The sequence below is a fragment of the Arenimonas terrae genome, assembly GCF_006265115.1.
GTDB classification, from domain to species: domain Bacteria; phylum Pseudomonadota; class Gammaproteobacteria; order Xanthomonadales; family Xanthomonadaceae; genus Arenimonas; species Arenimonas terrae.
Genome location: NZ_SMDR01000003.1, coordinates 222,016 through 277,001, shown reverse-complemented (window position 1 = coordinate 277,001; position 54,986 = coordinate 222,016). Strand labels below are relative to the sequence as shown.

At 70.8% G+C, this 54,986-nt stretch carries 55 protein-coding genes and 1 pseudogene (2 of these 56 only partly in view); 30 read left to right on the top strand and 26 right to left on the bottom strand.

What is annotated here, in order from left to right; genetic code table 11:
* From E1B00_RS12970 to E1B00_RS12955, 4 genes are all read left to right on the top strand, one after another.
* A protein-coding gene (locus E1B00_RS12970) for a S9 family peptidase (RefSeq protein WP_139449445.1) crosses the window boundary here: on the top strand, positions 1-1,010 show its end. Its footprint begins 1,039 nt before the window's first position; the window shows 1,010 of its 2,049 coding nt (coding positions 1,040-2,049); its start codon lies beyond the left edge, outside the window; its stop codon occupies positions 1,008-1,010.
* A gap of 169 nt (positions 1,011-1,179) precedes the next feature.
* Positions 1,180-1,965 (top strand): hypothetical protein, encoded by a 786-nt coding sequence (locus E1B00_RS12965; protein WP_176693252.1) that lies wholly within the window; start codon positions 1,180-1,182, stop codon positions 1,963-1,965.
* A gap of 47 nt (positions 1,966-2,012) precedes the next feature.
* Positions 2,013-3,410, top strand: coding sequence for a nitrogen regulation protein NR(I) (gene ntrC / locus E1B00_RS12960; RefSeq protein WP_139449442.1), 1,398 nt, complete (start codon positions 2,013-2,015; stop codon positions 3,408-3,410).
* 29 nt (positions 3,411-3,439) lie between these two features.
* Positions 3,440-4,120, top strand: a complete 681-nt coding sequence (locus E1B00_RS12955; protein WP_139449440.1) for a hypothetical protein — start codon at positions 3,440-3,442, stop codon at positions 4,118-4,120.
* Positions 4,121-4,362: 242 nt separating this feature from the next.
* On the opposite strand, the gene E1B00_RS12950 is transcribed toward E1B00_RS12955, so the two are convergent.
* Entirely contained in the window at positions 4,363-5,295 is a 933-nt protein-coding gene (locus E1B00_RS12950; protein ID WP_139449439.1) for an alpha/beta fold hydrolase, read from the bottom strand.
* Between the two features lie 156 nt (positions 5,296-5,451).
* Between E1B00_RS12950 and E1B00_RS12945 the strand changes: the two genes are divergently transcribed.
* On the top strand, positions 5,452-6,057 hold the full coding sequence (locus E1B00_RS12945) for a CGNR zinc finger domain-containing protein (RefSeq protein ID WP_139449437.1): 606 nt from the start codon (positions 5,452-5,454) through the stop codon (positions 6,055-6,057).
* Positions 6,058-6,072: 15 nt separating this feature from the next.
* On the opposite strand, the gene E1B00_RS12940 is transcribed toward E1B00_RS12945, so the two are convergent.
* Positions 6,073-6,996: a LysR family transcriptional regulator gene (locus tag E1B00_RS12940; RefSeq protein ID WP_139449435.1), complete on the bottom strand. Its 924-nt coding sequence runs from the start codon at positions 6,994-6,996 to the stop codon at positions 6,073-6,075.
* Positions 6,997-7,117: 121 nt separating this feature from the next.
* On the opposite strand from E1B00_RS12940, the gene E1B00_RS12935 reads away from it, so the two are divergent.
* Both E1B00_RS12935 and E1B00_RS12930 read left to right on the top strand, forming a co-directional pair.
* Positions 7,118-7,507 carry a RidA family protein gene (locus E1B00_RS12935; RefSeq protein WP_139449433.1) on the top strand — a complete coding sequence of 130 codons (390 nt, stop codon included), beginning with the start codon at positions 7,118-7,120 and terminating at the stop codon, positions 7,505-7,507.
* Positions 7,508-7,581: 74 nt separating this feature from the next.
* Positions 7,582-9,255, top strand: coding sequence for a serine hydrolase (locus tag E1B00_RS12930; protein ID WP_176693250.1), 1,674 nt, complete (start codon positions 7,582-7,584; stop codon positions 9,253-9,255).
* Between the two features lie 60 nt (positions 9,256-9,315).
* On the opposite strand, the gene E1B00_RS12925 is transcribed toward E1B00_RS12930, so the two are convergent.
* Positions 9,316-10,146: an AraC family transcriptional regulator gene (locus E1B00_RS12925; protein WP_139449430.1), complete on the bottom strand. Its 831-nt coding sequence runs from the start codon at positions 10,144-10,146 to the stop codon at positions 9,316-9,318.
* Positions 10,147-10,259: 113 nt separating this feature from the next.
* Between E1B00_RS12925 and E1B00_RS12920 the strand changes: the two genes are divergently transcribed.
* Positions 10,260-11,033, top strand: a complete 774-nt coding sequence (locus tag E1B00_RS12920) for an alpha/beta fold hydrolase (RefSeq protein WP_139449428.1) — start codon at positions 10,260-10,262, stop codon at positions 11,031-11,033.
* A 107-nt stretch (positions 11,034-11,140) separates the two neighbouring features.
* On the opposite strand, the gene E1B00_RS12915 is transcribed toward E1B00_RS12920, so the two are convergent.
* A complete protein-coding gene (locus E1B00_RS12915; RefSeq protein WP_139449427.1) occupies positions 11,141-11,968 on the bottom strand; it encodes a MipA/OmpV family protein in 828 nt (275 codons plus the stop codon).
* A gap of 169 nt (positions 11,969-12,137) precedes the next feature.
* On the opposite strand from E1B00_RS12915, the gene E1B00_RS12910 reads away from it, so the two are divergent.
* Entirely contained in the window at positions 12,138-12,803 is a 666-nt protein-coding gene (locus E1B00_RS12910) for a DUF2987 domain-containing protein (RefSeq protein ID WP_139449424.1), read from the top strand.
* 12 nt (positions 12,804-12,815) lie between these two features.
* Here E1B00_RS12910 and arr read toward each other — a convergent pair whose 3' ends face one another.
* The 7 genes from arr to E1B00_RS12875 form a co-directional block, all read right to left on the bottom strand.
* Positions 12,816-13,217 carry an NAD(+)--rifampin ADP-ribosyltransferase gene (gene arr, locus E1B00_RS12905; protein WP_139449422.1) on the bottom strand — a complete coding sequence of 134 codons (402 nt, stop codon included), beginning with the start codon at positions 13,215-13,217 and terminating at the stop codon, positions 12,816-12,818.
* A gap of 158 nt (positions 13,218-13,375) precedes the next feature.
* Positions 13,376-13,762, bottom strand: a complete 387-nt coding sequence (locus E1B00_RS12900) for a GFA family protein (protein ID WP_220396289.1) — start codon at positions 13,760-13,762, stop codon at positions 13,376-13,378.
* Positions 13,759-14,268 carry a DinB family protein gene (locus E1B00_RS12895; RefSeq protein ID WP_139449420.1) on the bottom strand — a complete coding sequence of 170 codons (510 nt, stop codon included), beginning with the start codon at positions 14,266-14,268 and terminating at the stop codon, positions 13,759-13,761. Before E1B00_RS12895 ends, E1B00_RS12900 begins: the two co-directional genes overlap by 4 nt.
* Before the next feature lie 38 nt (positions 14,269-14,306).
* Positions 14,307-15,416, bottom strand: coding sequence for an alpha/beta fold hydrolase (locus tag E1B00_RS12890; RefSeq protein WP_139449418.1), 1,110 nt, complete (start codon positions 15,414-15,416; stop codon positions 14,307-14,309).
* Positions 15,397-16,302: an NAD(P)-dependent oxidoreductase gene (locus E1B00_RS12885; RefSeq protein ID WP_139449416.1), complete on the bottom strand. Its 906-nt coding sequence runs from the start codon at positions 16,300-16,302 to the stop codon at positions 15,397-15,399. The genes E1B00_RS12890 and E1B00_RS12885 overlap by 20 nt, the downstream gene beginning before the upstream one ends.
* Positions 16,299-17,150, bottom strand: coding sequence for a dienelactone hydrolase family protein (locus tag E1B00_RS12880; RefSeq protein WP_139449414.1), 852 nt, complete (start codon positions 17,148-17,150; stop codon positions 16,299-16,301). Before E1B00_RS12880 ends, E1B00_RS12885 begins: the two co-directional genes overlap by 4 nt.
* A 28-nt stretch (positions 17,151-17,178) precedes the next feature.
* A complete protein-coding gene (locus E1B00_RS12875; protein ID WP_220396288.1) occupies positions 17,179-17,856 on the bottom strand; it encodes a LysE family translocator in 678 nt (225 codons plus the stop codon).
* Between the two features lie 62 nt (positions 17,857-17,918).
* Here E1B00_RS12875 and E1B00_RS12870 point away from each other — a divergent pair, with 62 nt between their 5' ends.
* From E1B00_RS12870 to E1B00_RS12860, 3 genes are all read left to right on the top strand, one after another.
* Complete coding sequence (locus tag E1B00_RS12870) at positions 17,919-18,908, top strand: GlxA family transcriptional regulator (RefSeq protein ID WP_139449411.1); 990 nt, start codon at positions 17,919-17,921, stop codon at positions 18,906-18,908.
* Positions 18,905-20,089: an FAD-dependent monooxygenase gene (locus E1B00_RS12865; RefSeq protein WP_139449409.1), complete on the top strand. Its 1,185-nt coding sequence runs from the start codon at positions 18,905-18,907 to the stop codon at positions 20,087-20,089. Before E1B00_RS12870 ends, E1B00_RS12865 begins: the two co-directional genes overlap by 4 nt.
* Positions 20,090-20,172: 83 nt before the next feature.
* Positions 20,173-20,637 carry a GNAT family N-acetyltransferase gene (locus E1B00_RS12860; protein WP_139449407.1) on the top strand — a complete coding sequence of 155 codons (465 nt, stop codon included), beginning with the start codon at positions 20,173-20,175 and terminating at the stop codon, positions 20,635-20,637.
* Between the two features lie 5 nt (positions 20,638-20,642).
* On the opposite strand, the gene E1B00_RS12855 is transcribed toward E1B00_RS12860, so the two are convergent.
* The gene (locus E1B00_RS12855; protein WP_139449405.1) at positions 20,643-21,164 is read right to left on the bottom strand and encodes a hypothetical protein; all 522 of its coding nucleotides are present in this window, start codon (positions 21,162-21,164) and stop codon (positions 20,643-20,645) included.
* Positions 21,165-21,331: 167 nt separating this feature from the next.
* On the opposite strand from E1B00_RS12855, the gene E1B00_RS12850 reads away from it, so the two are divergent.
* Positions 21,332-22,651, top strand: coding sequence for a pyridoxal phosphate-dependent decarboxylase family protein (locus E1B00_RS12850; protein WP_139449403.1), 1,320 nt, complete (start codon positions 21,332-21,334; stop codon positions 22,649-22,651).
* On the opposite strand, the gene asnB is transcribed toward E1B00_RS12850, so the two are convergent.
* Together asnB and E1B00_RS12840 are read right to left on the bottom strand one after the other, a co-directional pair.
* On the bottom strand, positions 22,648-24,537 hold the full coding sequence (gene asnB, locus E1B00_RS12845; RefSeq protein WP_139449401.1) for an asparagine synthase (glutamine-hydrolyzing): 1,890 nt from the start codon (positions 24,535-24,537) through the stop codon (positions 22,648-22,650). The two genes, E1B00_RS12850 and asnB, sit on opposite strands and share 4 nt — an antisense overlap.
* Positions 24,538-24,600: 63 nt before the next feature.
* Entirely contained in the window at positions 24,601-25,422 is an 822-nt protein-coding gene (locus E1B00_RS12840; RefSeq protein ID WP_139449399.1) for a glycosyltransferase family 2 protein, read from the bottom strand.
* On the opposite strand from E1B00_RS12840, the gene E1B00_RS12835 reads away from it, so the two are divergent.
* Positions 25,418-26,476 (top strand): CDP-glycerol glycerophosphotransferase family protein, encoded by a 1,059-nt coding sequence (locus E1B00_RS12835; RefSeq protein WP_176693271.1) that lies wholly within the window; start codon positions 25,418-25,420, stop codon positions 26,474-26,476. The genes E1B00_RS12840 and E1B00_RS12835 overlap by 5 nt on opposite strands.
* Positions 26,477-26,531: 55 nt before the next feature.
* Here E1B00_RS12835 and E1B00_RS12830 read toward each other — a convergent pair whose 3' ends face one another.
* Positions 26,532-28,793: a patatin-like phospholipase family protein gene (locus tag E1B00_RS12830; protein WP_139449397.1), complete on the bottom strand. Its 2,262-nt coding sequence runs from the start codon at positions 28,791-28,793 to the stop codon at positions 26,532-26,534.
* Positions 28,794-28,944: 151 nt separating this feature from the next.
* The gene (locus tag E1B00_RS12825; RefSeq protein ID WP_246048707.1) at positions 28,945-29,820 is read right to left on the bottom strand and encodes a hypothetical protein; all 876 of its coding nucleotides are present in this window, start codon (positions 29,818-29,820) and stop codon (positions 28,945-28,947) included.
* Between the two features lie 146 nt (positions 29,821-29,966).
* On the opposite strand from E1B00_RS12825, the gene E1B00_RS12820 reads away from it, so the two are divergent.
* A complete protein-coding gene (locus tag E1B00_RS12820) occupies positions 29,967-31,244 on the top strand; it encodes an acetyl-CoA C-acetyltransferase (protein WP_139449393.1) in 1,278 nt (425 codons plus the stop codon).
* 90 nt (positions 31,245-31,334) lie between these two features.
* On the opposite strand, the gene E1B00_RS12815 is transcribed toward E1B00_RS12820, so the two are convergent.
* Genes E1B00_RS12815 through E1B00_RS12805 form a run of 3 tightly spaced genes read right to left on the bottom strand, consistent with a single transcriptional unit; the run spans position 31,335 to position 34,407 of the window.
* Positions 31,335-32,585: a heme biosynthesis protein HemY gene (locus E1B00_RS12815; protein ID WP_139449391.1), complete on the bottom strand. Its 1,251-nt coding sequence runs from the start codon at positions 32,583-32,585 to the stop codon at positions 31,335-31,337.
* Complete coding sequence (locus E1B00_RS12810) at positions 32,582-33,619, bottom strand: uroporphyrinogen-III C-methyltransferase (protein ID WP_139449389.1); 1,038 nt, start codon at positions 33,617-33,619, stop codon at positions 32,582-32,584. The genes E1B00_RS12815 and E1B00_RS12810 overlap by 4 nt, the downstream gene beginning before the upstream one ends.
* Positions 33,620-33,627: 8 nt before the next feature.
* Entirely contained in the window at positions 33,628-34,407 is a 780-nt protein-coding gene (locus E1B00_RS12805; RefSeq protein ID WP_139449387.1) for a uroporphyrinogen-III synthase, read from the bottom strand.
* 54 nt (positions 34,408-34,461) lie between these two features.
* Between E1B00_RS12805 and E1B00_RS12800 the strand changes: the two genes are divergently transcribed.
* From E1B00_RS12800 to E1B00_RS12780, 5 genes are all read left to right on the top strand, one after another.
* Complete coding sequence (locus E1B00_RS12800) at positions 34,462-34,914, top strand: YiiD C-terminal domain-containing protein (protein ID WP_139449386.1); 453 nt, start codon at positions 34,462-34,464, stop codon at positions 34,912-34,914.
* 33 nt (positions 34,915-34,947) lie between these two features.
* Complete coding sequence (locus E1B00_RS12795; protein ID WP_139449384.1) at positions 34,948-35,367, top strand: hypothetical protein; 420 nt, start codon at positions 34,948-34,950, stop codon at positions 35,365-35,367.
* Between the two features lie 65 nt (positions 35,368-35,432).
* Positions 35,433-35,861 (top strand): rhodanese-like domain-containing protein, encoded by a 429-nt coding sequence (locus E1B00_RS12790; RefSeq protein WP_139449382.1) that lies wholly within the window; start codon positions 35,433-35,435, stop codon positions 35,859-35,861.
* A 77-nt stretch (positions 35,862-35,938) separates the two neighbouring features.
* A complete protein-coding gene (gene secB, locus E1B00_RS12785) occupies positions 35,939-36,433 on the top strand; it encodes a protein-export chaperone SecB (protein ID WP_139449380.1) in 495 nt (164 codons plus the stop codon).
* 14 nt (positions 36,434-36,447) lie between these two features.
* Positions 36,448-37,476, top strand: a complete 1,029-nt coding sequence (locus tag E1B00_RS12780; RefSeq protein ID WP_139449378.1) for an NAD(P)H-dependent glycerol-3-phosphate dehydrogenase — start codon at positions 36,448-36,450, stop codon at positions 37,474-37,476.
* 75 nt (positions 37,477-37,551) lie between these two features.
* Here E1B00_RS12780 and E1B00_RS12775 read toward each other — a convergent pair whose 3' ends face one another.
* From E1B00_RS12775 to E1B00_RS12760, 4 genes are all read right to left on the bottom strand, one after another.
* Positions 37,552-38,118 carry a porin family protein gene (locus tag E1B00_RS12775; protein WP_139449376.1) on the bottom strand — a complete coding sequence of 189 codons (567 nt, stop codon included), beginning with the start codon at positions 38,116-38,118 and terminating at the stop codon, positions 37,552-37,554.
* A gap of 114 nt (positions 38,119-38,232) precedes the next feature.
* Entirely contained in the window at positions 38,233-38,706 is a 474-nt protein-coding gene (locus tag E1B00_RS12770; RefSeq protein WP_139449374.1) for a tRNA (cytidine(34)-2'-O)-methyltransferase, read from the bottom strand.
* A gap of 34 nt (positions 38,707-38,740) precedes the next feature.
* Positions 38,741-38,974 carry a hypothetical protein gene (locus E1B00_RS12765; protein WP_139449372.1) on the bottom strand — a complete coding sequence of 78 codons (234 nt, stop codon included), beginning with the start codon at positions 38,972-38,974 and terminating at the stop codon, positions 38,741-38,743.
* Positions 38,975-39,087: 113 nt separating this feature from the next.
* Positions 39,088-39,966: a hypothetical protein gene (locus E1B00_RS12760; protein ID WP_139449370.1), complete on the bottom strand. Its 879-nt coding sequence runs from the start codon at positions 39,964-39,966 to the stop codon at positions 39,088-39,090.
* Positions 39,967-40,062: 96 nt separating this feature from the next.
* Here E1B00_RS12760 and E1B00_RS12755 point away from each other — a divergent pair, with 96 nt between their 5' ends.
* The 3 genes and pseudogenes from E1B00_RS12755 to E1B00_RS12745 all read left to right on the top strand — a co-directional run bounded on the left by E1B00_RS12755 (position 40,063) and on the right by E1B00_RS12745 (position 44,503).
* A complete protein-coding gene (locus E1B00_RS12755) occupies positions 40,063-42,930 on the top strand; it encodes a M16 family metallopeptidase (protein ID WP_139449368.1) in 2,868 nt (955 codons plus the stop codon).
* 69 nt (positions 42,931-42,999) lie between these two features.
* Positions 43,000-43,308, top strand: a pseudogene (locus E1B00_RS12750) (DUF4156 domain-containing protein); the annotation flags it as partial.
* A 178-nt stretch (positions 43,309-43,486) separates the two neighbouring features.
* Positions 43,487-44,503: a 3-oxoacyl-ACP synthase III gene (locus tag E1B00_RS12745; protein WP_139449363.1), complete on the top strand. Its 1,017-nt coding sequence runs from the start codon at positions 43,487-43,489 to the stop codon at positions 44,501-44,503.
* A gap of 119 nt (positions 44,504-44,622) precedes the next feature.
* Here E1B00_RS12745 and E1B00_RS12740 read toward each other — a convergent pair whose 3' ends face one another.
* The gene (locus tag E1B00_RS12740; RefSeq protein ID WP_246048705.1) at positions 44,623-45,675 is read right to left on the bottom strand and encodes an ornithine cyclodeaminase; all 1,053 of its coding nucleotides are present in this window, start codon (positions 45,673-45,675) and stop codon (positions 44,623-44,625) included.
* A 128-nt stretch (positions 45,676-45,803) separates the two neighbouring features.
* Here E1B00_RS12740 and E1B00_RS12735 point away from each other — a divergent pair, with 128 nt between their 5' ends.
* The 7 genes from E1B00_RS12735 (at position 45,804) to ubiB (ending at position 52,629) form a co-directional block, all read left to right on the top strand.
* Complete coding sequence (locus E1B00_RS12735) at positions 45,804-46,223, top strand: Lrp/AsnC family transcriptional regulator (protein WP_139449361.1); 420 nt, start codon at positions 45,804-45,806, stop codon at positions 46,221-46,223.
* Between the two features lie 60 nt (positions 46,224-46,283).
* Positions 46,284-47,213 carry an alpha/beta fold hydrolase gene (locus E1B00_RS12730; protein WP_139449359.1) on the top strand — a complete coding sequence of 310 codons (930 nt, stop codon included), beginning with the start codon at positions 46,284-46,286 and terminating at the stop codon, positions 47,211-47,213.
* Between the two features lie 72 nt (positions 47,214-47,285).
* Positions 47,286-48,971 (top strand): olefin beta-lactone synthetase, encoded by a 1,686-nt coding sequence (gene oleC / locus E1B00_RS12725; RefSeq protein ID WP_139449358.1) that lies wholly within the window; start codon positions 47,286-47,288, stop codon positions 48,969-48,971.
* Entirely contained in the window at positions 48,968-49,966 is a 999-nt protein-coding gene (gene oleD, locus E1B00_RS12720; RefSeq protein ID WP_139449356.1) for a 2-alkyl-3-oxoalkanoate reductase, read from the top strand. The genes oleC and oleD overlap by 4 nt, the downstream gene beginning before the upstream one ends.
* Before the next feature lie 140 nt (positions 49,967-50,106).
* The gene (locus E1B00_RS12715; protein ID WP_139449354.1) at positions 50,107-50,262 is read left to right on the top strand and encodes a DUF1328 domain-containing protein; all 156 of its coding nucleotides are present in this window, start codon (positions 50,107-50,109) and stop codon (positions 50,260-50,262) included.
* Positions 50,263-50,314: 52 nt separating this feature from the next.
* Positions 50,315-50,947 (top strand): ubiquinone biosynthesis accessory factor UbiJ, encoded by a 633-nt coding sequence (locus tag E1B00_RS12710; protein ID WP_139449352.1) that lies wholly within the window; start codon positions 50,315-50,317, stop codon positions 50,945-50,947.
* A 35-nt stretch (positions 50,948-50,982) separates the two neighbouring features.
* Complete coding sequence (gene ubiB / locus E1B00_RS12705) at positions 50,983-52,629, top strand: ubiquinone biosynthesis regulatory protein kinase UbiB (protein WP_139449783.1); 1,647 nt, start codon at positions 50,983-50,985, stop codon at positions 52,627-52,629.
* Between the two features lie 67 nt (positions 52,630-52,696).
* Here ubiB and E1B00_RS12700 read toward each other — a convergent pair whose 3' ends face one another.
* Positions 52,697-54,280: a M23 family metallopeptidase gene (locus E1B00_RS12700; RefSeq protein WP_139449350.1), complete on the bottom strand. Its 1,584-nt coding sequence runs from the start codon at positions 54,278-54,280 to the stop codon at positions 52,697-52,699.
* Positions 54,281-54,359: 79 nt separating this feature from the next.
* Positions 54,360-54,986: the 3' portion of a M23 family metallopeptidase gene (locus E1B00_RS12695; RefSeq protein ID WP_139449348.1), read on the bottom strand. Its footprint extends 942 nt past the window's final position; only the last 627 of its 1,569 coding nucleotides appear in the window; its start codon lies off the right edge, out of view; it ends in the stop codon at positions 54,360-54,362.

The window sequence follows — 54,986 nt, the reverse complement described above, 5'->3', positions numbered from 1 at the left end:
GCGATGCCCGATGGCATCTGTACGATCCGCGCACGGGGGGCATCCGACGCATCCTCGAACAGGACGCGAAAGCCGCACCGCCGCTGCCGGAGACCGCGCTGGCGCGCAAGCTGCCGTTCGCCTACCGCGCCTCCGACGGCATGCAGGTGCGCGGCTTCCTGCTGTTGCCGCCGGGCGCCGATCCCGCGCGCGTGCCGCTGGTCGCCTTCGTGCACGGCGGCCCGATCAATCATTTCCGGGCCGGCGACTACGACGGCATCGTCCAGTTGCTGGTCAATCGTGGCTACGCGGTGTTCGAGTCCAACTTCCGCGGCTCCACCGGGCACGGGCGCGACTACGCACTGGCGCCGAACGGCGACTACGGCAACGGCCGCGTGCAGCAGGACATCGTCGAAGGCACGCGCTGGCTGCTGGCGCAGGGCATCGGCGATCCGCAGCGGGTCGGCATCGCCGGCCATTCGTTCGGCGGGTATTCGGCGCTGCTGGGCGTGACCTTCCAGCCCGAGCTGTTCAAGGTGGGCGTGGCCGGCGCGCCGCCGGCGGACTTTGGCTGGTCGATGCGCTGGCTGCACGAATCCGGCAACCAGGGTGCGAGCCCGGACCGTTCGCTGGCGGCAGCGATGCGCCTGCTCGGAATCGACGTCGACGATCCGGAGAGCTACGCCCACCTGCGCGCGCAGTCGCCCCTGGCCAACGCCGACAGCTTGCGCAGACCTCTGTTGTTGCTGGCCGGCGGCGAAGACCGCACGGTACCGATCCGCGCGGTGATCCACTACGCCGCTGTGCTGCGCGGGCTGGGCAAGGACGTCAGCCTGTACGTCGAGGACGATGGCGGGCATTCGCCGAACGAACCCTTGCCGCGCGAGGCCTACGTCTACCTGATGGAAGCGATGCTGCACCGCCATCTCGGCGGCGCCCCGCCGGACGCGCCGAGTCCCCGGCTGCGCGACTACCTGAGGCCGTCACTGCGCCTGGTGGGCCAGGATGTCGAGTTCCTGCCGAAGCGCTAGCGGGCGCCGACTGCGGCTGGCGGCGATTCCCGTGCCCAGGCAACGACGGATCGGTTAGTCTCGCGGCCCGGCAGGCGACCCGGCGGAATCGGATTCCGCAGGAAGATCGCGCCGATAGGGAGCAGGTGAACCAGTGAAGTCCAGGGGGCGGGTGCCAGCGGTGTTGGTCGTGGCGGTGGCGCTGGCCGCCGTGCTGTTCTGGGCCCGTCGCACGCCGGATACGGTGGTTGAGGCGCCGCCCGCCGGAATGCCGGCCGAGGTGTCGAAGACGGAAGCTGCCGCACCGCCCGCCACGCAATCGGCGACACCGTCGCGGCCATCGAAGTCCAGCGCACGCGCCGCGACCCTGTTGCAGGTGGTCGGGGACCGGTACGACTTCGATCCGGCCGACCCCAACGGCGCCGCCACCAGCCTGGCGGACGCCGACTGGCTGCACCGCCATGGTTTTCCCGATGCCGACGCCTACGACCGCCTGCGCCGCGCCAGCCTGGACGAACTGGAGGAGGCGGCGAAGATCGACCTGCGCGCGCAGGTGATCCTGGCTTTCAACATGGCGATCACCGGACGCTACGGCAACCGGCCGTTCGAACTGCTGGAGGACGCGGCGGCGCGCGGTTCCATCTTCGCGCTGGAGACCTGGGGCGACATCCACTACACGCTCAAGCACTACCGCAACCCGGTGGCGGGCGCGGCCTATTACCACCTGGCGCTCCGGCGCGGCTATTTCACCGCGGCGGGCAAGAAGCTCATTTTCGCCGGCACCCTGAATGCGGAGCAGCGCATGCTGTCGGACGTGTACGCCGAAGTCGCCTGGCTGCGCCTGCTGGACGCCCGCAAGCGCACCGGCACGCCGCCGTTCGCGGAGGCGGAACTGCGGCCCGGGTTCGAGCAATTCGTGGCCACCCTGGAGGTGGCCTACGGGACGCCCGAGCCAGGGACGGCGCCGAACCCCTGACCCCCGCGGGCATCCCGATTTGCACCGGAATGGTGCAAACTCCCCCCATGCCCACCCCCTCCCGTCTCTGGGTCATCGACGACGACCGCGCCGTGCGTTTCGTGCTGGCGGAGGCCCTGCGCGACGCCGGTTACGCCGTCTCCGCCTTCGAAGGCGCGAAGCAAGCGCTGGCCGCCCTCGCCGACGAACCCGCCCCCGACCTCGTGTTCACCGACGTCCGCATGCCGGAAATGGACGGCCTGGCCTTCCTCGACGCGCTGAAGGCCAAACGCCCCGACCTGCCGGTGATCGTGATGTCGGCCTACACCGACGTCGCCAGCACCGCCGGCGCCTTCCGCGGCGGCGCGCACGAATTCCTGTCCAAGCCCTTCGACCTGGACGAGGCCGTGGCCCTGGCCGAACGCGCGCTGCCGCAGCGCGACGTCACGCCGCCCGCCACCGCCCCGGAAATCAGCAACGAACTGCTGGGCGACAGCCCCGCCATGCGCGAACTCTTCCGCGCCATCGGCCGCCTGGCGCAGGCGCCGCTGGGCGTGCTGATCACCGGCGAAACCGGCACCGGCAAGGAACTGGTGGCGCGCGCCCTGCACCGCGAATCGCCGCGCGCGCGCAAACCCTTTGTCGCGCTCAACACCGCGGCCATCCCGGCCGAGCTGCTGGAAAGCGAACTGTTCGGCCACGAGGCCGGCGCCTTCACCGGCGCGAACAAGCGCCACGTGGGCCGCTTCGAACAGGCCGACGGCGGCACGCTTTTCCTCGACGAGATCGGCGACATGCCCGCCGCCCTGCAGACCCGCCTGCTGCGCGTGCTGGCCGAGGGCGAATTCTTCCGCGTCGGCGGCCGCGAACTGATCAAGGTGGACGTGCGCGTCATCGCCGCCACCCACCAGGACCTGGAGGCCAGGGTGCGCGACGGCAGCTTCCGCGCCGACCTGCTGCACCGCCTCGACGTGGTGCGCCTGCAGCTGCCGCCCCTGCGCGACCGCAAGGGCGACGTGCCGGCCCTGGCCGCACGTTTCCTGGCCCAGGCCGCGAAAAAACTCGGCGCAACGGCGAAGCGCTTCCACCCGGAATCCCTCAAGCGCCTGCAGCAGCACGACTGGCCCGGCAACGTGCGCGAACTCGAGAACCTGTGCTGGCGCCTGGCCGCCCTGGCCCCCGGCGAAGCCATCACCCCGCGTGATCTGGGCAATGCGCTGCGTGGCGGCGGCACCAACGACCCCGGCGACTGGACCCGCCCCCTGGCCCAGGCCGTGCGCGAGGCCCTGGCCCGCGGCGACACCACCCTGCACGCTACCCTGCGCGAAAAGTTTGACCAGGTTCTGCTGGAGACCGCCTTGGACCACACCGAGGGGCACCGGCAGCTGGCCGCGGAGAAGCTGGGCCTGGGGCGCAACACCGTGACGCGGAAGTTGGGCACGGTACGGGGGCGGAACAAATCCTGAGCGGCGCAGGAAATCTTCGGGGGCAAGGCATGACAAGACGGACCGGTGGTGTGTACTTCTCGGTCACCAGTGCGCTGCTGCTGTTCCTTAGTGTCGTTGCGTTCTCCGACAACCTATTCACGGACGTGGGGCAAGCCAGCAACCACGACCCGAAGTTCGTCATCCACGGCCTGTTCGGACTGGCCTGGTACGTGCTGCTGACCGTGCAGGCCAACCTCATCCGGACGCGGCGCATATCGCTGCACCGGACGCTCGGCATCGCGACCTTCCTCGTTGCGGTCGGCGTGACGCTGAGCACGCTCTATATCTTCGTCGTGCTGTGGAAGGGCTGGGCGAACATGGCCCCCGAGGTCCGCGCGAACCGGCTGCTGCTTCCCGGCTACGCCCTCTGCGTGATGCTGGCCTGGCACTGGCGTGCGCGTGCGGACTGGCACAAGCGCCTGCTGTTCGCCGGCACCTTCCTGATGCTGGGGCCCGTGCTGGCGCGAACCTACGACCCGCTGATCGCTTCCTGGCTGGGGCCGCTGGTCCCGGCCATGTCCCCGCAAACGGACGAGGCTCTGTTCCTGACGTACTTCTTCGGCGTCTGGGTGGGCTTCTTCGTGTCCCTCGCCTGCCATGACTGGTTGAAGGAGAGGCGTGTCCACCCGGCGACCCTGGCCGGTTTCGGATGGCTCCTGCTGAGCTGGCTGGTCAGCGCGATGAGCTGAGCCGCCATTGGTTGGACAACAGGCGTACGTGGGACGTACGAAGAAGGAGTCCGGGTGAGTCAAGAGGTCCGACATCTACCAAAGCGGACATCGACGATGTGCAAGCGGCCGCCAGTTGTCTCTGGTTCACCGCAGGCCCGCGGGACACGAGGACAGTAGTGCGATAGCCGCAGCACCCCTGAGCCCTGCGCGCCGGCGGCCACGCAGGCGTCGCCGTCGCGCCGGCCCCGCGGCGAATCTCGTTACCGCTTGATGCTCCGATCCAGGAACTCAATCATGCGTTCCGCGATCTCTTCGCCATGCGTCTCGATCGCAAAATGCCCCGAATCGACAAAGCGAACCTCCGCCTTCGGGTTGTCGCGCTGGTAGGCTTCCGCGCCGGCCGGGAGGAAGAAGGGGTCGTTCTTGCCCCAGATCGCCAGGGTCGGCGGCTGGTGCTGGCGGAAGTAGGCGTGCAGCGCTTCGTACTGCTTGAGGTTGCTGCCGTAGTCCAGCAGCAGGTCCATCTGCGGCTCGTCGCCGTGGCGCGCGATCGCGGCGGACGCCAGCTGGTAGCTTTCCGGGGCGATCAGCGACGTGTCCCGCACGCCTTCGGTGTACTGCCACTTGATCATGTCCGGCGTGTTGAACCGGCGCAGCGCTTCCCGGTTCTCGGCGCTGGGCGCGGCCCAGGCCTTGCGCATGTCGGCCCAGCCTTCGCTCAGGCCCTCTTCGTAGGCGTTGCCGTTCTGGCTGACGATGGCGGTGATCTTCTGCGGGTTGGCCACGGCCAGGCGCCAGCCGACGGGCGCGCCGTAGTCGAAGACATAGATCGCGTAGCTGTCCAGGCCCTTCTCGACCGTGAAGGCGTCGATCACCTTGGCCAGGTTGTCGAAGGTGTAGCTGAACTTCGTGCCGGGCTGGACCGTGGTCTGTCCGAACGCCGGCAGGTCCGGCGCGATCACGTGGTAGCGCTGTGCCAGCACCGGAATCAGGTCGCGGAACATGTGCGAGGAGGCCCCGAAGCCGTGCAGCAGCAGCACCTTCGGCGCATCGGTCGGGCCGGCTTCGCGGTAGAACAGGCTGACGCCCTGGATCTCGGCCGTCCGGTAGTGGACCTGGTTGGGGGCGTCGGCCGCGGTGGCCGACAGGGGGCCGCCCAGGGCGGCGGCAAACAGCAGGGCTTTGGCGTTCATGGCGGTTCCTCGGGGTGGGGTGGGTGGCCGAAAGTAACCTTTCAATGAACGTTTAGAAGGTTATGGTGGCGGAGTCTGCGCCGGCCGATGTAACCTGTCAACAATTATTTTGGAGGTTACCCAATGGCCGCCGCAGCAACCCGGGAAACGAAGGGCATGACCGAAGCGCCCCGGCTGGGCGACCACCCTGCCCTGGACCTGCTGAACACCGAAGCCCGCGTCCAGGGCCAGACCTTCGACTTCTGGACCAGCCACCAGGACGTGCTGCGCTGGCTGGCCCAGAGCGGGGTCGCGCCGACCGGCAAGCAAGCGGCGCCCGCGGATCTGCTGCAGTGGGGCCGGGAACTGAGGGCCGTGGTGCGCGACCTAGTCACCGCCCGGAAGCAGGGCACGCGCCTGGACATCGAGGCGCTAAATCACTTCCTGCAGCCCCACCTCACCTCCCCGCAGCTGCAGCGCGACGGCGATGGCCATCTGGTGCTGACCCGCGTGGCCCGCGGCGACACCACCGCGTCCCTGCTCGGCCCGGTGGCCGAAGCCGCCGCGGTGCTGCTGGCGGAAGGCGACTTCGACCTGGTCCGGCAATGCGAGCACGAGGACTGCGTGCTGTGGTTCTACGACCGCACCAAGTCGCACAAGCGGCGCTGGTGCAGCATGGCGCTGTGCGGCAACCGGCATAAGGCCGCGCAGTTCAGGAAGCGCGGCAGCGGGACTTCGGCGGAAATTGCGCGTGCATCCGTCCGGAAAAGCACGAAGGCCTGAGCGGCCCCGGGAAGGTCAGCGCGGCACCTGGATCTCCGGCGCCTGCCGCGCCATCAGTTCCACCACCCAGTCCATGAACACCCGCAGCTTGCGGCTGACGTGCCGGCTGGGCGGAAACGCCAGGTACATCGGCATCGGGTCCAGCTGCCAGTCTTCGAACAGCGGCACCAGTTCGCCGCGGGCCTGCGGCGCGCGCGCCATGTACTGCGGCAGCCAAAGCACGCCCAGGCCGGCCACGCCGGCGGCCAGGTAGGCGTTGCCGTCGTCCACTGTCAGTACGTTGCGGCCGCGAACCTGCAGGTGTTCGTCGCCGCGGCGCAGGCTGTGGACCAGCGGCGCGCCGGTGCGTGAACCGCGGTAGCCGATCAGCACGTGCCGGCCGTCGTCCAGGTCCTGCGGCATGGCCGGCGTGCCGGCGCGGGCCAGATAGGCCGGCGCGGCGTACACGCCCAGCAGCAGATCCGCCACGTGGCGGGCGCGCAGCGAGGGTTCGGTCAGTTCGCCGCCGCGCAGCACGCAGTCCACGTTCTCGTCGATCAGGTCCACCTTGCGGTCGCTCACGCCCAGGTCCAGCTGGATATCGGGGTAGCGCGCGTGGAAGTCGGGGAGGGCCGGCACCAGCACCAGGGCGGCCAGCGGCGCCGGCACGTCCACGCGCAGCCGGCCGCGCGGCGCGGCCGAGGCGGCCGACAGGCTGGTCTCGGCATCGTCCAGGTCGGCCAGCAGGCGCACCACGCGTTCGTAATACGCGGCGCCGTCGGCGGTCACGTTCACCTTGCGGGTGGTGCGGTGGAGCAGCTTCACGCGCAGGTGGGTTTCCAGCTGCTGCACCAGCTGGGTCACGCGGGTCTTGTTGGTCTGCAGGGTGTCGGCGGCGCGGGTGAAGCTGCCGGTTTCCACCACGCGGGCGAAGGCCTGCATCGCGTCAATGCGGTCCATGCGGGGCTCCGGGCGGCGGGATTGTTTGGATTCTACAAACAGTGAAGCCGGGTCTGCCGCGTTTATCGGTCCGGGGTGGGCGCCTAGATTGGCGGGTACGTCCCTTTGCAGGAGAACCCCCATGACCCGCGACGCCATCTTCCCCGCCGGCCGGCATGCGCTCTATGCCACCCACCGCTATTCCGCCGCCCTGCGCTCGGGCGACCTGCTGTTCGTTTCCGGACAGGTCGGATCCCGTGAGGACGGTTCGCCCGAGCCGGACTTCGAAGCCCAGGTGCGCCTGGCCTTCACCAACCTGCAGGCCACGCTGAAGGCCGCGGGCTGCACCCTCGACGACCTCGTCGACGTCACCACCTTCCATACCGACCCCGAACGCCAGTTCGGCACCGTGCTGGCGGTGAAGGATCAAATCTTTCCGTCCGCGCCCTATCCAAACTGGACCGCGATCGGCGTGAACTGGCTGGCCGGCTTCGATTTCGAGATCAAGGTGATCGCGCGCATCCCGGGCTGAGTGCGGCGGGTGGGCCGTCTGGCATTACCATGCGGACACCGTGCCAGCCGGCCATCGCAGCAAAGGATCTGCCCATGCGCAACATCAGCCTGACGCTTGCCCTCGCCGCTGCCCTGGCCTCGCAAACGGCCTCCGCCGCCACCCCGCCCGAGCCCGCCGAGTTCGCCCGCTATGCGGAAACGCTGCTGACGGACGCCTATCGCCCCGACGCGCCCGGCGTGGCGGTCCTGGTGATGCGCGGCGACGAGGTGCTGTATCGCGGCGCCCGCGGCGAGGCCGATCTCGCGGCCGACGTGCCGCTCAAACCGGGCGACGTGTTCCGCATTGGCTCGGTCACCAAGCAGTTCGCCGCGGTCGGGCTGCTGACGCTGGTGGATGCCGGCAAGGTCGCGCTGGACGATCCGCTGTCGAACTACCTGCCGGATTATCCCGGCGGCGAGAAGATCACGATCGAGCAGCTGCTGAACCACACCTCGGGAATCAAGAGCTACACCGACATCCCGGGCGTGTTCGACGGCCCGATCCGACGCGACCTCACCACCACGCAGATGCTGGACTACTTCCGGGACGTGCCGCCCGACTTCGCGCCGGGCGCGGCCTGGCACTACAACAACTCTGGCTACGTATTGGTCGGCGCCGTCATCGAAGCGGCCAGCGGCCAGCCCTGGCACCAGTATCTCGACAAGACCCTGTTCGAGCCGCTCGGCATGAAACACACCGGTTATGGCGCCGACCCGGCCGCCATCGCGCACCAGGTGAAGGGCTACATCACGGCCGGCGGTACCCCGGAGCCCGCGCAGCCGATCAGCATGACGCAACCGCATGCCGCGGGCGCGCTGGTGTCCACCGTCGATGACCTGGCGATCTGGAACAGTGCCCTGCACGAAGGCAAGGTGCTCAAGCCCGAGACCTACGCGCGCATGATCACGCCGGTCGGCAAGGCGATGGACGTCGGCTACGGCTTCGGCATCGAGACCGGCGCCGTGCGCGGCACGCCCGCGTTGGGCCACAGCGGCGGCATTCCCGGGTTCAACTCGCAACTCACCTATGTGCAGGGGCCGGACATCACGGTGGCCGTGCTGCAGAACAACGAAACGCCCGGCCCCACGCAGGAAAGCCGCGGGCTGGCGCGCCGCCTAGCCGCGGCGGCGCTGGGCGATCCGTATCCGGCGATGACGCCGGTGGCCGTGGATGCCGCGGTGCTGAAGCAGTACGAAGGCATCTACCGGGTCGACGAAACCGCGACTCGCACACTGCGTGTCGTCGACGGCAAGATGACGGTGCACCGCACCGACCGCGCGCGCGAGGACCTGGTCGCGATCGCCGATGGCACCTTCCTGTATTCCGACGGCTTCAGCCGTATCGAGATGGAGCGCGACGCGGCGGGCAAGGTCACCGGCATGCGCCTGTTCTCCGAGGGCGAAGGCGAGGGCGACGTGGCGCCACGCACCAACGACCCGCTGCCGATGCCGATCACGCTGCCGCGCGAAACGCTCGAGCGCCTGGTCGGGGTGTACCGGATGAAGGACGAGGAAATGACGATCTCGATCGAGGGCGACGGGCTGAGCGGCCACATCAAGGGCCAGCCGCAGGCCGTGCCCTTCGTCGCGATGTCGCCCACCCGCTTCACCGGCGACATCGTCGGCGCCGAACTGCTGTTCGCGCCCGAAACCGGCCCGGTCCGCAGCGTCGGGCTGCGCCAGTGGGGCAGCACGATGACTTTCGAACGCGTGCCCGCGCCGGAATGACGTTACTGCGGAAGCGGAACCGCCGTAGCGCGGCGGGTCCGTGCAACGCGCCGCGAAACGTTACGCTGCTGCGCGCGTGCGCCACTCCCGCGGCGACACCCCCACCTGCGCCTTGAACGCGCGCGACAGCGCGGATTCGCTCGCATAACCCACATCGTCGACCAGCAGCTTCAGGGCCTTCCCGGCCCGCAGCCCCTTCTGCACCAGCAGGATCCGCCAGCGCTGCAGGTACTCGCCGGGCGTGCTGCCCACGGTGCTGCGGAAGGCCTCGGCGAAGGCGCTGCGCGACATGCCGGCGGTGGCGGCCAGCGATTCCAGCGTCCAGTCATGCTGCGGGCGCTCGTGCATCGCAGTGATCGCGCGGCGCAGGCGCGGGTGGGCCAGGCCGCTCATCAGGCCGGCCTGGCCGCGTGTGCTTTCCATCTGGTGGCGCAGCACCTGGATCAGCACCAGTTCGAACAGCCGGCTCAGCACCTCGCGGCGGCCGCAGCGCTGGTCGAAGGCTTCCTCGAACAGCAGGTCCAGCAGCGGGCGGGCGCTGCCCAGCTGGTCCAGGGGCAGGCAGACCACGGCGGGCAGGGCGGCCAGCAGCGGGTGTTCGCCACCGGCGTCGAAGCCCAGGTCGGCGCAGGCCAGGTCGGCGCCCGCGGCGTCCTCGACCACGAAGCGGTGGGCGCAGGGCCGCGGAAACAGCAGCAGGCTGGGCTCGGTGATCGTGATGGGCGAGCCGGCGGCGTGGTGCACCACCACCGTGCCGCGTTTGATCAGGTGCAGCTGACCCCCGTGCCCGCGCTGCGGGATCTCATGGGTGCCGCACAGGGCGCCGGCGTGCAGCACGCTGGCCCGCACGGGGAAGTGGCCCAGCAGGGCCTCGAGCCGGTCGGTGCTCATTTCTGGACTCCTTGGCAAGTTTGCTGGACTTTACAGCACATATAGTTCGTGGAACAGGCGGATAGTGGCCTCACCGGGAACGACCCGGCCCGCCACCCGACAAGGACACCGCCATGAACCTCCTCGCCCCGCTCGCCCTGGCCGCCGCCCTCACCCTGGGCACCGCCGCCTCCGCCGCCACCCCCTCGCCCATCGCCGATACCCGCCCCACCGTGGTCCTGGTCCACGGCGCCTTCGCCGACGGTTCGTCCTGGAACAAGGTCATCCCGCTGCTGCAGGCCCAGGGCCTGAACGCGGTCGCGGTGCAGAACCCGCTGACCTCGCTGGAAGACGACGTCGCCGCCGCCAACCGCATCATCAATGCCCAGACCGGCCCGGTCGTGCTGGTCGGCCATTCCTGGGGTGGTGCGGTCATCACCCAGGCCGGCGGCCACGACAAGGTGAAGTCCCTGGTCTACGTCGCGGCCTTCGCGCCGACGCTCGGCGCCCATTCGGCCGCCGACACCGCCAACTTCCCGGCGCCCCCGGGCTTCGCGCACTTCATCGCCGACGCCGACGGTTTCCTCACCCTGCCCGCCGACGCCATCGCCCGCGACTTCGCGCAGGACGTCAGTGCCGAAGAAGCCAACCTGATCCACGCCACCCAGGGCCCGGTGCGCGGCGCCAACTTCGAACAGCCGGTCACCGTCGCCGCGTGGACCAGCAAGCCGTCGTGGTACATCGTCGCCGGCCAGGACCGCATGATCGACCCGGGTGCGCAGCGTGCGCTCGCGAAGAAGATCGGCGCCACCACCACCGAACTGCCGACCGGCCACGTGCCGATGGTTTCGAGCCCGGAGGAAGTGGCGAAGGTGATCGTCGAAGCGGCGCGCGCCGCGGCGAAGTAAATCTGGCGGAAAAAAAGCCGGGGAGCCTCGAGGGCTCCCCGGCGTTCTGCGTGTGGCGCAAGCGCTCAGCCGTGTCGGCCTTCGGGCCGCGGCGTGCGCCCGGCGGCCTAGAAGATGTAGATCAATCCGACGCCGATTTCCGCCTCGTAGTCGCTGCGTGCGATCGGGCTGTCCGCCACGTCGCTGCCGTAACGTTCGTAGACGGCCTCGCCGAACAGCTGCCACTTCTCGCTCAGCTGCATCCGGTAGTTGTAGTTGAATCCGATCGAGCGGAACCCGCCGTCCAGGTCAGTCTCGGCCAGGCCCGATGCCGCCGACTGCGCCGCCGTTACGCCGAAGTCCTTGTTCGCGTACTTGCTGTCGTGAAAGACCGCGACCACGGAAATTTCCGAGCCGGTTCCGTCGTTGCGGTCGCCGAAACGGCGGCCCAGCCCGAAAAGGCCGAGATTCCCGCTGCCGCCGGTGACCACGCGGCCCACCAGCCAGTAGCGCCAGTCATCGCTGAAGGCACGGCGGGCCTGCAGCACGAGCTCGGCGTCCTCGTCGGAATCGCCCAGTCCGTCGAGCCGGCCGTCATCGGAATCGCCCTCTTCCCGACCTTCGTCGAAGGCCACGGCGGCCTCCAGCAGCCAGATGTCGGAGCGAAGCCCGCGCCAGCCCAGCGCCTCGCCCGCCCAGTAGAAAACGTCGTTGCCCCGGCGCCATTGCACCGCACCGGCCGGCGTGGCCTCGAAGCCGAATTCGTCCGAGCCTTCGTAGGCCGATTCGTATTCGACGCCCAGACCCAGCGCAAAGGCCCAGCCGTCCTGGCCCCTCGTGAAGTCGTCGACCGAGGGCAGGGGCACCACGCCCGATCTTTGATCCTGGGCCGATGCCGACGGTGAGGCCAGCACAAGCAGCAAGACCGCCAACAGCACATTCGCAATGGATTTCATGGAAGTTCCCCTTTCGCCTCGTGGCGCGGCGCAATCTTCCCGCCCGCCTGCGTACACGGTGCGTGAACCGTTCGCGAGTGAAGGCTTTGCGACGATCCGGCGCAAGGGTGAGCAGGCGGATCGAAGGCCGGATCTGCGATGATCCAGTCCCGCTTTCAGGAAGCCCGCCATGCCGCGCTGCCTCCCGTTCCTTGCACTGACCTGCCTGCTCGCCCTGTCCGCACAGTCGGCCGCCGCCAAGGAGCATCGCCTCGCGTACGCCGAGCAGCTGAAGCCGCTGCTGGCGCTCTCCGACCCGCAGTTTCACCGGTTGCAGAGCCTGGTCCTGCTGCGCCAGTCCAACACCGACCATGCCTGTCCGGGCGCGACCATCCGCCTGGTGGATGGCGGCAAGGTCCGGCCCCTGGTGATCGCGGCAGACGGCCGCGTCGCGATGCCGATCGAGCAGGGCCTGGCCGACCGCGGCGCCCAGCTGTGGCTGCAGAAGCCCGACAGCGCGCCGCCCTGCCAGATGTTCGCCAACGTCACCGCGAAGCTGCCCGCCGGCCTCGAATGGCGCTACCGCGACCTGGTCGAACTGCGCGAACAGCTGCAGGCCTTCCTCAAGCGCAGCGCGGGCGGGCTTTCCCTGTTCGCGCCCGATCTGCGCGGCCTGCTGGTCCGCTTCGAGGGCGACACCGCGGCGCGACTGGTCATCCACGCCGCGGCGGGCGACATCACCCTGCGACCGACCGACAGCGAGCTGCGTCTGCCGATCGACGAAAAACTGTCCAGGGAGAATCCCGCGGTGAGTCTGAGCGCGCCCGCCTCGGCCATCGATGCCTGGCTGGACTGACCGCCGCCCGCCTCAGTCCTCGATCGCCTCCACGCCCTGCGCGTCCAGCTCCGCGAGGCGCGCGCGCATCGTCGCCAGCTGTTCCGGCGTGTGGCCCACCCAATCCTGCACTTCGCCGACCACGCGCAGCGGCTCGCGCGTGCGGTACGACTGCGTCGGGTTGCCGGCGAAGCGCTGGTTGGTGAGGTTGGGGTCGTCTTCTATCGGGCCGGTGGGCTCGACGATGTAGATGCGGCCGCGGCCTTCGCCGCGTGCCAGTTCCGCACCCCAGGTGGCGGCGTCCAGCGTGGCGGTGAGGTAGACGAAGCGGGCGGCGCGGCGCTGCCCGTAGTTCGAGGCATGGCCCGCAACGATCAGGTCGCCGGGTGCGAGGTCGGCCTTGGTGCCGTGGTACCAGGTAATGATTTCGCCCATCGTGATATCGCTCGGTAGCCTGCCGGTTCGGCAGGGTGGCGATACTGCGGCGGCCGCCGGGCCTTGCCGCAAGCCCCGGCGCGATATATAAATTGGTTGTGGGAAGCGCCGGCGCTTCCCATTTTTTTGCCGGCCCCCGGGTGTCTGGACCCGCGCCACTAAGCCATCTGCGCGCCTTGGGTCGCCCGCACCGGAATGCCGGCGGCGTCGAAGCCCTCGAGGCAGTGCACGTTGACGCCGAAATGGTCCGGCGTCACCCGCTTGCGGTGGAAGGTGTAGATGCCGCAGACCTTGCAGAAGTAGTGCAGGGCCGTGTGCGTGTGGAACCGGTACGAGCTCAGCGCCGCACCGCCCGCCAGCAGGCGCAGCGCGGTTTCCGGCACCTTCACCATCAGCGCGTTGCGGCGGCGGCAGATCGAGCAGTCGCAGGTCGTCAGCTCGGCGAAGTCGCTGACGATGGCGAAGCGGACCGCGCCGCAGTGGCAGCTGCCGGCGACGGTCTGCAGCGCACGGTCGGGTTCAGCGTCGGCGGTGCGGCGGCTCACGGGCGGGCCTGCGGCGTGGACCCTTCCCTCAGGAACACGGGCAGGTCGGTCGTCGGCGGAAAGATGCCCAGCGTGTAGAGCATGTCCGCCGCGTGGCCGCGGTGGTAGGTGCCGTGATTCACCACGTGCAGCAGGATGTCGCCGCGGCTCATCGCGCCGCGGCCGCCGCCGATGAATTCGAATGTGACGGTTTCCTGCAGCGCCGGTTCCGGTAGCGATTGCGCGTAGTCCACATACCACCGGTCGATCTCGCGCTGCGCCGCCGCCAGTTCCTCCAGCCCCGGGCAGAACTCCGGATTGCGCGAGGTCAGGCCGTGCGGCGTGCCGAGCAGGTGGCAGCGCCAGACGTGGTCCATCGCGTACGAGTGATGCAGGGTACGGACCAGGCTGCCGAAGACGATCGGCCGCGGCGCGGTGAGCGCCTCTTCCGGCACGGTGGCCACGATCGACAGGAAGCGGTCGTCGGCCCAGGCCTTGTACCGCGTGAGCGTCTGCATCGAGTTCATCAATTCGTCCCAGGTTCCGGGTCCGGCCGGTGCCGCGATTATCGCCCGTCCTGCACCTGCCGAAGCACCCGCTCGACCGCGTCGATCACGGCCTTCGGGTGTTCGACCTGGATGTTGTGGTTGGTCATGGGCACCATTTCCTGCGTGCCGCGCCTCGACAGCGCGGCGGTCTGCGCGTGCGCGCCGCGCCAGGCCCGGTAGTGCACTTCGCTGGTGGCGTCGGACAGGTCCCACAGGCCGTGCGTCATCACCAGCATCGGCAGATCGCCCAGCGGTGCGGGGCCGGCGAACAGCCGGGCATAGCGGGCGTCGGCTTCGGGATGGTCGCCGTACATGCTGTCGCGCAGCTCGCGCCACTGCGTGTCCTGGTAGTCCATCGTGGCCTGCAGCACGCGGCGGTCGGCCAGGATCGCCTCGCCCAGCGGCGTGCGCACCGGGTCGGTGCAGCGGCGGTACCACGTCTCGTCCAGCCCGCTGTTCCTGGCCTTGCGCGCACATTTGTGGAAGTGCGCGATCAGGCCAGACACGCCTTCGGCTTCCCTGCGCGCGGTGCGCACCAGTTCCGGCCCGAAGCGGACCGAAAGCTCGTCGCCCATGCGGTCCCACACGCGCTCTTCCGACGGGTCCACCAGCACCAGGCCGGCGACGCGGTCCGGATGCGTCACCGCGAAGAGCTTGGCGTAGAAGCCGCCCAGCGAATGCCCGACCAGCAGCACCGGCTCGTGGATGCCGGCGGCGTCGAGCAGGCGTTTCAGGTCAGCCACCGCGGCCTCGGGCGTGCGCGGCTCGACGGCCGGATCGCTGTAGCCCATGCCGGGCCGGTCGTAGGAGCAGGCGCGCGTGCGTTTGGCCACCGCCGGCTGGATCAGCGCCCAGGTGTTGGACCAGTCGCTGAGTCCGGACTCGAACACCACGGTCGGTTGGCCCTCGCCCATGCAGTGCAGGTTGATATGGCGGCCGCCGCCGACGTCGATGCGCTGCTGCGGCCTCGCATATTCGGCGCCGACCTGTTCGACCGGCACCGGGTCCGCGGCCAGGGCCGCTGCCCCGGTCACGCCGACGATGCCCGCCACCAGGCCCAGTCGGGCGGCCAGCGAGACCGCGCGCAGGGCGCGGGAGGGGATGTAGTCAACGCGGATCTTCGACATGCAGGTCCTCGGCGCCCGGGGCGCGTGGCGGGTGGAAGGCGTGCACCACGGCCGCCATGTCGGCGTCGCCGTGGCCGGCGGCGAGCGCCGCGCGGTAGAGGGCGGCGCACTGGCGGATCAGCGGCGTGTCGCGGCGGTCGCCTTCGGACTGGTGCAGCACCAGCTCGGCGATGGTGCTGACGTCGCGGATCGCGGCCTGGGCGCTGAAATCGCCGCGCACCAGCTTGTCGAACTTGGTGCGCGAGACGGCGCTGGCCATCGGGCCGGCGTCGAGCACGTCGCGCAGGGTCCGCAGGTCCACGTTGGCGTGGCGGGCGGCGTGCGCGGTTTCGGCCAGCACGGTGACCATGCCGATCAGGTAGTGGTTGGCGGCCAGCTTCATGCGCAGCGCGCCCGGCACCGGGCCGCAGCGGAACACGCGGGCGCACAGCGGCGCGAGCAGGGGCAGCACGGTGTCCACGGCCGCGTCCTGGCCCGCGACCATGCCGACCAGCTGGCCCTGTTCGGCCGGGCCGCGCGAGCCGGACACCGGCGCTTCGACATAGGCGCCGCCGGCCGACACCACGTCGCGCTCCAGCCGCGTCGAATACTCCGGCGAGGTCGTGCCCAGGTGCACGAGCACCTTGCCGGCCACGCGCGTGGCGAAGCTGGGCGTGCCGCGGCCGAGTACCGCGTCCATGGCCTCGCTGTCGAGCAGCATCAGCAGCACCAGCGTGCAACGCTTGAACAGGTCCTGCACCGAACCCGCCGGTTCCGCGCCGAGCTCGAGCAGCGCGCGGCATTTCTCCGGCGTGCGGTTCCAGACCCTGACTGCGATGCCGGCGCGCAGCAGGTTGCGCGCCATCGGTTCGCCCATGTGGCCGATGCCGACGAAGCCGACCTTCACAGGATCGTCTCCGCCGCGAACAGCGGCTCGCCGTAGAGGCGCTTGCGCAGGAAGGCCAGCACCTCGTCGCGGGCGCGCAGGGTCGGTTCGCCTTCGGCGTCGATCAGGTGCGCGGTCAGCACGCTGTGCGGCGTGCCGACCACGTGCTTGAAGAAGGGCGGCGGCTCCGGGTTCGCGGCGCTGTCGGGCAGCACGCGGCCATCGAAGCGCGGGCCAAGGGCGGCCCGGTACGCCGCGAAACGTTCGGCGCGGCAGTGGCGGTCGCCTTCGAAGCGGTAGGCGAGCACGGTCAGGTCCTCGCGCTCGAGGCGGGCGCGCACCGCCGCCAGTTCGTCGGGGCTGCTTTCCAGCGCCGCGGGATCGTCCAGCGGCAGCGAGGGCTGGGCCAGCACCGGCGCCAGCATCGCGGGCTCGAGCATCATCGACAGCGCGAAGTTGCCGGTGAAGCACATGCCGACCGCGCCGACGCCGGGGCCGCCGCATTCGTCCATGGCCTTGCGCGCCAGCGCCCGCAGCCAGAAGGTCACCGGGCTGGCGCCCTGGCCGGCCAGGGCACGGAACTCGGCGCCGATGCAGGCGCGGCGCAGCACCGCCAGGCCCGCCTCGGCTTCCGGATACGCGCCGTCGGTGCCGAACAGCGAGGGCAGGTAGACGGTGAAGCCGCCATGCCGCACCCAGCGTGCGAACCGCGCCACGTGCGGGCTGATGCCGGGCATCTCGGCCAGAACGATCACCGCCGGGCCCTGGCCCGAGACGTGCACGCGCTTGCCGATGCCGTCGAAGCTGTAGTTGCGCGCGTGGAAGTCGGCGAGCGGATCGTCCTGCGAGGCGGAAGCGGGGCTATTCATCACAGTCCTTTGCGGTCGGAAAGCGGGCTCAGGCCCGGAGCGGGCGTTCGAGCAGCAGCAGGCGCAGGGCCAGGCCGAACAGCAGGCCGGCCTGCAGGCGGTCGAGCCAGCGCAGCGAAGGGCCGCGTTCGCGGAGCAGGCGCGTGGCCGCCCCCGCGCCCAGGCCGAGCAGCCCGTGGAAGAGCAGCGCGATCGTCGAGAGCGTGAGCCCCAACACGAACAGCTGCAGGCCCACCGGCCCACGTGCGGCATCGACGAATTGCGGCAGGAAGACCAGGAAAAACAGCAGCGCCTTGGGGTTGAGCAGGCTCACGCCGATCGCGGCCTCGAAGGCGCGCCGCAACGAACCCTGCGCCTCTGCGGTCGGCACCGCGGTGCGCCGCGTGCGCAGCGCCTTGATGGCCAGCCACACCAGGTAGCCGGCGCCCAGCCAGCGCAGCGCGTCGAAGGCCGGCGGCCAGGCCGCGAACAGCGCCGCCACGCCGGCGCAGACCAGCCCGGTCATGGTCAGGTCGGCGACGAAGATGCCCGCCGCCGACGCCAGCCCGCCGCGCACGCCCAGCGACAGGCTGTGCGAGATCACCAGGGCCATGTTGGGTCCCGGGGACACCATCAGCCCGAGCACCGCGACGGAAAACAGGGCGAGCGTGGCGAGGGTCGGCATTCGGTTCGGTCGCCACGGGTCGAGGGCTGCGGTGGTCGTCATTACAGTCTCGACAGCCCCGGGCCTCTAGTGTCCAATGAGACATCTTTCGTGCGGATACGGACATGGCCGATTTCGAGGTGCTGGTCCTGGACGGCACCAATCCCAGCGGCGTCGCGATGACGCGCGACATCCTGGCGGCCGCGGCGCTGTTCGCGGCAAAACAAGGCGATCCGGCGCCGACCTGGGGCTTCTATTCGCCGCTCGGCGGGCGCGTCGCGCTGCAGGGCGGGCTCAGCGTCGAGACGCGGCGGCTGCCCGGCGGCAGCGGGCGCCGAGGCGCGACCCTGCTGATCCCGGGCCTGTGGGTCGGGCACGCACGCGAGCTGATGAAGCGCCTCGAAGCCGACGACTGCCGGCGCGCGATCCGCCGCATCGCCGCGCACGTCGCCGACGGCGGCCAGGTCGCGGCCTCGTGTTCGGCCGTTTTCTTGCTGCAGGCCGCCGGCGTGCTGACCGGGCGCCAGGCGACCACGACCTGGTGGCTGGCGCCGGAGCTGGCACGCATCGCGAAGGACACGCAGGTGGCGGCCAACCGCATCCTGTGCGTGGACGGGCCGGTGATCACCGCCGGCGCCGCGTTCGCGCAGTCCGACGTGATGCTGTACCTGCTGCGCAAGCGCTTCGGCGCAAAAGTGGCCGACGGCGTATCGCGCGTGCTGCTGCTGCACGAGCGCAGCGAGCAGGCGCAGTTCGTGCTGCCCTCGATGCTGGCCAGCGGCGACGCGCTGGTCACGCGCCTCACCGAACGTGTCGAAACCGCGCTGCCGTCGGTGCCGTCCGTGCCCGAGCTGGCGCGCGAGCTCTGCGTTTCCGAGCGCACGCTCGGCCGCCACGTGCGGCGCGCCACCGGCATGGGAACCAGCGACATGATCCAGAGCATCCGCCTGCACCGCGCCCGCAGCCTGCTGCAGAACACACGGATGGCCATCGAGCAGGTCGCGGCCGCCGTCGGCTACCAGGACGCGACCGCGCTGCGCCGCCTGATGCGCAAGGTCGGCGGCGCCACGCCGCGGCAGTTCCGCAGTTCGGCCGACGTGGGCGCCAAGGCATGAAGATCGCCATCAACGGCGCGGGCATCGCCGGCGCGGCGCTCGCGTATTTGCTGAGCCGGCAGGGCCACGAGGTTCTGCTGGTCGAACAGGCGCCCGCGCTGCGCACCGGCGGCTACGTACTCAACCTCTGGGGCGTCGGCTACGACGCCGCCGAACGCCTGGGCGTGCTGCCGCGGCTGCTGGCCCTGCAGCATCCGTCCGACGAGCTGCGCATGGTGGATGCCCAGGGCCGGACCCGCGGCGGTTATCCCTCGCAGGCCCTGATCGACCTGGCCCGGGGGCGCATCATCAGCGTCGCGCGGTCCGACATCGCGGCCAGCCTCTACGGACGCCTGGGCGACCGCGTGGAAACCGTCTTCGGCGACAGCATCGCCAGCATCGACGACGACGGGACCCGGGTGCAGGTCGGCTTCGACCGCGGCCCGGCGCGCGAAGTGGACCTGGTGGTCGGCGCCGACGGGCTGCATTCGCGCGTGCGCCGCACGGTGTTCGGGCCGCACGCCGGTTTCCAGCGGTCGATGGGCTGCCACGTGGCCTCGTTCGAAGTGGCGGGCTACCGGCCGCGCGACGAACGCATCTACGTGGCGCACACCGCGCCGGGGCGCTACGTCGCGCGCTTCTCGGTGCGCGACGACCGCACGCTGTTCTTCGTGCTGCTGCGCGACGAATACCTTCCCGGCCCGACGCCCACCGACGAGGCCGGTCGCAGGGCCGCCCTCGGCGCCGCGCTGTCCGGCATGGGCTGGGAATGCCCGGCGATCCTCGCGGCGCTGGGCCGCACGGACGACCTCTACTTCGACAGCATCAGCCAGGTGCGCATGGACACGTGGGCGAAGGGACGCGTGGTGCTGGTCGGCGACGCGGCCGCCTGCCCCTCGCTGATCGCCGGCACCGGCGCCGGTTTCGCGATGGCCGAAGCCGCCGTGCTCGCGGGCGAACTGCAGCGCCACCCCGGCGACCTGCCCGCCGCGCTCTCGCGCTACCAGGACCAGCTGAAGGCCTTCGTCGCCCGCAAGCAGACCTATGCCGAAAGCCTGGTCGGCTCCTTCGTGCCGAAGACGGCGCTCGGCGTGCGTGCGCGCGACGCCGCCACGCTGCTGATGCGCCTGCCGGCCTTCCCGAAGCTGCTGATGGGCCGCTACCTGCGTGACGACGTCGTGCTGCCGGACTACGGCCTCTGACGCCCACCACAGGGGACCGCGGCGGGTGTGGTCGATCTGTCGCGTAAGCTCGGCGTAAAGCAAACAGAACTCCCGGACCGCCCATGCCCTCCACCGACATCCGCGACGCCCACGCCAACGACACCCACCGCCTCGCCGACTGGGCGGTGGCGATGGCCTGGGAAACCGAGCAGAAGAAACTCGACCCCGACACCGTGCGCCGCGGCATCCGCGCCGTGTTCGACGAGCCCGGCCGCGGCCGCTACTTCGTCGCCGAACGCAACGGCCAGGCCGCCGGCACGCTGATGATCACCTACGAATGGAGCGACTGGCGCAACGGCGACTGGTGGTGGATCCAGAGCGTCTACGTCGCGCCCGAACACCGCCGCCAGGGCGTGTACGCCGCGCTGTACGCGCACGTGAAGAAACTGGCGCAGGCGCGGCCCGACGTCTGCGGCCTGCGGCTCTACGTCGAACACCACAACGCCAACGCCCAGCGCACCTACGAATCGCTGGGCATGGCCGACGCCGGCTACCGCATGTACGAAGCGGCGCTGCGCCGGGGCTGAGGGGCTCAGTCCGCCGTGGGCGCGGACACACGCCGGTAGCTCACCGGCGGGGCATCCTCTTCGGTCTCGCCGGTCGCCGCGTTCGGCGCATAGACCTCGTCGCGGCGGTAGCGCGCATCGCTTTCGAATTCGACCCAGAACGAATCCTGGTGCCAGCCGCCGGGCTTCTGCAGGCCGGTGCCGTCGACGAAGGCGAAACTGATCCGCTCCGGGTCGCCGTCGTCCACGCGCTGGAGACGCGGCTGGTTGCCCTGCGGGCAGTAGTGGGTGGCCAGCAGGCGGTCGCCGTCGAGGTGGTACATCGTGATCGACTCGCGCCCCGGGGCGAGGGTCCAGGTTTCCACCAGCACGCTGCCGCCGGCGCTGAGCCGGTAGTCCACGGTGTGCCTGCGGCCGTTGGCGAACTCGCCTTCCCATTGGCCCTGCAGCTTCGACAGCGCGGCGAAGGCTTCGGCGGCGGTTTCGTCGGCAAGCGCGACCGAGGGCAGGCACAGCAGCAGGGCGAGGCTGATGCGGAGCGGGCGCATGGTGGTCTCCTGGGTGGGCCGCGACAGCATAGCCCGGGCGCGTCCGGCGCCGTCCACGGGGCGCGGCGATGCATCGGCGACAACACGCTGTTCGCCGCGGGCCGCTCCCGGTGGCAGCCGGGCAGGCGCAGACTTCCGCCCTTGCCCCGGCCTGCCAGAGATCTCCGATGAGCCCCACCGACGACTACCGCATCGCGCTCGACGAGGCCCGGCGCTTCGCCGACCGGTTCCTTTCCAGCCTTCCGGAGCGGCCGGTGGTTCCAGGGTCGATCCCGGCCGCGCCGCCCGTGCCGGAAGGCATCGGCCAGGCGGCCGCGTTCGAGTTCCTGGCGCGGCATGTCGAGCCCTTCCTGTCGGCCTCGCCGGGGCCGCGCTATCTGGGCTTCGTCACCGGCGGCGCGACGCCGGAGGCCGTGGCGGCGGACTGGATCTCCAGCGCCTGGGACCAGAACGTGTCCAACCACGTCGGTTCGATCGCGGCCAGTCTCGAGGCATCGACTGTGAAGGCGTTTGCGCAGCCCTTCGGGCTGGATGACCGTGCGCACGGCCAGTTCGTCAGCGGCGCGACCGCGGCCAACCTGGTGGCGATGGCCACCGCCCGGCAGTGGGCGCAGCAGGAAGCGGGGGCGCTGCCGACGGTGTTCGCCGGCGCCGCGCATTCGAGCATCCTCAAGGCGATGGCGATCACCGGCATCGGGCGCCAGCGCCACGTGCCGGTCGCGACGCTGGCCGGACGCACGGCGGTGGATCCCGACGCGCTGCGCATCGCGCTGGCGGGTCACGCGGGACCGAAGATCGTCGTCGCCAGTGCCGGAGAAGTGAACACCGGCGACTTCGACGATCTGGAGAAGGTCGCCGATGCGTGCAGGGAAGCCGGCGCCTGGCTGCATGTGGACGGCGCTTTCGGCCTGTTCGCCGCGCTCGATCCCTCGCTGCGCCATCGTGTCGCCGGGATCGCGCGCGCCGATTCGGTCACGGTCGACCTGCACAAGTGGCTGAACGTTCCCTACGACAGCGCGATCGCCTACACCACGCGGCCGGACCTGCAGCGGCAGGTGTTCGCCGCCTCGTCCGCGTACCTGGGCGACGACCCGGACCCGCTGCACTACACCCCGGAGAATTCCCGGCGCTTCCGCGCGCTGGCCGCCTGGATGGTGCTGGCGGTACGCGGCCGCGAAGGCATCGCGCAGTGGGTCGCGGCGAACTGCCGGCAGGCGCGCGCCTTCGCCGCCGGCCTGCGGCAGCTGGGCCTGGTGGTGCTCAATCCGGATGTCCCGTTGAACATCGTCGCGTTCGCTCCGGCCGCCGAGGGGGCCGCCGCGCGCGACGCCCTGCTAGGCGCCATCAACGCCAGCGGCGCGGCCTTCATGACGCCGACGGTGCTGCATGGCCGCCCGGGAATCCGCGCCGCCTTTTCGAACTGGTCCACCACCGACGCGGACGTCGCCCGCATCCTGGAAACGATCGCGGCGCTGCCCCGCGCCTAGCGCAGGGTCTCGCGCCAGGCCTGGAACATCAGCACGCCCCAAAGGTGGGTGTGCCATTTGCGCTGGCCTGCCTGGAATTCCTTCCAGATCGCGCGGATCGGCGCGGGCTCGAAGTGGCCCTCCTCGCGCAGGCGCTGTTCGGAAAGCTGGGCTTCGGCCCAGCCGCGCAGCGGGCCGCGCAGCCAGTCGCCGACAGGGGCGCCGAAGCCGGCCTTGCTGCGGTAGACGAGTTCGCGCGGCAGGTAACGTTCGAGCAGGCGCTTGGGCAGCACCTTCAGTTCGCGCTCGCGCCACTTCATCCGCAGCGGCAGCGACCAGGCGAACTCGGCCACGCGCCAGTCCAGCAGGGGCGCGCGCGCTTCCAGCGCTACCGACATGCTGGCGCGATCGACCTTGGTCAGGATGTCTTCGGGTAGATAACAGGCCGTGTCGAGCGCCATCAGCGCGTCGCCGGCGGTACCGGTGCCGGGCATCGCGGCCGGATCGTCGTAGGCCGTGACCAGGCGTCTTGCGCCCCGCACCACCGCTTCGGGGCGCCGCCACTGGCTGACGCGCAGGCGCGCCTGGCCCTGCAGGTCGCCGGTGGCCAGTTCGGCGCGCAACGCGGCCAGGCCGCCGAGGCGCGCGGCTTCGCCGGGGTCGCCGGCGAGTTTCGCCAGCGCCGTACGCGGCAGCCGGCGCAGCAGCGCGTCGTTCTTCAGGGTGCGCGCATAACGCCGGTAGCCGAAGAACAGTTCGTCGCCGCCGTCGCCCGACAGCGCCACCGTCACGTGCTGGCGCGTGAGCCGGCACAGCAGGGTGGTCGGGATCTGCGAGGAGTCGGCGAAGGGTTCGTCGAAGATGCGCGGCAGCCCCGGCACCAGGTCCAGCGCGGCGCGGCCGTCCACGTGCAGCGGCGTGTGCGCCGTGCCCAGGTGGGCGGCGACGGCGGCGGCCTGGGCGCTCTCGTCGTGCACGGCGTTGTCGAAGCCGATCGAGAAGGTGCGCACCGGCCGCGACGACTGCGCCTGCATCAGCGCCGTCACCAGCGAGGAGTCGGTGCCGCCGGAGAGGAAGCTGCCCAGCGGCACGTCGGCTTCCATGCGCAGGGCGGTCGCATCGCGCAGCAGGACATCCAGCTGGTCGAGCGCATCGGCTTCGCTGCCCGCGAAGCCGCGGGCGATGGCGGCGCGCTGCGCATCGAGCGCGCTCCACCACGCGCGCGGCGCGGGCAGGTCGCCCGACATGATCGCCGCAGCATCCAGCCGCAGCAGGTGCCCGGCCGGCAGCTTGCGCACGCCGCGCAGGATGCAGTGCGGCGCCGGTATGTAGTCCAGTCGCAGCAGCAGGGCCAGCGCGTCGGGTTCGACCTCGGCGCGGAAACCCGGCAGCGCGCGCAGCGCCGCCAGTTCGCTGCCGAACACCAGGCGGCCGTCGCTGAGGCCGTAGTACAGCGGCTTCTTGCCCAGGCGGTCGCGCGCCAGCCAGAGCGTGCGCTCCTGCCGGTCCCAGGCCGCCAGCGCCAGCATGCCGTTGCCGCGCGCCAGCGCCGCTTCGACGCCCCACTGCGCGATCGCCGCCAACAGCACCTCGGTGTCGGAATGGCCGCGGAAGCGGTGGCCGAGGGCCGCCAGTTCGGCGCGGATCGCGCCGTGGTCGTAGATCTCGCCGTTGAAGGCGATCACCCAGCGCTGGTCGGCCGACACCATCGGCTGGTGGCCTTCGGGGCTGAGGTCGACGATGGCCAGGCGGCGGTGCGACAGCACCAGGCCGGCGTCCGCGTCCGCCCAGGCGCCGAAATCGTCCGGCCCGCGGTGCGCGATCGCATCGCCGAGCCGGTGCCCGAGCGCGATCAGCGAAGGTTCGTCCCTTCCGCCCGGGAACCAGGCGCCGGCGAGGCCGCACATGCCGCGGTCAGCCGGCGGCCGCGCGGGCGGCGCGGCGGCAAAGCGGCGAAAGCTGCGCCGACCTCATGGCTTGTCCGTGGCCACGGGCTTGGCGGGCGCATCGGCCACGGCCTGGCCGTTCTGCAGCAGCCACAGCATCACGGTCTTCTGGCGCACGTAGTTGGCGCGGACGTAGGCGTAGACCAGGCCGTGCCAGCCGTCGAGGAAACCGCCGCGCAGCAGGTAGCCGCGCCAGAAGCGCCAGGCCGGCGAGACGATCAGCTTGGCCAGCGAGGCGCGCTTGCCGCGCGCGAAATCATGCTCGGCCATCATTCGCGCGTACTTCTGCGTCTTGGCCAGCTGCTGTTCCAGCGAACGGTAGGGATAGTGGATCAGGTCGCCGCGCAGGGTCTTCACCGCGCCGTCGACGCTGGCGGCCTCGTGGATCTCGCGCTTGCCGCGCCAGCCGCCGCGGCGCCGGTCGAACAGGCGCAGCACGCGGTCGGGATAGGCGTTGCCGTGGCGCAGGAAGCGGCCGAAATAGTCCGACAGCCGGGCGAAGCGATAGCCGGCCGCGCCCTCGAAGCCGCCCTCGCGCGCGGCCACCAGGCTGGCACGCAGCTCCGGGCTGACCCGCTCGTCGGCGTCCAGGCACAGCACCCAGTCGTGCGTCGCCTGCTCCACCGCGAACTGCTTCTGGCTGCGGAAGCCGTCGAAGGGCCGCTGCAGAACGCGTGCGCCGGCCGCGCGGGCGATCTCGACCGTGGCGTCGGTGGAGAACGAGTCCACCACCAGCACCTCGTCGCAGAAATCCAGCGAGGCCAGGCAGTCGCCCAGGCGTCCGGCCTCGTTGAAGGCGATAATGCAGGCCGAGAGACGCGGCGGGCTGGCGGAGGAAGGGCTGATGGCGGACTACCTGTTGTTCGCGACCGAACGATATGCGCTGCCCATTCTGGGGCCGCTGGCGGAAACGCTGCAAGCCGCGGGGCACGGCGTTTCCGCCCTGTTCGTGCGCGGCGCGGCCGGTTCGGCGCTGCCGGCGCCGGTGCGGGCGGTGGACGTGCGCGGCGCCGTGGCCCTGAAGCCGCGCGCGGTGTTCAGCGCCGCCAACGACGTGCCGACCTTCGTCTCCGGCGCCAAGGTCCAGCTCTTCCACGGCTTCAACGTCGAAAAACGCGCCGACACGCGCGGACATTTCCGCGTGCGCGGCCTGTTCGACCTGTACTGCACGCAGGGACCGCTGACCACCGCGCCCTTCCGCGAACTGGCCGCGCAGCTCGGCCATTTTGCGGTGGTCGAAACGGGCTGGCCCAAGCTCGATCCGCTGTTCCGCGGTGAGGATCCGGAGGCGGCGGCGCTGCGCGCGCGCGCCGGCAGCCGACCGGTGGTGATGTTCGCCTCGACTTTCACCGAACGCCTGAGCGCCGCGCCGGTGCTGCTGCACGCCATCGCCGCCGAAGTGGCGAAGGGCGACCGCTACTGGCTGCTCACCCTGCACCCCAAATGCGCGCCGGAGCTGTTCGACCGCTACCGCGCGCTGGCCGGACCGAACGCGCACTTCGTCGAACCCGAGCAGCTCGTGCCCGCACAGCGCGCCGCCGACGTGCTGCTGGCCGACACCACCTCGGTGGTCTCGGAGTTCGTGGTGCAGCGCAAGCCGGTGCTGACCTTCCGCAACCGCGCGCCCAAGCCGCACATGCTCGACTTCGACGATCCGGCGGGGCTGCCGGCGATGCTCGAACGCGCCTTCGCGCCGACCGCCGACCTGCAGCGCGCGCTCGCCGACTACGCCGACGCCATCCACCCCGCGCGCGACGGCCGCGCCAGCGAACGTGTGCTGGCCGCGACCGAGGCCCTGCTTGCCGGCGAGCTGGGCGCGCTGCGGCCCAAGCCCTTCGGCGCATGGCTGCGCGGCCTGCAGATGCGCCGGGAGCTCGGCTACTGGGGTTTCGGCGGCTGAAGCCGCGGCGCGGCCCGGTCCATCGGCGCCCGGTGCAAATCCGGCGCCGGGCAGGTCAGCGCGGCCGGCCGACTTCGAGCAGGAAGATGCCCTCACCGCCTTCGCGGATGCCGTAGCCGAACTGCATCGGACCGATCCAGGAATCGAAGCCGAAGTAGACGCTGCCGTGCAGTTCGGCCTCGCCGTCGCCCAGGTCCTGGCCGGCGAGCCAGCTCTGGCCGTATTCGAGCGTGCCACCGAGCACGGCCGGCCGGCTCAGCACGCGGCCCAGTTCGTAGGTGTAGCCGCCGTAGGCCAGGGCGTAGTTGTCCACCAGGCGTTCGTTCGGCCGGTAGCCGGCGAAGCGGGTGAGGCCGCCGAGCCGGAACTTGCTCTGGATCGGGATGAAGTCGTCGTCGGAGTCGTGGTAGCGGAAGCCGACGAAACCCGAGTGCTTGCCGATGGCCTGGGCATGGATCAGGTCGAAGTTGCGCTGCACGAAGTTGGCGTCGGCGCCCAGCGCCTCGCGCGACACGAGCCCGCTGAGTACGGCATAGGTGCCCGCGCGCGGCAGGTAGGTGCTGTCGATGCGGTCGTAGACCAGGGCCAGCTCGGCCTCGCCCTGGTCGTAGCTCAGGTCCTCGAACAGCGGATCGCCCAGTTCGAGCTCGGCCTTGCCCTCGCGCCGGCGCAGGGTCAGCGTGGCGGCGCCGTGGTTGCCGTACTCGCGGCCGAAGGACAGCTCGCCGCCCCAGTTCGGCGCGCGGTAGCTGGCGGTGCGTTTCCCGGTGACCGGGTCGTAGACACTGAACTTCGGGCTTTCGACGCCGGCTGCGGCGCCGAAGAAATACTTCCCCTGCACGCCCAGCGGCTGGTAGTAGTCCACCAGCAGGCCCGGCTCGTCGCCGATCTGCAGCAGGCCGCGCACTTCGCCGCCCTGCGGATTGAGCGGCGCGCGCAGCACGCCGGCGCGCAGGTTGAAGAAGAAGTCGCCGCCGAAGTCCGAATACAGGCTCAGGCCGGTCTCCAGGTAGTTCGGGCCATAGCTGTGCGGGATCACGGTGACCACGACGCCGGTGCCGGCGTCTTCCTGCACCAGGTCGTAGGTGACCAGGTCCAGGGTGTCCAGGCCGTAGATGCGCTGCAGGTTGCGCTGCAGGCGCTCGGTGTCGAGCGGCTGGCCGGGCGCGATGTCGATCTTCGACAGCAGCACTTCGTCGGCGTAGCGGCTGCGGTTGTCCAGGCGCACGAAGGCGATCACCGGCGGCGCGCTGTCGATCGCCGGGCGCGTCGCCACCTGCGCGCGGTAGGGTTCGGCACCGAGCGCCAGCGCCGCGAGTTTCGGGCGGGCGGCGTCCAGCGAGGCTTCGCCGATGCGCATGGCCTCGTCGAGTTTGTCGAAGCTGGCGGTGCCGACCTCGACGCCGAGCGCCGGCCGCACCAGCACGTCGTCCGGGCCCAGGGTGGCGATCTGCGCCTTGGCGCTGCCGACAGTCATGAAGCCGCTGATCTGGTCGACGATCTCGAAGGGGCTGGCGCCTTCGTCGAGCTTGAGCAGGGGCGTGCTGACGTCCACCGCGATCACGCGTTCGGCGCCCATCGCCCGCACCACGTCCACCGGCACCTGGTTGGCCAGGCCGCCGTCCACGAGCAGCTGCTCGCCGCGCTGCACCGGCCGGAACACCGCCGGGATGGACATGCTGGCGCGCATCGCCAGGGCCAGGTTGCCGTCCTCGAGCACCACCGGCTGGCCGCTGTTGAGGTCGGTGGCGACGGCGCGGAAGGGAATCGGCAGGTCGTCGAAGTGGCGGCGCGTGGCCACCGGCTGGGTCAGCCGTTCGAGCAGCAGCAGCACGCGTTCGCCCGAGAGCACGCCGGGCGCGATCTTGATGCCGTCGTTGCCGATGCCCGGTTTGCCGGCGATCAGCGCCAGGTCGTCGTCGCGCTTGCGGCGGAAGGAGCGCTCCGGGCGCTCGACGCGGTCGTTGAACATCTGCGTCCAGTTCATGGCCCGCAGTTCCTTCTCGATCCGATCGGCCGACATGCCCGAGGCGTACAGGCCGCCGATCAGCGCGCCCATGCTGGTGCCGGCGATGCAGTCGACCGGGATGCGCTGGCGCTCGAGCTCCTTGAGCACGGCCACGTGGGCGAAACCGCGGGCGCCGCCGCCGCCCAGCACCAGACCCACGCGCGGCCGGCCCAGGTCGCCGGCGGGGCCGCAGGAGGTCATGGCGGGACCGGCGTCGGGCGGCGCGACGGTGGACGCGGCCTGGCCGAAGGCGCTGGCCGCGGGCGCGCACAGCAGGAGGACACAGGCGAGCCGTCGCATCGTCGTCATGGCGGAATCCTTGCGTGGGCGCGGACGCGGCGCCCGATCGCCGGGAAGTCTAGCCTGCACGGCCGTGCGCCCGGCGTCGTCGCGGACGCGGCGCGGGCTGCGGTTCAGGCGCGTGGAATCGGGCGCCGTCGCGCCGACGTCACTGGCGCGCTCAGGCGCGCAGCACCGTGCGCGGGTCGCGGCCGGCGGGGCAGTGGTCGTAGGTGACGGGAATGCCGTGCGCCCCGAGCACCGCGGCGAACTGCCGCTGGCGCATCTGGAAACGCTCGAAGGCGCGCGCCAGCTGGGCCGGGTCGGCCGAGGCCGGCGCGAAGCCGCCCTCGTTCCAGGCTTCGGCGTCGAGCAGGGCCATGCGCACCTCGCGGCCGACGTAGCGCGCCAGCGGTTCCGGCGGCGCATCGAGCCACTGCTCGGCCTCGGGCATCAGCAGGGCGGTCTCGACCAGGGGCCAGAGAGGAGCGAGGCCGGCGTGTTCGTACTGCAGGGCCATCATCGCCGCGAGGTCGTTGAGGGTGAGCAGGCGCGCGTGTTCGACCGGCGCGGCGAAGCCGTCCTGCGCGCACAGCGCGGTATCGGCGCCGGCCATGCCGGTGTCGAGCAGCACCTGCTCCAGCCGATCGCCGACCGCGGCGACGAGCCCGGCGTCGCCGCGCAGCAGCAGGGGCAGCAGGCGCAGCGGGCCCGCCGCGTGCTCGGGGTCGGGGCGCAGCGGCGGCGGCAGGCCATCGCCGCCGGCGCCGAAGCCGATCACCCGGCCGCCGGCCGCACCCGGCGCGCGTGCGACCAGGCGTTCGAGCTCGGCGTGCAGCGGGTAGCCCGGCCGCAGCAGCTCCACCGGATCGAACAGCGCCGCGACCAGGCCCAGGTCCAGCTGTGCGGCCTCGGGCACGAGCTTGGCCAGGTCGCGCGCCGCCAGCGCCGCCAGCTCGCCGGCCGCGGCCGGATCCAGGGCGGTGCGGGCGGCCCGGGTGCCGGGCGTGAGCTCGAGCGCGAGTGCGCCGAGGCAGCTGAGGACGGTCTGGGGCATGGGCATACGGTGGCGTCGGGTTATGATCGGCATCATACCCGCCGCACCCCGGAAGGCCGCCCCGCAGGCCGCCCGGTGCGGGGTTTCCCGAGGTGCCCGCGTCCGCCGCGGCGGCACCCGACCGTCTCGAGCCAAGGAGTGTTTCGATGCAGCCCACCCGTCGTGTCGCCATCCTCGGCGGCGTCCGCATTCCCTTCTGCCGCAACAACACGGCCTACCACGACGTCGGCAACCTCGGCATGTCGATCAAGGCGCTGGGCGCCCTGGTCGAGAAGTTCAAGCTGCACGGCGAAGTGCTCGGCGAAGTGGCGCTGGGCGCGGTGCTCAAGCACAGCAGCGACTGGAACCTGGGCCGCGAGGCCGCGCTCTCGTCCGGCCTGTCGCCGCTGACGCCGGGCATCACCATGCAGCGTGCCTGCGGCACCGGCCTGGACACCGTGGTGGATGTCGCCAACAAGATCGCGCTCGGCCAGATCGAGGCCGGCGTGGGCGGCGGCAGCGACACCACCTCGGACGTGCCGATCGTGGTCGGCAAGCGCCTGCGCCGCCGCCTGCTCGACGCCAACATGGCCAAGACCTTCGGCCAGCGCCTGAAGGCCTTCAAGGGCTTCAAGTTCCGCGAGCTCAAGCCGGAATTCCCGGGCGTGGGCGAACCGCGCACCGGCAAGTCCATGGGCGAGCACTGCGAGATGATGGCCAAGGAGTGGCAGATCCCGCGCGAGGCGCAGGACCAGCTGGCGATGGAGTCGCACAAGAAGGCCGCGGCCGCCTACGAGCGCGGTTTCTACACCGACCTGGTGGCGCCGTTCCGCGGCCTGGAGCGCGATAACATCCTGCGCCCCGACACCTCGCTGGAAAAACTCGCCACGCTCAAGCCCGCCTTCGACAAGACGTCGGGCCAGGGCACGCTGACCGCAGGCAACTCGACGCCGCTCACCGACGGCGCGTCGGTGGCGCTGCTGGCCTCGGAGGAATGGGCGGCGGCGCGCAACCTGGAAGTGCAGGCGTATCTGGTGGACGCGCAGGTCGCGGCGGTGGACTTCGTGCACGGCGAAGGCCTGCTGATGGCGCCGTGCTGGGCCGTGCACACCCTGCTCAAGCGCAACAATCTGACCCTGCAGGACTTCGACTTCTACGAGATCCACGAGGCCTTCGCGGCCCAGGTGCTGTGCACGCTCAAGGCCTGGGAAGACGAGGAGTTCTGCAAGACCAGGCTCGGCGCCGACAAGGCCCTGGGCAGCATCGACCGCAGCAAGCTCAACGTGGTCGGCAGTTCGCTGGCGCTGGGCCATCCCTTCGCCGCCACCGGCGCGCGCATCGTCGCCACCGCCGCCAAGCTGCTCAAGGAAAAGGGCCGCGGCCGCGTGCTGATCTCGATCTGCACCGCGGGCGGCATGGGCGTGGCGGCGATCGTCGAACGCTGATGAAAAATCCGGGGTCAGAGTCGATTTAAGTTCTCCGGCCCCGCGCTCTAATGGAGCGCGGCGAACTTAAATCGACTCTGACCCCGGATGTCAGGGCGGCAGCAGCGGGATGCCGTGCTCGTTGCGCAGTTCGGCGACGGCCTGGTCGGCGATCTGGTCGCGCAGGCTGCGGCCGCCGAGCGCCAGCGGCGCGTCGCCGCGGGCCAGGCGCAGGGCGTTGGCGTAGGCGATCTGGGCGCGGGCGGCGTCGTCCTGCGCGGTCCAGACGTGGCCCAGCAGCTCCCAGGCCTCGGCGCCGCCGCCGTGGGCGAGCGCGCGGTGCAGGAAGTCCTCGGCCTTGCCCCAGAGCTTCTGTTCGCGGCAGATCTGTCCCAGCGTGACCAGCAGGGCCGGGCTCGTGGCGTGGGCCGACAGCCAGGCTTCGGCCCGGCCCAGGCGTAGGCCGGCGTCGCGGCCGCCCGGCAGCTGGCCGTACAGCCGCGCCAGGTCTTCGTCCCAGCCCGCCGCCAGCGCCGAGGCGATCGCCTGCAGGCCGTAGTCGTCGAGGTTGAGCTGGGCCGCGCGCCGGGCAAAGGCCGCGGCGACCGGCGTGGCCAGCTGCAGCCGCTGCGGCAGCGCCTGCCAGCGCTGCATCAGCGTGTCGGCCTGCGGGGCCTGGGCCAGGCCGGCGGCGGTGAGGTCGAGTTCGAGCTGGGCCAGCGCCTCGGGCGGCAGGGCCTGGTCGCGGCGCAGCGCATTCAGCGGCGCCTGCGCGTCCTGGGCCCGGCCCGCGCCGGCCAGGGCCCGCGCCTGCAGCAGCAGCCCGCGCGGCGGGAGGGTGGTGCCGGCGCCGGCCAGCGCCGCCAGGGTTTCCTCGTGGCGGCCGGCTTCGGCCAGGCGCGCGGCCTGTTCGAGCGCGGCGGCCTGCGGGTCGTGCGCCAGCAGGGCCGCCTGGTGGCGGGCCGCCGCCTCCACATCGCCGCGGGTCACGGCGGCGCGGTGCGCGGCCAGCAGGGCGGCGCTGCGCAGGTCCTCGTCTTCGGCGGCGCGGGCCAGCAGCGACTCGGCGCGCTCCCAGCGGCCCTGGTGCAGGGCCTCCAGGCCGTTGACCAGGCGGTTGCGGGCCTGGCGGCGCGCGTGCCGCTGCCAGGCGCGCAGCGGCAGCCGCAGCAGCCACCACAGCGCCCACAGCAGGAACCAGAGCAGGCCCCAGGCGAGCAGGAAATAGGCCAGCGTGGTCGTGTAGGTCAGACCGCGGAAGCGCACGACCACGTCGCCCAGGTCCTGCGAGAACCAGTGCCAGGCCAGCGCGCCGGTGACCGCCAGCGCCAGCCACAGCAGCAGGCTGCGATAGAGGTTCACCGCGACGGACCCCGGCCCTGGCGCAGGTCGCGCAGCTGCTGCAGGCCGGCGCCCTGCACGGGCAGGTCCGGCACCAGGGTCAGCCGGCCGAGTTCGAGCAGGCGGCCGCGGTGTTCCTGCAGCGCGTCGTTTTCGGCGTAGAGGCGGCGCAGCCACTGGTCGATGCGCTGAAGGCCGGCGCGGAAGCCGGCTTCGTCGCGACGGTCGAGCGCGGTGCGGGCCAGCGCCAGCTCCAGGCCGAGCGCGGCTTCGCCGGTGGCGCGGTCGGCGGGCGAGATCAGGTCCTGGGTGCTGCTCGGGCGGATCTGCACGACCGCGTCGAGCATGCGCTGCCAGCCGGAGCTGCCGGTGCCGGCGCGCGGTGCGCCTGGCGCGCGGCTGGCCAGGGTCGGCAGGCTGGCCTGCAGCGCGTCGAGTTCGGCGGCGGCGATGCGGCGCGGGTCCGCGGGCAGGGCGCGCAGGGCCGAGAGCTCCTGGCCCAGGGTCTGGCGCAGGTTGATGAACTGCGGATCGGTGAGCGGGGCGAGCGTTTCGCGGGCCATCGCGGTCGCGCGGATCGCGCCCTCGACGTCGCCGGCGATCACCAGCCGGGCCTGGGCCAGGCTCAGCAGCAGCTCGACCTCGTCCAGGCGCAGGGCTTCGCGGCCTTCGCTGGCCTGGGACGAGAGTTCGCGCAGGTTGTCCTCGAGGATGGCGGCGCGCTGGCCGACGCCCAGCACCTCGTCGCGCAGCAGGCCGGTGCGCGCGCGGGTGTCGCTGAGTTTCTGTTCCAGGTTCTGCTGGGTGCGGCGCAGCGTGACCAGGCCCTGTTCGGCGTCGAGCAGGCGTGCGTCGAGGGCTTCGGGGCTAAGGTCCGGCGCATCGTCGGCGCTGGGACGCAGCGTCGGCCAGGCGCGCCAGGCGGCGTAGGCGCCCGCGGCCAGGACCAGCACAAGCAGCAGCCAGCCCAGGGCGCCGAAGCGGCGGTGGGCGGTCGGGGTTTCGGAGGAATCGTCCAGCACGGGGTCCATTGCCGACAGAGAACGCGAATTCACGCGCAATCCTACCGGAAGCGACCCTGCGCCACATCGGCGGCGAGTGCGGCCAGCATGCGTGAAGGGATCGCGCTGGCAGCGGTGACGATGGACTGGAAGCCCTGCCCCGCCAGCATCACCGCCAGGCGCGGGCTGCTGGCGACCACCGGCCGGGCGCGCAGGCGCTCGCGGTCGGCGGCGGGCAGCGGCGCCCAGAGCACGTCGAAGGCCTCGGCGCTGCTGACCAGCAGGGCGCAGGCGGCGGGCGCGTCGACCGCCGCGCGCAGGCGGTCGCTGCGCGGCGGTGCGGCCTCGCGCTGATAGACCGACGCCAGGTGCACGCGCGCGCCGCGGTGGGCCAGGGTTTCGGCGATGACGCCGCGCCCGCCCGGCGCGGTCACCAGTCCGATGTCGCGGCCGGCGACCTGTTCCAGCGCCGGCAGCGCCAGCAGCGCTTCGGAATCGGCGCGCCCGCTCGGCGCCAGCGGCGCCGGCACGCCGCTGCGCCGCAGCGCCGCCGCCGTGCCCGCGCCCACCGCCAGCCAGCGCTGGCCGGGCCGTGGCCGCAGCGGTGCCTGCCGCGCGGCGAAACGCACCGCGGCCGGGCTGGTGAACACGACGTCGTCGCAGGCCAGCGCTGCTGCCAGCGCCACCCCGGCGTCCAGTGCCGCCAGCCGCAGGGTCGACAGCGGCAGCACGCGCGCGCCCAGCGCGGCGGCGGCGCGCCGCACCGGCGCATGGCCGCCCGAGGGGCGCAGCGAGATGACGTACCATCCCGCCAGGAGGGGTGTGGACCGCGGCTTGGCCATGGCGCCAGCTTGGCACAGCCTTTCTGCGATCTGAATCCATAGAGTCCGCACCGCATGTCGAACCCCCTGGACGACCTCAACGCCCACTACCAGGCGATGCCGCCGGTGGCGGCCATGCGCATCCGCGCCACCGCCTTCGACGGCGAGCGCCTGCAGCTGCACGCGCCCCTGGACGCCAACGTCAACGACAAGGACTGCGCCTTCGGCGGCAGCCTCGCCAGCCTGATGACGCTGGCCGGCTGGGGCCTGCTGACGCTGAAGCTGGGGCAGGCCGGGCTGCAGGCCGAGGTTTATGTCGCCGACAGCCAGCTGCGCTACCTGCGTCCCCTGTACACCGACCTGCGCGGCGATGCCGCCCTGGCGCCCGACGTGGACTGGGACGCGGTGCTGCGCGCCTTCCGCGAGCGCGGCCGCGCCCGCGCCAGCGTGATGGCCTGGGTCCACGGCCCGGAAGGCGAAGTGGTGGCCGAGCTCGAGGGCCGTTTCGCCCTGCTGCGGCCGGCGTGATGCCCCGCCGGCGGCAATGTGCATAATGCGGCCATGACCACGTCCCGCCTGCACCGCCTCGTCGCCCTGCTCCTGCTGGTGCTGCTGACCGCCTGCGGTTCGATGGGCGCACAGCGCAACCCGCGCGACCAGATGCTCTACCACTACGTCAGCGCCATCCGCTGGAGCGACTTCGACAAGGCCGCGGCCTTCATCGACCCGAAGGTGCTCGAGGAGCGGCCGATCACGTCCCTGGAGCTCGAGCGCTACAAGCAGTTCCAGGTCTCGGGTTACGACGTGCGCTCCGGCCGGGAGCCGGCCGAGGGCGAATACGAGCAGGTCGTCGAGATCCGCTTCGTCAACCGCCACACCCAGGTAGAGAAGATCGTCACCGACCACCAGCACTGGCGCTACGACCCCGAGGCCAAGCGCTGGTGGCTGACCACCGGCCTGCCCAGGCTCGACGGCGGCTGAGCGGTTTTGCCCCCGGCGGCGGCGGCGCCCATAATGCCGGCCCCGCTGCCCGGAACCGCCCCGACATGGATCGCCTGCTCGACTTCGCCCAAGCCAACCCCTTGCTGTCCCTGGCCCTGCTGGGCCTGACCCTGGCGATCGTCTACACCGAAATCCGGCGCCTGTTCCGCGGCTACAAGGCCGTCAGCCCGGCCCAGCTCACCGAGCTGATCAACCGCGAGGACGCCCTGGTGCTGGACCTGCGCGGGCAGGGCGATTACGAGAAGGGCCACATCATCGGCGCCAAGCACGTGCTGCCCAGCCAGATCGAGCCCGAAGGCAAGCTGCTGGCCAAGGCCAAGGAGTCGCCGGTGGTGCTGGTGGACGCCGCGGGCATCACCGCCTCGGCCGCCGCCGAGAAGCTGGTCAAGGCCGGCTTCAAGCGCATCGGCGTGCTCGACGGCGGCATCGGCAGCTGGCAGTCCGCCGGCCTGCCGCTGGCCAAGGGCCGCTGAGCCCCCGAGGCCGGGGCCGGGCGGGCGTGCGATAATCGCCGCCCTTTCATCCGTCACATCATTCCGGAGTTGCCGTCATGGCCGAGCAGAACAATGGTGCCGCTGGCGCCGAACAGGCGCAGTTCACCATCCAGAAGATCTACGTCAAGGACGTGTCCTTCGAGGTTCCGGGCGCGCCGCAGATCTTCAACGAGCCGGGCCAGCCGCAGCTTGAGCTCAACCTCAACCAGAAGGTCGGCCGCGTCGCGGAGGGCCTGTTCGAAGTCGCGCTCGGCATCACCCTGACCTGCAAGCTGGGCGAGAAGACCGTGTACCTGGCCGAGATCGAGCAGGCCGGCCTGTTCGGCCTGGCCGGTTTCGACGACCGCACCCTGGACATGATGCTCGGCACCTACTGCCCGAACGTGCTGTTCCCCTACGCCCGCCAGACCATCGGCGAGCTGGTGTCGCAGGGTGGTTTCCCGCCGTTCTACCTGCAGCCGATCAACTTCGAGGCGCTGTACGCCGAAGGCCTGCGCCGTCGCGCCGAGGCCGCCCAGGGCGGTCCGGCGCTCGAGGCCGGCAACGCCTGATCCCCGCGGCGCCGATGAGCACCGCAAAACCGGCGGTCGCCGTACTCGGGAGTGGCTCCTGGGGCACGGCGCTTGCATCGCTGATCGCCCGCAATGGTCATCCGACCACGATCTGGGGCCGCGACCCGGCCCAGATCGCGTCGATCAACCAGCGGCACGAGAACACCCGCTACCTGCCGGGCGTACCCCTGCCCGAGTCGCTGGTCGCCACCGGCGATCTCGCGGCCGCCGTGGCCGGCGCCGACCTGGTGCTGGTGGTCACGCCCAGCCACGCCTTCACCGAAACGCTGAAGCTGCTCGCCCCGCATCGCCGCGCGCAGGCCGGCGTGGCCTGGGCGACCAAGGGTTTCGAGCCCGGTTCGGGCCGGTTCCTGCATGAAGTCGCCGGCGACGTGCTGGGCGACGGCGTGCCGCTGGCGATCGTCACCGGCCCTTCCTTCGCCAAGGAGGTCGCGCAGGGCCTGCCGACCGCGGTGACCGTGCATTCGGACGACGAGGCCTTCGCGCTCGAGGTCGCCGAAACCCTGCACGGTCCGACCTTCCGCGCCTACACCGGCAACGACATGCTCGGCGCCGAACTCGGCGGCGCGATGAAGAACGTGCTGGCCGTCGCCACCGGCGTCGCCGATGGCATGAACCTGGGCCTCAACGCCCGCGCCGGCCTGATCACGCGCGGCCTCAACGAGATGCTGCGCCTGAACGTCGCGCTGGGCGGCCGCGCGGAAACACTGATGGGCCTCGCCGGCCTCGGCGACCTGGTGCTGACCAGCACCGGCGACCTGTCGCGCAACCGCCGCCTGGGCCTGGCGCTCGGCCGCGGGCAATCGATCAAGGAAGCGGTGGCGGCGATCGGCCAGGTGGTCGAGTCGGTGCAGACCGCCGACGAAGTGATGCGCCTGGGCGAACGCCACGGCATCGAGCTGCCGATCTCGGCCCTGGTGCGCGAGGTGCTGCACGAGCGCATTACGCCGATCGAAGGCCTCAAGCGGCTGCTCGCGCGCGAACAGAAGCCCGAATACGCCGAGGGCCTGTTCGAGGAGTGAGCGGCGGCCAACCTGGCGCAAAAAGAAAAGCCCGGCGGGAGCCGGGCTTTTCGCTTGTAGCGGTGCCGCGTTGGATCAGAAGCTGGCGCGCACGCCGACCAGGTAGGTCTCGCCGCCGTCGCCGAACTCGACTTCGCCGGTCAGGCCCCAGGTCTGGGTGAACTTGTACTGGGCGCCGACGGTGCCGCTGAAGTCGCCGTCGAAGTCGCTGCCGTCGATGTAGTTGGCCTTGATCAGGCCCTCGAAGCTGTCGGTGAACGAGCCGCGCAGGCCGACCGAGGCGCGGTAGCCGTCGATGCTGCCGGCGCCCGGCAGGTCGATGTCGGAGTTGATGTAGGCCAGCTCGCTGATCAGGTCGAGGTTGTCGGACAGGCCGTGGCCGTAGCCGACGCCGATCTCGTAGTTGTCGACGTCGACGTTGACGTCGTCGATTTCGATCTGGTTGTACGCGCCGAGGCCGTAGAAGCCGGACTCGCCGAACTCGAACGAACCACGCACGCCGAAACCATCGGCATCCACGCCGCCGTCAGCCTGGGTGTTGAGGTACGCGCCCTCGACGTAGGTGTAGCTCAGCTTGTCGTCGGCCTGGGCCGCGAAGGGAACGATGGCGACCAGGGCCAGGGCAAGAAGGGAACGCTTCATGGGAACTTCCTTTTTCGATTTTGGGAACGCTCGTGGGGGAGCGCAGGGGCCGAGTATGGGAAGTTCAACGTAACGAGAGATTAACGAGACGGACTTTTTCCGCGCCCCCTGTCGTCAGTCATGCATGGCCGCATCGACGAATCCGGACTGTCGCCACGCCTCGAACACCGCGACCGCCACCGCATTGGAGAGATTGAGGCTGCGCTGGCCCGCGCGCATCGGCAGGCGAAGGCGGTTTTCCGGCGCAATACGCGCGATCACGTCGTCGGGAAGGCCGCGCGTTTCCGGCCCGAACAGCAAAGCATCGTTGCGCTCGTAGGACACGCGATCGAATCTTTTTTCAGAACGCGCGCTGAATGCGAACAGGCGCGGCATGTTCAGGAAACGCAGGCATTCGTCGAGCGAGGCGTGCCGGTGCACGCGCGCGAATTCATGGTAGTCGAGGCCCGCGCGCCGCAGCTTGGCGTCCTCGAGATCGAAGCCCAGCGGCTCGACCAGATGCAGGCCGGCGCCGGTATTGGCGCACAGGCGGATGATGTTGCCGGTGTTGGGCGGGATTTCCGGCTGGAACAGGATGACGTCGATCATCCGGCGATTATTGCCGGACGCAGCCGCGCGGGCATCAGCCGGCGCAGTGCAGGCGACGGCTGATCAGGCCCAGGTCGCCGGGCATGCGGGCCAGGCCCAGGCGGCCGGCAGGACGCGGCGACTCGCTGCAGTCGATGGTGCTGGAAACCACGCGCTCCAGTGTCTCGCCCAGCGCGGGCGGCTCGTGGGCGGCGGCCGCCAGGGCCACCGCCAGCAGGGGCAGGGCGAACAGGCTGCGGTGCATCGCGGTGGAAAGGTTGGCGGTCATGGCGGGGCTCCTCGGTGTCCTGGGCAGATCACAGCAGGAACCGTGCCAGCCCTCCGAGTCCTTTGGGATCAACGGCTTGGCGAGCGCTTCAGACTGTCCGCGGCCGTCCGGACTCAGGCCCGGACACGGCAGGCGGACAGGGGGGCGCCGGCGAACGCCCGCCACTGCGGCTCGCCGGCGTCGACCGCCGGGGCCGGGAACTCGATGCGCGCCAGCAGCTGCGAACCGCCGTCGTCCGCGCGCAGGTTGCTCAGGCCCTCGAAGCGCAGCAGGCGCTGGCTGTCGCGGCCGTAGGCGACGTCGATGTGCGGCGCGATCCAGCCCAACCAGCCGCCCAGCCGCAGCCGGAACAGTTCCGCCGGCTCACCGCCGAACCGCGCCGCGCCAATCCGCGACACCTTGAAGCCCAGGCTCTCGAGCCGCGCCGGTACCGCGAAGCGCAGCGGCACCGATTCGCCGGCCAGCAGCGGCCGCCAGTTGCGCCGGATGAATTCGTCGAAGCCGGCGTCCGCCACCGTCTGCGGATGCGCGCGCAGCGGCGCGCTGCGCTCGCTCCCGCCCGCGCTTTCGCGCACCCACACGGTGTCGCCGGCACTGCCGCGGCGCAGGCCTTCGCCGTAGCCGTCGCGGGCGTCCTCGAGGCTGAAGGACGGCGCCTGCGCCGAGGCCCGGTAGTCGACCCGCTTGCGCGCGAACGCGGTGCCGTCGCTGCAGCGGTACAGCACGAGGCGTTCGAGCACCTGGCCGTCACGGCGGCGCACGAGGTGCTGCTCGCGATAGAGCAGTTGATTGCTGTCCGGATCGCGCGCCAGTCCTTCCTCGAAGCTGATCGCCGCCTGCGCGGAGGGGACCGCGCACAGCAGCGCGAGCGCGCCCACGGCCGCGGCGCCCCAGCTTGCGCCGACGCGGGCAGCGCGCGCGCGGACGCCGTCCCGAGGAGGGTCGCGGTTAGCGTCCATGAACAGACGGTGGCGTGCGGAGCGCAGGTCCATGCGGCGACTATGGCCTCCGGCCTAGTGTATGCCCCGTCAAGGCAGGCTAGGATTCGGGTCCCCCGGACTTTCCGGCTGTCCCTGCAAGGTATCCGAATGACCCCGATCCGCCGCCCGCGCCTGAGCGCGCTCGCCCTGGCCCTCGGCCTCGCCGTCGCCGGCTTCTCGCCGCTCAACGCCCCGGAGGCCATCGCGAAGGAGCAGGCCGCGCCCGCGCCCGCCGCCGACATCGCCTTCGACCAGTTCACCCTGCCCAACGGCCTGCGCGTGATCGTGCACACCGACCGCAAGGCGCCGATCGTCTCGGTCAACATCTGGTACCAGGTCGGCGCCAAGAACGAGCGCCCGGGCCGCACCGGCTTCGCACACCTGTTCGAGCACCTGATGTTCCAGGGCAGCGAGAACTACAAGGGCGAGTTCTTCGAGCCCTTCGAGCTGGTCGGCACCACCGACCAGAACGGCACCACCAACTCCGACCGCACCAACTACTTCCAGAATGTGCCCACCACCGCGCTCGACATGGCGCTGTGGATGGAGTCCGACCGCATGGGCCACTTCATCGGCTCGGTGACCCAGGAGCTGCTGGACGAGCAGCGCGGCGTGGTGCAGAACGAGAAGCGCCAGGGCGAGAACCAGCCCTACGGCCAGGTGTTCGAGCGCCTGCTCAAGGCCAGCTATCCCAAGGGCCACCCGTACAGCTGGACCACCATCGGCTCGATGAGCGACCTCAACGCCGCCTCGCTCGACGACGTGCAGCGCTTCTTCAAGACCTGGTACGGCCCGAACAACGCCGTGCTGGTGCTCGCCGGCGACATCGACCTGGCCACCGCGAAGGAGAAGGTGGCCAAGTACTTCGGCCACATCCCGGCCGGCCCGACCATGGCCCAGCCCAAGGTCGACCCGGCGCCGCGCACCACCTCCACCCGCGACACCTTCACCGACAACGTGCCGCAGGCGCGCGTCTACCGCGCCTGGAATACCGCCGAATACGGCCAGGCCGATGTCGAGCGCCTGCAGCTGCTGTCGCAGGTCCTGGGCGGCTCGCGCAGCTCGCGCCTGGACAAGCGCCTGGTGTTCCAGGACAAGATCGCCGACAGCGTTTCGGCAGGCGCCTGGCCGAACCTGCTGGGCGGCCTGTTTTTCATCCAGGTCGACGTGAAGCAGGGCGTGGACGTGGCCACGGTCGAGAAGGCGCTGGACGAGGAGCTGGCGAAGCTGCTCGCCGAGGGCCCGAGCGCCGCCGAGCTCGAGCAGGCGCGCACCGTGTTCAAGGCCGGCTTCATCCGCGGCATCGAGCGCATCGGCGGCTTCGGCGGCAAGGCCGACGCGCTGGCCGAATGCGCCGTGTTCGCCGGCGACCCGGGCTGCTTCCGTGAGAGCCTGCGCACCATCGAAACCGCCTCGGGCGCCGACCTGGTGGCCGCCGGCAAGCGCTGGCTGTCGCGCGGCGACCACACCATCGTGGTCACGCCGGGCGAGCGCGTGCCCACCGTCGAGGAAGCGAGCACCGCGCATCCGGACATGGCGCCGGTGCCGGCCGCCGACCCGAAGTACACCACCACGCCCAGCACCGTCGACCGCAGCAAGGGCGTGCCGCAGACCACCGAGTTCCCGGCGCTGTCGTTCCCGGCGCTGCAGCGCGGCGAGCTGAGCAACGGCATCAAGGTGATCCTTGCCGAGCGCCACGTCATCCCCGTCGTGCAGATGAGCCTGGAGCTGCCCGGTGGTTATGTGGCCGACGTGGGCCGCAAGCTCGGCACCGCCAGCTTCACCTTCGGCATGCTCGACGAGGGTTCGGGCAAGTTCGATGCGCTCGCCTTCGCCGACCAGGCCGAGCGCCTGGGCGCCAACCTCGGCGCCGGTGCGGCGCTCGACGGCGGCAACGCCTACCTGTCGGCGCTGAAGGAGAACCTGGACGCGTCGGTGGCGCTGTACGCGCAGATGCTGCGCGAGCCGCGTTTCGACGACAAGGAGATCGAACGCGTGCGCCAGACCTGGATCGCCGGCATCAAGCAGGAGAAGGCGCGTCCGAACTCGGCCGCGCAGCGCCTGCTGCCGCCGCTGGTCTACGGCGAGGGCCATCCCTACGCGATCCCGTTCAGCGGCAGCGGCACCGAGGCCTCCATCGCCTCGCTGACCCGCGACGACCTGGTCGCCTTCCACAAGCAGTGGGTGCGTCCGGAAGGCGCCACCCTGATCGTCACCGGCGACACCACCCTGGCCGAGATCCTGCCGGTGCTCGAGAAGCACCTGGGCAGCTGGAAGGGCGAAGGCGCCGCGCCGACGCCGGTGGCCGTGCCGGCCGTGGCCCTGCCGGCCAAGCCGCGCGTGTTCCTGGTCGACCAGCCGGGCGCGATCCAGGCCAATGTCTTCGTCGGCCAGGTCGTGCCCTCGACCATGGACCCGAAGGCGACCGAGTTCGAGATCGCCAACTCGGTGCTGGGCGGCGAGTTCAGCTCGCGCCTGAACATGAACCTGCGCGAGGACAAGCACTGGGCCTACGGTTCCTACAGCTTCGTGCAGGGCGCCAAGGGCCAGCGGCCGTGGATGGCGTTCGCGGCGGTGCAGATCGACAAGACCGCCGAGTCGATCGCCGAGCTGCAGCGCGAGATCGCCGACTACGCCTCGGGCAAGTCGCCGGCCAAGCCGGAGGAAGTGGCCAAGATCCAGGCCACCGAGATCCGCAGCCTGCCGGGTTCCTACGAAACCGCGGGCGCGGTGATGGGCGCCATCGGCGGCATCGTGCGCTTCAACCGCCCGGACGATTACGTGGTGCAGCGCCGCGCCAAGATCGAGGCCCTGACCCCGGACGTCGTGCAGGCCGTCGCCGGCACGCTCAAGCCCGAGGCCCTGACCTGGGTCGTGGTGGGCGACCTGAGCAAGATCGAAGCCCCGGTGCGCGCCCTGAACCTGGGCGAGGTGCAGGTGGTGGACGCCGACGGCAAGCCGGCCGCGAAGAAATAAGCCCGGCGTCATTGCCGGTTCAGTACGGGCGGGGCGACAATCCCGCCCGTATTCTTTGGAGAGTCCTTCATGCGAACCCTTGCGACGGCTTTGCTTCTGATTCCCCTCGTCACCGCCTGTACCTGGGTGAAGATGGCACCGGGCGGCTCCGAGGTGCGGGTGGCGCGCGCCGGCCAGGACATGAGCGTCTGCGAGAAGCGCGGCGAGGTCTCGGTCTCGGTGAAGAACCGCCTGGGGCCCTACGAGCGCAACGACATCAAGGTCCGCGACGAGCTCGAGACCCTGGCCCGCAACGAGGCGCCGGGACTGCAGGCCGACACCGTGCAGCCCAAGGGCGAGCCGGTGGACGGCGAACAGCGTTTCCTGGCCTTCCGCTGCGGCAGCGCCCGTCCGGGAACCGCTGCCGGCACCCCGTCGGCCGGCTCGGAACCGGGCACCGTGAACCCGATCGAGGACTGAGGACCGGGTCACGGTCTTCACGCCGCCCCGGCCCGAAGTGGAGCCGGGGGGCCGAAACGGGTAATCTTCGCGGGTTTCCCCGAAGGCGACCCTGCCCATGCTGTTCCAGCACGTTTCCATTGCCGGCCTCGCGCACATCGATGCGCCCAACCGCCTGAGCTCGGCTGATATCAACGCCCAGCTCCAGCCCACGATGGACCGGCTCGGCATCAAGACCGACGTCCTGCAGGACATCGCCGGCATCTATGCGCGCCGCCTCTGGGGCGACGAGGTCGAAGCCTCCGACGCCGCCACCCTGGCCGCCGAGAAGGCGATCGCCGACGCCGGCATCGACCGCGCCAAGATCGGCCTGCTGGTCAACACCTCGGTGAGCCGCGACTTCCTGGAGCCGTCCACGGCGTCCATCGTTTCGGGCAACCTGGGCCTGGGCGAGAACTGCCAGAACTTCGACGTCGCCAACGCCTGCCTGGCCTTCCTCAACGGCATGGACATCGCCAGCCGCATGATCGAGCGCGGCGAGATCGAATACGCCCTGGTCGTGGACGGCGAGACCGCCAACCTGGCCTACAAGAAGACGCTCGAGCGCCTGAGCGCCCCGGACGTCACCGAAGAGCAGTTCCGCAACGAGCTGGCCACGCTCACGCTCGGCTGCGGCGCCGCCGCGATGGTGCTCTCGCGCGCCGAGCTGACCCCGGACGCGCCCAAGTACCGCGGCGGCGTCACCAAGGCCGCCACGCAGTGGAACACCCTGTGCCGCGGCAACCTCGACCGCATGGTCACCGACACCCGCATGCTGCTGATCGAAGGCCTGAAGCTGGCCACCGCCACCTTCGGCGCTGCGCGCCAGGCCCTGGGCTGGGTGGTGGAGGAGCTGGACGAGTTCGTCATCCACCAGGTCAGCCAGGTGCACACCCAGGCCTTCATCAAGGCCTTCGGCATCGACCCGAAGAAGGTGCTGACCATCTTCAACGAGCACGGCAACATCGGCCCGGCCTCGGTGCCGATCGTGCTGAGCAAGCTGCGCGAGATGGGCCGCCTGAAGAAGGGCGACCGCGTCGCCCTGCTGGGCATCGGCTCGGGCCTGAACTGCTCGATGGCGGAAGTGGTCTGGTAAACCCCTGATCCACGTCCTCTCCCGGCGCGGGAGAGGGCGGCGGAGTTGAACAGCGCCATCGCCAAAAGCCCGCCTTCCGGCGGGCTTTTCCGTTTCAGGTGCCGCGGAGCCCGCGGGCCTCAGGCCACCCGCAGCCGCGCCCCGGCCGGCGCGGCCGCCAGTTCGCCGAACAGGTCCTTCGGGTCGCGCAGCGCCGGAATCAGCTCGGCCTCGCGGCCCAGGCCCAGCTCCTTCGCGCAGTCGCGCACCAGGCGCAGCGCCGAGTAGTCCTCCAGCGCGAAACCGACCGAATCGAACAGCGTCACCTCGACGCCGCTGCGGCGGCCGGCGGAGCGCAGCGTCAGCACTTCCCACAGTTCGGTGGCGGGGAAGTCGGCCGGCATCTGCTGCAGTTCGCCCTCGATGCGCGACTGCGGCTCGAACTCGACGAACACCGAGCACATCTTCACCGCCTCGGGCGCGAGTTCGGTCTTGCCGGGGCAGTCGCCGCCGACGCCGTTGATGTGCATGCCGGGCTCGATCATTTCCGCGGTCAGGATGTCGGCATTGGCCTTGTCGGCAGTGACGGTGGTGACGATCGACGCGCCGCGCACGGCCTGGGCGACGCTGGCGCTGCGCAGCACGCGCAGGGACGGCGCCGCGGCGGCGAGGTTGCGCACCAGCTTGTCGGTCGCGGCCGGGTCGGTGTCGAACACGCGGACCTCGTCGATGCCCATCAGGTGATGGAAGGCCAGCGCCTGGAACTCGCTCTGGGCGCCGTTCCCGATCAGAGCCATGGACGTCGCGTCCTTGCGCGCCAGCAGCTTGGCCGCCATCACCGAGGTGGCGGCGGTGCGCAGGGCCGTGGTCAGGGTCAGTTCGCTGATCAGGGTCGGCATGCCGGTGTCCATGTCGGCCAGCACGCCGAAGGCGACCACGGTGGACAGGCCCAGCTTCGTGTTGCCCGGGTGGCCGTTGACGTATTTGAAGCTGTAGTCCTTCGCGTCGGCGACCGGCATCAGTTCGATCACGCCCATCGGCGAATGCGCGGCCGAGCGCGGGCTCTTGTCGAACTCGGGCCAGCGGCGGAAGTCGGCCTCCAGGTAGTCCACGAGGCGGCCGAGCAGGGTCGGCAGGCCGTAGCTGGCGACGATGCGGGTCAGGTCCTGGGTGGTGAGCTGGGTCATGGCCATGGGCGGTCTCCGGGTGGCGGTCAGTCGGCACCATTGTCCGGAGCGGTGCGTCAGGGCGATATGGCAAGAATGCTTTGATATCGCCAGAAATCTGCTAAAACGGCATCACAGAATGACGGAATGCCCGGATGGACGACCTCGATCACCGCCTGATCGCCAAGCTCCGCCACGACGGCCGCGCCGCGGTGGCCGACCTGGCCAAGGCCCTGGGCGTGTCCCGCGGCACCATCACCAACCGCATGGCGCGCCTGCAGCAGGAGGGCGTGATCACCGGCTACACCGTACGCCTGCGCCCCGACGCGGCCCCGGACGAGATCCGCGCCTGGACCTCGCTGGCCGTCGAAGGCAACCAGCACCGCGTGATCCGGGCCCTGCTGGGCGAACCCGGCGTGGCCGCGCTGCACGACACCAATGGCCGCTGGGACCTGCTGGCGGAGCTGCGGGTCGGCAGCCTTGCCGAGCTCTCGGCCACGCTCGAGCGCATCCGCGGCATCGAAGGCGTCAGCGCCAGCGAGACCAGCGTGCATCTGCAGACGCTGCGGGGCTGACGGACCGCCGGCGTCTGCGGAGTCGGGCGACCGCGCCCGTTCAAGTAGAATCCCGCCCCTATGAATACCGCCGCCCTGACCCCCGAACAGTCCCGCGTCCTGGCCAAGGGCCCGTTCCCGGATTACCCCTGGACCCCGAAGACCTTCGTGCACCCGAGCGGGCTGAGCCAGTCCTACCTGGACGAGGGCGAGGGCGATCCGGTCGTGATGCTGCACGGCAACCCGTCCTGGTCCTACTACTGGCGCCACCTGGTGCGCGGCCTGCAGGACGACTACCGCTGCATCGTGCCCGACCACATCGGCATGGGCCTGTCGGACAAACCCGACGACAAGGCCTACGGCTACACGCTGCGCAACCGCGTGCAGGACCTGGACCGGCTGCTGGACATGCTCGACCTGGGCGACGACATCACCCTGGCCGTGCACGACTGGGGCGGCATGGTCGGTTTCGGCTGGGCGCTCAAGCACGCCTCGCGCGTGAAGCGACTGATCATCCTCAACACCGCCGCTTTCCCGCTGCCCGCGGCCAAGGCCCTGCCCTGGCAGCTGAACCTGGGCCGCAACTGGATGCTGGGCGAGTGGCTGATCCGCGGCGCCAACGCCTTCGCCGCCGGCGCCGCGCGCGACGGCGTGGTGCGGCCGCTGGACCCGGACGTGAAGGCCGCGCTGCTGGCGCCTTACGACAGCTGGGCCAACCGCATCTCCACCGTGCGCTTCGTGCAGGACATCCCGCTGCAGCACGGCGACCGGGCCTGGGACCTGGTCGAGGACGCCGGACGCCGCCTGCCCGCCTTCGCCGACCGTCCGGCCTTCATCGGCTGGGGCCTGAAGGACTTCGTGTTCGACCACCATTTCCTCAAGGGTTTCGAGGACGCGCTGCCGCGCGCCGAGAAGCAGATCTACGAAGACGCCGGCCACTACGTGCTCGAAGACAAGCACGAAGTCCTGGTGCCGCGCATCCGCGACTTCCTCGACCGCAACCTGCTCTGAAATCCGGGGTCAGAGTGCATTTATCTTTCTTCGAGCATGGGTCGTTCGGTCGTGCCGCGAATGGAAAGATAAATGCACTCTGACCCCGGATTTGTGTGCAACATCGCCGCGGCGCTGCCGCGGCTGGCGGCGCAGGCGCCGGAGCGCATCGCCATGCGCTGCCCCGGCGGCCGCGGCGCGAACGCTTTCGCGGCCTACGACGTCACGCTGAGCTACGCCCAGCTCGACCGCCGCTCCGACGCGCTCGCCGCCGGCCTGGCCAGGCACGGCCTGGTGCGCGGCCAGCGCGCGGTGGTGATGGTGCGGCCGTCGCCGGAGTTCTTCCTGCTGATGTTCGCGCTGTTCAAGGCCGGCGTGGTGCCGGTGCTGGTCGATCCCGGCATCGACAAACGCGCCCTCAAACAATGCCTGGACGAAGCGCAGCCGCAGGCCTTCATCGGCATCCCGCTGGCACAGGCGGCGCGCGTGCTGCTGCGCTGGGCGCGCAGCGCGCAATTGCGGGTCACCGTCGGGCGCCGCTGGTTCTGGGGCGGGCCAACGCTGGCGCAGGTGGAGGCCGACGGCCGCGATGCCGGTCCGCAGCTCGCCGCGACCGCGCCCGACGAGGTCGCGGCGATCCTGTTCACCTCGGGCTCGACCGGCGTGCCCAAGGGCGTGGTGTACCGGCACCGGCACTTCGTCGCGCAGGTGGACATGCTGCGCGATGCCTTCGGCATCGAAGCCGGCGGCGTGGACCTGCCGACCTTCCCGCCTTTCGCGCTGTTCGATCCGGCGCTGGGCGTGAGCTCGATCATTCCCGACATGGATCCCACCCGGCCGGCGAACGCCGATCCGCGCAAGCTGCATGACGCGATCGCGCGCTTCGGCGTCGACCAGTTGTTCGGTTCGCCGGCCCTGATGCGCGTGCTGGCCGAGCACGGCGCGCCGCTGCCGACGTTGCGCCGCGTCACATCCGCAGGGGCGCCGGTGCCCGCCGATGTCGTCGCGACGATGCGCGGGCTGCTGCCGCCGCAAGCGCAGTTCTGGACGCCCTACGGCGCCACCGAATGCCTGCCCGTGGCCGTGATCGAAGGCGCCGAACTGCAGGCCACGCGCGAGGCCACCGAACACGGTGCCGGCACCTGCGTCGGCCGCCCGGTGGCGCCGAACGAGGTGCGCATCATCGCCATCACCGACGCGGCCATCGCCGACTGGTCGCAGGCGCAGGTGCTGGGCGTGGAAGCGATCGGCGAGATCACCGTCGCCGGCCCCACCGCCACCGACGAATATTTCAACCGCCCGCAGGCCACGGCGCTGGCGAAGATCGCCGAGACCCTGCCCGACGGAAGCACGCGCATCGTGCACCGCATGGGCGACCTGGGCCGTTTCGACGCGCAGGGACGGCTGTGGTTCTGCGGCCGCAAGTCGCATCGCGTGCGCACCGAACTCGGCGGGCTGTACACCGAGCAGGTGGAGCCGGTGTTCAACGTGCACCCGGATGTTCGCCGCACGGCCCTGGTCGGGGTCGGCGAACCTGGAAAACAGACGCCGGTGCTGTGCGTGGAGATGCGCGCCGGCCTGCCGGCCCCGGAACACGCGCGCGTGCTGGACGAACTGCGGCGCCTGTCCCTGGGCTTCGTGCATACCGCGCGGATCGAGCACTACCTGGTGCACCCGGGCTTCCCGGTCGACATCCGCCACAACGCCAAGATTGGCCGCGAGCAGCTGGCCGTGTGGGCGGCGAAACGGCTGCGGACTGCAACAGCGAGGAGCGGATGAAAGTTCTGGTGACCGGCGGTGCGGGATTCCTCGGCCAGGCGCTGTGCCACGCGCTGCAATCCGAAGGCCACGCCGTGACCAGCTTCCAGCGCAGCCATTCGCCGGCGCTGGAAACGATGGGCGTGCGCCAGCTGCGCGGCGATCTCGCCGACGCCGCGGCGGTGCACGCCGCCTTTGCCGGCCAGGATGCGGTCTTCCACAACGCCGCCAAGGCCGGCGCCTGGGGTAGCCACGAGAGCTACTTCAGCGCGAACGTCACCGGCACCCGCAACGTGCTGGCGGCGATGCGCGCGCACGGCATCGGCCGCCTCGTGTACACCTCGACGCCCAGCGTCACCCACAGCGGCCGCACGCCGGTGGAGGGCGGCAACGAGCGCGACACGCCCTACGGCCACGGCTTCAAGGCGCCCTATCCCGCCACCAAGCTGATCGCCGAAAAGGAAGTGCTGGCCGCCAACGACGCCGCGCTCGCCACCGTCGCGCTGCGACCGCGCCTGATCTGGGGCCCGGGCGACACCCAGCTGCTGCCGCGCCTGGTCGAACGCGCGCGCGCCGGCCGCCTGCGCTTCATCGGCGGCGGCCACAACCGCATGGACACCACCTACATCGACAACGCCGCGCAGGCGCATGTCGCCGCCTTCCGCGCGCTGGCGCCCGGTGCGGCCTGCGCCGGCAGGGCCTATTTCATCTCCAACGGCGAACCGCGGCCGGTGCGCCAGATCGTCAACGACATGCTCGCCGCCGCCGGCGTCGCGCCGGTGACCGGCAGCCTGCCGTATCCGCTGGCCTATGCCGCGGGCGCACTGCTCGAGGGCGCGTGGACCCTGCTGCGGCTCGAGGGCGAACCGCCGATGACGCGTTTCCTCGCCGAACAGCTCTCCACGCCGCACTGGTACGACATCTCGGCCGCGCAGCGCGATTTCGGCTACGTGCCGACGGTGGGCACGGCCGAAGGCCTGCAGCGCCTCGCCGCGTGGTGGCGCACGCGCGCCTGAGCCGCGTCACGCGTTGCTCACGCCCCGCTCACGGCGCTGAATCGCGGCGAACCCGCGGCTGAACCCGTGGGCGCGAGTTCAGCTTCAGGAGGCTAGCTTCGGAACGTCCCACAAGGGGCCCACGAACAAGGAGAGCAACCATGCTCCATTACGCGCTGATCTTTCTCGTCGTCGCCATCATTGCCGCCGTGCTCGGCTTTGGCGCACTGGCAGGCCTGGCCGCCACCATCGCCAAGGTCCTGTTCGTCATCTTCCTGATCCTGGCGATCGTCTCCTTCCTCCGGAAGGCCGCCTAGCCGCGGGGCCGGCGCCGGCGCGATGCCGGCGCCGGCCCGCTAGAATGGCGGCATGACGGACCCTGCCGCTTCCCCTTTCGACGCCCTCAAGCCCCTGGCCGGCCGCGCGCTGGAACAGGCCTTGAACCGGCTCGTCGCCCTGGACCCGGACACCGCTGCGGCGCTCGAGCGCCTCGGCGGCCGGCGCATCGGCCTGGCCCTGGAGGCCCCGCCGGTGGCGCTCGACATCACCGTGGACGCCGGCCGCCTCAAGGTCGGGCCGCCCACGCAGGAGCCCGACTTGGGCATCCGCGCCACGCTGTCGGGCGTGCTGTCGCAGCTGCCCTTTTTGCGCCGCAATGACGCGCCGCCGGTGGGCAAGGTCCGCATCAACGGCGACGCCGACCTGGCGCGCACGCTGCAGCAGCTTGCGAAACGTTTCGATCCCGACTGGGAAAAACCCTTCGCCGACGTGTTCGGCCCGGTGATCGGGCCGCAGGTCGCGCGCGGCCTGCGCGAGGCGCTCAAGGCCGGCGCCGGTTTCGCGAAGGGCTTCAGCCGCGACGCCGTCGACTACCTCACCGAAGAATCCCGGGACCTGGTCGGCAAGGCCGAACTGGCCGCCTTCCACGACGACGTGGACACCCTGCGCGACCGCGCCGAACGCCTGGCCGCGCGCCTGGCCCGGCTGGAGCCGCGCGCGTGAGCGCCGCCGGCCTGGTGCGCGGCGGTTCCCGGGGGATCACGTCCACGCTGCGCGCGCTCGGCATCGCCCGGGTGCTGCTGCGGCACCGGCTCGGCGATTTCCTCGAAGACACCGCCTTCGGCCGCTGGCTCTGGCTGCTGCGGCCGCTGACCCCGGCCAAGGACGCCGCCGACCTGCCGCGCGGCCAGCGCCTGCGACTGGCGCTGCAGGAGCTGGGCCCGATCTTCGTCAAGATCGGCCAGGTGCTGTCCACCCGCCGCGACCTGCTGCCGCCGGACATCGCCGAAGAGCTGGCCCTGCTGCAGGACCGCGTGGCGCCCTTCCCCGGCGACGCCGCCCTGGCCCTGGTCGAAGCGGCTCTGGGCCGCCCGGTTACTGCGGTGTTCTCGGGCTTCGACCTCGAACCGCTGGCCTCGGCGTCCATCGCCCAGGTGCACGCCGCCCGCCTGCACAACGGCCGCGAGGTCGTGGTCAAGGTGCTGCGCCCCGACATCCGCAAGCGCATCGCCGCCGACATCGAGCTGCTGCGCACCCTGGCCTCGCTGGCCGACCGCCACCACCCGAACGCCGAGAAGATCCGTGCCCAGGAAGTGGTGTCGGAGATCGAAGCCACGCTGCACGCCGAACTCGACCTGCAGCGGGAGGGCGCCAACGCCAGCCTGATGCGCCGCACCTGGCTGGGCAGCGACGACCTGTACGTGCCCGAGGTGTTCTGGGACTACAGCACCGAAACCGTGCTGACGATGGAGCGCGTGCGCGGCATCCCCAGCGACGACATCGCCGCGCTCGACGCCGCCGGCATCGACCGCAAGGCCCTGGCCGCCAAGGGCGTGCGCGTGTTCTACGCCCAGGTGTTCCGCGACAACTTCTTCCACGCCGACGCCCACGCCGGCAACATCTGGGTGGACGCGACCCGAAAGGAAAACCCGCGCTTCATCGCCATCGACTTCGGCATCGTCGGCCAGCTGGACCGCCGCGACCAGTACTACCTGGCCGAGAACTTCATGGCGATCTTCCAGCGCGACTACCGCCGCATCGCCGAGCTGCACGTCGAGGCCGGCTGGATGCCGGCGCACATCCGCATCGATGAACTCGAGGCGGCCACGCGCGCGGTGTGCGAGCCGTACTTCACCCGCCCGCTCAGCGAGATCTCGCTGGGCGAGGTGCTGGTGAAGCTGTTCAAGACCGCACAGCGCTACGAGTTGACCCTGCAGCCCCAGCTCATCCTGCTGCAGAAGACCCTGCTCAACATCGAAGGCGTCGGCCGCCTGCTCGACCCCAAGCTCGACATCTGGGCCGAAGCGCGCCCGGTGCTGGAGAAGATCCTGCGCGAGCGCTACAGCCCGCAGACGCTGGGCGCCGAGTTCCGCAAGCGCCTGCCCGAGCTGATCACGCACGCGCCCGACATGCCGCGCCTGCTGCACGATTTCCTGGCCCAGCAGGTGCGCGGCCAGCACAGCATCCACATGCGCAGCGAGGACCTGGCGGAACTGGCGCGCATCTCGAAGGCCGGCCAGCGCCAGACCGTCTACGCCATCCTCGGCACCGGCCTGATGATCGTGGCCGCCGTGCTGTTCGCGCTCGAATCCGGCGGCCCGCGCTTCTACGGTATCCCCGCCGTGGCCGGCATCGCCGGCCTGGGCGCGTTCGGCGCCTTCCTGGCAGCCTGGCCCCGACGCTGAAATCCGGGGTCAGAGTGCATTTATCTTCCCGCGGAAGATAAATGCACTCTGACCCCGGATTTTCACCTTATGGGCAGCTCAGGCCGCGCGTGGTGTTGAGCTTGTCGAGCTGCAGGATCTGCGTGCCGCTTTCGCCGGTGAGTTCGATGGTGGCGCGCCGGCAGGTTTCGAAGATCAGGCGGGCGGTGCCCCAGACGCGGTTGGCCGGCGGGGTGAAGACCTGGAAGCCGCCGCCTTCGAGCACGTACATGTCCAGCTCCACCGGCACGTCGTAGGCGAAGGCCGCCGCGCCGGGATTGAAGTCGCCGTACAGCCACAGCTGCTTGCCCAGGTTGTCGTAGCCGTAGAAATACAGCAGGAACCGGTTCTCGCCGACCATGTCCAGGTTGAAGCCCTGGCCGGAGGTCGAGGTGTTGTACCAGCTGCCCGAGAGTTCGACCGGGAACGCGGCCGCCGCCGCCGGCGTGCCGTCGGCCACCTGGAAGCTGTGGCGCGTGGTCAGGCCCTCGAAGGTCGCCTCGAAGGTCCACAGGCCGGTCGGCGCGTTCGCCGGCAGGGTATTGCTCCAGTACCAGTACGAGCCGTTGTAGGTCGAGCCCGAGTTCTGGGCATGGTTCCAGTTGCTGAAGACGCTGCCGTCCGGCCGCAGCACGCGGTAGCTGGTGGCCTGGCCCGAACCCTGGTCGCGGTAGGCGGCCGTGAAGACGATCGGGTCGCCCGGCACGAAATCGTTCTTGAAGTTCGGGGATTCGGTCGTGCTCGGGCAACTCGGCACCTGCGGCGCGGCGCTGTGCGTGCTCAGGCGGTTGATGCGCGGCTCGCGGTAGGGGCGGGTCTGCGCGAAGCTCATCGTGGTGCTGACGTTGCAGGCGCCGGTGTGCGGTTCGATCACGGCGGCGCCGGCGGTGTTGCTGGCGCGCAGCTCCAGGTGCAGGTGCGGGCCGGTGGACACGCCCGAGCTGCCGACCTTGCCCAGCGGCGTGCCGGCGGGAACGGGTGAGCCGATCGGCAGGGAAGTCACCGAGCCGGTTTTCATGTGCAGGTAGCGCGCGACGCTGCCGTCGGCGTGCATCACCACCGCGTAGTTGGGCGTGTCGGGCGCGTTGAACGAGCATGAACGGTCGTCGTTGCCGTCGCCCTTGGCCACCAGGGTGCCGGGCGCGACCGCCAGCACGTCCACCGCGCCCGAATCCATCAGGGTCCAGGCGAAGGGCCAGATGAAATAGTCGATGCCGCGGTGGTTGTAGCCGTTGGCGGTGTCGTAGGTGCGGGTGCCGCAGGTGTAGTCCTGCACCTGGTTCGGGAACGCGGGGTTGAGGTCGACGAAGTTGGAGATGCCGTGCCACTGCGTGCCGCCGCCGTTCACCGGTCCCAGCGGCCAGACCATGCCGCTGACCGCCTGCGGCGTGCCGGGCGGGCGCGGACCGCCGACCGACTGGATCGAACCCGCCGGCGTGATGCCGCGCTGCTTGAGCGTTGCCAGATTGCGGCTGACCTCGTCCACCAGCCGGCGATCGAGCGCGTCGGAGGTGCGGTCCGCGGCGAGGTCGCCGGTGAACACCTTGCCGCCGTCGGGCGGCGTGGCCTGCACGGTGCCGGCGGACAGCAGCGCGGCGAAGCCGAGCGCGAAACGGTGGCAATTGAGTCGCATGGTGGTTCCCCCCGGATGGTCACCGGGCAAGGTTACGCCAAGCCACCGGCGGGCGCATGCCGGCGCCGGCGCCGCGGCCTCAGTCGCTGCAGGTCAGCCCCACCGGCGTCAGCAGCTTGTCCAGCACCAGGGTCTGGGTGCCGGTTTCGCCGGTCAGCACCACGCTGGCGCGTTTGCAGCTGATGAACTGGACGCTGGCCGTGCCCCAGACGCGGCTGGTGATGGCATCGGGGTCGAAGCCGTTGAAACGGCCGCCGCTGACGAAGTACATCGGCACGTCCATCGGCTCGCCGTAGTCGAAGGTGCGCGCGGCCGGGTCGTAGTCGCCGTACAGCCACAGGTGCCGGCCGCTGTCGTCGTAGCCGTAGAAATACAGCAGGAAGCGCCGGTCGTTCACCAGTTCCATGTTGAAACCCTGGCCGCTGGTGCCGACGTGGTACCAGCTGCCCGACAGCTCCGGCGGCAGCGGGCCGTCCTCGGTCACCGCGCCGGTGCGCACCTGGAAGGTGTGGGTGGTGACCTGGCCGTTGAGCGTCGCTTCGACCGTCCACAGCCCCTGGGGCGCGTTCGACGGCAGCACGTGGTTCCAGTACCAGTAGGCGCCGTTGTAATAGGGCGGCGTGTCGCCCTCTTCGGCCATGTCGAAGCTCCAGCTGGCGAAGGCCGACTGGTCCGGGCGCAGGATGCGGAACTGCGTGACCATGCC

Coding starts and splice junctions, on each gene's coding strand:
- ntrC (WP_139449442.1), top strand. CDS start 2,013: ATGCCCACCCCCTCCCGTCTCTGGGTCATCGACGACGACCGCGCCGTG.
- E1B00_RS12955 (WP_139449440.1), top strand. CDS start 3,440: ATGACAAGACGGACCGGTGGTGTGTACTTCTCGGTCACCAGTGCGCTG.
- E1B00_RS12950 (WP_139449439.1), bottom strand. CDS start 5,295: ATGAACGCCAAAGCCCTGCTGTTTGCCGCCGCCCTGGGCGGCCCCCTG.
- E1B00_RS12945 (WP_139449437.1), top strand. CDS start 5,452: ATGACCGAAGCGCCCCGGCTGGGCGACCACCCTGCCCTGGACCTGCTG.
- E1B00_RS12940 (WP_139449435.1), bottom strand. CDS start 6,996: ATGGACCGCATTGACGCGATGCAGGCCTTCGCCCGCGTGGTGGAAACC.
- E1B00_RS12935 (WP_139449433.1), top strand. CDS start 7,118: ATGACCCGCGACGCCATCTTCCCCGCCGGCCGGCATGCGCTCTATGCC.
- E1B00_RS12930 (WP_176693250.1), top strand. CDS start 7,582: ATGCGCAACATCAGCCTGACGCTTGCCCTCGCCGCTGCCCTGGCCTCG.
- E1B00_RS12925 (WP_139449430.1), bottom strand. CDS start 10,146: ATGAGCACCGACCGGCTCGAGGCCCTGCTGGGCCACTTCCCCGTGCGG.
- E1B00_RS12920 (WP_139449428.1), top strand. CDS start 10,260: ATGAACCTCCTCGCCCCGCTCGCCCTGGCCGCCGCCCTCACCCTGGGC.
- E1B00_RS12915 (WP_139449427.1), bottom strand. CDS start 11,968: ATGAAATCCATTGCGAATGTGCTGTTGGCGGTCTTGCTGCTTGTGCTG.
- E1B00_RS12910 (WP_139449424.1), top strand. CDS start 12,138: ATGCCGCGCTGCCTCCCGTTCCTTGCACTGACCTGCCTGCTCGCCCTG.
- arr (WP_139449422.1), bottom strand. CDS start 13,217: ATGGGCGAAATCATTACCTGGTACCACGGCACCAAGGCCGACCTCGCA.
- E1B00_RS12895 (WP_139449420.1), bottom strand. CDS start 14,268: ATGAACTCGATGCAGACGCTCACGCGGTACAAGGCCTGGGCCGACGAC.
- E1B00_RS12890 (WP_139449418.1), bottom strand. CDS start 15,416: ATGTCGAAGATCCGCGTTGACTACATCCCCTCCCGCGCCCTGCGCGCG.
- E1B00_RS12880 (WP_139449414.1), bottom strand. CDS start 17,150: ATGAATAGCCCCGCTTCCGCCTCGCAGGACGATCCGCTCGCCGACTTC.
- E1B00_RS12875 (WP_220396288.1), bottom strand. CDS start 17,856: ATGACGACCACCGCAGCCCTCGACCCGTGGCGACCGAACCGAATGCCG.
- E1B00_RS12870 (WP_139449411.1), top strand. CDS start 17,919: ATGGCCGATTTCGAGGTGCTGGTCCTGGACGGCACCAATCCCAGCGGC.
- E1B00_RS12865 (WP_139449409.1), top strand. CDS start 18,905: ATGAAGATCGCCATCAACGGCGCGGGCATCGCCGGCGCGGCGCTCGCG.
- E1B00_RS12860 (WP_139449407.1), top strand. CDS start 20,173: ATGCCCTCCACCGACATCCGCGACGCCCACGCCAACGACACCCACCGC.
- E1B00_RS12855 (WP_139449405.1), bottom strand. CDS start 21,164: ATGCGCCCGCTCCGCATCAGCCTCGCCCTGCTGCTGTGCCTGCCCTCG.
- E1B00_RS12850 (WP_139449403.1), top strand. CDS start 21,332: ATGAGCCCCACCGACGACTACCGCATCGCGCTCGACGAGGCCCGGCGC.
- asnB (WP_139449401.1), bottom strand. CDS start 24,537: ATGTGCGGCCTCGCCGGCGCCTGGTTCCCGGGCGGAAGGGACGAACCT.
- E1B00_RS12830 (WP_139449397.1), bottom strand. CDS start 28,793: ATGACGACGATGCGACGGCTCGCCTGTGTCCTCCTGCTGTGCGCGCCC.
- E1B00_RS12825 (WP_246048707.1), bottom strand. CDS start 29,820: ATGCCCCAGACCGTCCTCAGCTGCCTCGGCGCACTCGCGCTCGAGCTC.
- E1B00_RS12820 (WP_139449393.1), top strand. CDS start 29,967: ATGCAGCCCACCCGTCGTGTCGCCATCCTCGGCGGCGTCCGCATTCCC.
- E1B00_RS12805 (WP_139449387.1), bottom strand. CDS start 34,407: ATGGCCAAGCCGCGGTCCACACCCCTCCTGGCGGGATGGTACGTCATC.
- E1B00_RS12800 (WP_139449386.1), top strand. CDS start 34,462: ATGTCGAACCCCCTGGACGACCTCAACGCCCACTACCAGGCGATGCCG.
- E1B00_RS12795 (WP_139449384.1), top strand. CDS start 34,948: ATGACCACGTCCCGCCTGCACCGCCTCGTCGCCCTGCTCCTGCTGGTG.
- E1B00_RS12790 (WP_139449382.1), top strand. CDS start 35,433: ATGGATCGCCTGCTCGACTTCGCCCAAGCCAACCCCTTGCTGTCCCTG.
- secB (WP_139449380.1), top strand. CDS start 35,939: ATGGCCGAGCAGAACAATGGTGCCGCTGGCGCCGAACAGGCGCAGTTC.
- E1B00_RS12780 (WP_139449378.1), top strand. CDS start 36,448: ATGAGCACCGCAAAACCGGCGGTCGCCGTACTCGGGAGTGGCTCCTGG.
- E1B00_RS12775 (WP_139449376.1), bottom strand. CDS start 38,118: ATGAAGCGTTCCCTTCTTGCCCTGGCCCTGGTCGCCATCGTTCCCTTC.
- E1B00_RS12770 (WP_139449374.1), bottom strand. CDS start 38,706: ATGATCGACGTCATCCTGTTCCAGCCGGAAATCCCGCCCAACACCGGC.
- E1B00_RS12765 (WP_139449372.1), bottom strand. CDS start 38,974: ATGACCGCCAACCTTTCCACCGCGATGCACCGCAGCCTGTTCGCCCTG.
- E1B00_RS12760 (WP_139449370.1), bottom strand. CDS start 39,966: ATGGACCTGCGCTCCGCACGCCACCGTCTGTTCATGGACGCTAACCGC.
- E1B00_RS12755 (WP_139449368.1), top strand. CDS start 40,063: ATGACCCCGATCCGCCGCCCGCGCCTGAGCGCGCTCGCCCTGGCCCTC.
- E1B00_RS12745 (WP_139449363.1), top strand. CDS start 43,487: ATGCTGTTCCAGCACGTTTCCATTGCCGGCCTCGCGCACATCGATGCG.
- E1B00_RS12740 (WP_246048705.1), bottom strand. CDS start 45,675: ATGGCCATGACCCAGCTCACCACCCAGGACCTGACCCGCATCGTCGCC.
- E1B00_RS12735 (WP_139449361.1), top strand. CDS start 45,804: ATGGACGACCTCGATCACCGCCTGATCGCCAAGCTCCGCCACGACGGC.
- E1B00_RS12730 (WP_139449359.1), top strand. CDS start 46,284: ATGAATACCGCCGCCCTGACCCCCGAACAGTCCCGCGTCCTGGCCAAG.
- oleC (WP_139449358.1), top strand. CDS start 47,286: ATGCACTCTGACCCCGGATTTGTGTGCAACATCGCCGCGGCGCTGCCG.
- oleD (WP_139449356.1), top strand. CDS start 48,968: ATGAAAGTTCTGGTGACCGGCGGTGCGGGATTCCTCGGCCAGGCGCTG.
- E1B00_RS12715 (WP_139449354.1), top strand. CDS start 50,107: ATGCTCCATTACGCGCTGATCTTTCTCGTCGTCGCCATCATTGCCGCC.
- E1B00_RS12710 (WP_139449352.1), top strand. CDS start 50,315: ATGACGGACCCTGCCGCTTCCCCTTTCGACGCCCTCAAGCCCCTGGCC.
- E1B00_RS12700 (WP_139449350.1), bottom strand. CDS start 54,280: ATGCGACTCAATTGCCACCGTTTCGCGCTCGGCTTCGCCGCGCTGCTG.